We start from the raw sequence: 57671 nt of genomic DNA, 5'->3' as shown, positions 1-57671 counted from the left end.
TGAATCCATTTTAAAAGTACTTTGAAATTCAAAGTTAAAATAAAATTCAACTTTTGACTTATTTTTTTAAAGAAAATCGATAAAATGAGTTTTTGTAACTGTTATGAATCCTGCTGAGAACTACATATTATCCCAAAATGAACCTTATCGTAGTATTTTATTGCATATCAAATCGGTGGTGGAAATCACGCTGCCCGAAACCGAATTAAAGTATAAATGGAACATTCCTTGTTTTTACTCAGGGAAGTCGCCCATCTGTTATTTGAACGTTCCGCCTAAAAAAAGATATGTTGATGTGGGGTTTTGGAATTCGGCGCATTTGACCAAACACTTGGACCAAATGGTTACCGAAAAACGAAAAGTGGTCAAATCGTTACGATATGAATCCCTCGAAGTTATTGACGATACCGTTTTGATTACGGTTCTACAAGACGCCTACAGTGTTAGCGGGAAAGGATTTTATAAAAAAAAGGATGAGGACTAAAGCTCGTTGACTACTTTTCGTATGGCGACCAAATCCGTTAGTAACTTTTCCAATAGCTTTAAATCCAACATGTTTGCGCCATCACTTTTGGCATTGGCAGGGTCAAAGTGGGTCTCCATAAACAATCCGTCCACCCCAGCCGCAATTCCTGCCTTGGCCATGGTGCCTATCAATGCTGGTCGTCCGCCGGTTACACCCGATGCTTGATTGGGTTGTTGTAGGGAGTGCGTCACATCTAGTACTACGGGTGCATATTGCTTCATGGTGGGAACGCCCCTAAAATCAACGACCATATCTTGATAGCCGAACATGGTGCCCCTATCGGTGATCCAAGCGTTTTCATTGCCAGAATCCGTCACCTTTTTGACGGCATGTTGCATACTTTCAGGGCTCATAAACTGCCCTTTTTTCAAATTAACGGTTTTACCAGTTTGTGCCGCGGCAACAACCAAATCGGTCTGCCTGACCAAAAAAGCCGGTATTTGCAATACGTCAACATATTCGGCAGCCATTACCGCGTCTTGCTCGGTATGAATATCCGTAATCGTGGGAACGTCAAAAGTTTCTGAAACCTTGCGAAGTATTTTTAAGGCCTTTTCATCACCAATGCCGGTAAATGAATCAATACGACTGCGGTTTGCTTTCTTAAAGCTACCCTTAAAAACATAGGGAATATGAAGGTTGTCGGTAATTTCAACCACCTTTTCTGCAATCCGTAGTGCCATGTCTTCCCCTTCAATGGCGCAAGGCCCTGCCAACAAGAAGAAATTAGCACTATCCTGATGTTTTAATTGCGGTATCTGATTCATAAGTATACGTTAATGTTTTGCACAAAAATACTATTTTGAACAAGTATGTGTTATCATAGTACCCAAATTAACCTACTATGCAAAAAATTACCTTTTTAATTTTTTGGTTATGCCTTTGTTCACTGCACGCACAGTTCGGAAAGAACTGCGAAGTTCGACAGTGGAAAATCAATGCCATTAGCCCAGGTTTGGAATATGAGCAAGGGATAGGGGTGAACACTACCTTTAACGTACGTTTGGCCCTTCAACCCGCTTTGGATCCTGCAGTCGCAGAACCGTTACAGGATATTGCTATTTTTCCTGCCCTTACCTTACAGACCCGTTTTTACCATAATTTAGGACAAAGGTTCCGCAATGGTAGAAAAGCCTTTGGCAATGCTGGCAATTACATCGCCCCGACCGTAGCGATTTTTGGGCCTGAAGAACGTTTTGCGGACGATAGGCTGGTCGATGGACTACAGGGTTATGGTGGTCTGGTTTACGGAATACAACGTACCATCGGTGATGGTTTTAGTATTTCAATTGATGCCGGGGCAGGGTATTATGTAGGCCCTTTTGAGGGTGGAATTTACCCCGTGGCAAATATCAGTATCGGATGGATCGTCAGTGAAAAACGTTGGTGTGTTGGTAAATAAATGTTTTCAGAACATGATTTTCTTTATCGCATCCATATAGCCCCTGCTTACACGAACTACATCACCATTTATCATGGTGACATCATAAGCTTTACCATATTTATGGAGCTCGTGAACTTTTTCTAAATTGATGATTGATGACCTATGCACGCGTAAAAAAGATGCAGGGTTCAATTTTTCCTCCAAGCCGGAAATACCATAATTACTAACAAACGTAGCATTTTCAATATGGATTTTTGAGTAATCGCCGTACGCCTCGATCCAGATAATATCCGCTACGGAAATGGTAACCAATTTTTTGTTTTGCTGCACCAACACCCGTTGCGGATATTCCTCCTTATCCATAATGACACTTTGGGCAAGCGTTGCCACATCATTTTTTCCAGACTCCAGGCGCTCTATTGCTTTGGCAAAACGTTCTTTAGTGTAAGGTTTCAATAAATAGTCAACGGCATGAACCTCAAAAGCTTGTAGGGCATATTGGTCGTATGCCGTTGAAAAGATGATTTGCGGAATCTCCTCTAAATGCCCCAACACCTCAAAACCTGTCTTGCCGGGCATTTGAATGTCTAAAAAAACCAAATCAGGTTTGAATCGATTGATTTCGGTTATAGCGTCCACACCATTATTGACTTCGGTTAGCAATACCAATTCTGGAAAATTCTTCAGGTATTCTTTTATCAAAATACGGCCAGATTCTTCGTCATCGGCAATCAAGACCTTTTTCATATGGCAAATCGTATCAGAAGTCCTTTAGGGGAATTATCCAACAGTTCTAATTGGCTTTGATACATTTTTTGTAGTCGAAGTTTCGTATTCGTCAAACCAACACCCTTACCAAAAACACCTTGTTTATTCTTGATACCCACACCAGTGTCTGATAGTTCAAACTTGAGTTTTCCTTCCTCTTTGAAAATGTAGATGGATATGGTACCACCTTCAATTAAACTTGAAAGGCCATGTTTTATAGAGTTCTCTACTAAAGGTTGTAAAAGCATTGGGGGTATTTTTTCGGTCATTAAATCGTTAGATACTTTAATATCGATATGCAAACGTTCCTTAAAGCGTTCTTTCTCGAGATCTAAATATTTTTTGACGAAGCTTAACTCTTCTTCGAGCGTAACGATATCGGTCTTTGATGCTTTAAGTTGATATCTGAATAAATCAGAGAGTTGCCCGATCATATGTCGTGTTTTCTCATTTTCAGGGGGAACGGATGCGTTGATGGTATTAAAAACATTGTACAGAAAATGAGGATTCAATTGTGCTTTGATGGCTGCAAGTTCGCTTTTAAGGGCAGCTTGGCGCAATTCCCCTTCCAAAATTAGTTTCCGCTGGTTTTCCTTATAGTATTCGTAAGCGTGAAAAATACCGAACTGTAAAAGATAGAATAAGGCCGGAATGTAAACATCCCAGATAGATGCCCTGCCCTCAAGGTGGTAAAAGCCCATTAATTCAGATACCCAATAGTAAGTTCTCTGTGTACCATAAACAAAAATGGGCAGGGTGATGATATGCAATAACAAACGCAAATACAGTTTTTTAGATTGAAACAGATTAAAAATCAAATACCATATGGGCAGCGTGAAAAGAAAAAAAACACTGTATTGAAGTCCACTCATGTCAAAGTATCTAACAATACTGAAAAAGGTTTTGTCTACTTCATTTAACCCTCCTTGATTTATCCAAAGCGTTATATAATATAGCGTTGCCGAGAAGATATAGAAGAGTACCAATGCTAAGACTTCTTTTCCCTTTAAATTCCAAAATAGCTTTTTGTCCATGTCCAACACTTTTTTGGCAAGATAAAAAGATAAGGTGAAGCGTGGCTTGAATTTCAGACGAGTGGTCCTATAGGCAGTTCAATGGTCCGGTCAATTGGGCAGACTATTAGCCCATTCATCAGTTTCCAATTTTTGGCAAGGGATGAAAACTTCAATTTTGGGCTATTATAAAACCAAAAACAATCATGAAAACGTTATTCACCCTTATCATATTGGGCCTGGCCCTGAATTCAAATGGGCAATCAATCAAAGGAAAAGTCATTTCAGAAATGCAAGAACCGGTACCTTATGCAGCGGTTACCTTGAATCTACAACAAGATGCTACACTGATAAAAGCAGTTATAACGGATGAGCAGGGCTTTTTTATCATAAAGAATACGCCCTCAGGTAATTTTAAGTTGAATATTACCAATTTAGGCTTTGTCGATTACCAATTGGAATTGGTTACTAATGACGAGAACGTTGACTTGGGTACCATAACCTTATTTGAAGCAACGGAAAACCTTGAAGAGGTAACAATAACTGCTGAAAAACCCATGGTACAGGTATTGGCGGACAAAACGGTATTTAATGTGCAAAATACAATCAATGCGACAGGTACCAGTGCTTTTGAGTTATTGCGTAAAGCACCGGGGGTCATTGTCGATAATAACGGTGGTATCATTGTAGAAGGTAAAACAGGAGTTCAAATCTTTATCGATGATAAATTATCAATCTTACAAGGAGAGGATTTGACGAACTATTTAGAGAGTCTTCAGGCGACTGATATTGAATCAGTGGAAATCATCACACAGCCTTCATCTAAATATGATGCCGCTGGTAATGCAGGTATTATCAATATTAAGCTCAAGAAGGATAAAAGCTTGGGAACCAATGGCTCTGTGACTTCTGGTATTACCGTGGGCGACTTTTTACGCACCAATAGCAGTATCAATTTTAATAACAGGGGGAAAAAGGGAAACCTCTATGGTACTTATAGCAATCGTTTTGGCAAAAGTACGGGCTTTATCAACTTGTTGCGTACTCAATCTGAAACCTTTTTCGGAGCCCGCACCAACAGTATTTATGATAGAAATAGTAACAACTTAAAATTAGGGTACGATTTTTATGCCTCTGAAAAAAGTACGGTCGGAGCCATAGTGAACGGTAATTTCAACAATTCTTTTAGTGATAATTTTTCTAGAACCCCTATTCGCCCAGTGGCAAACATAGCAAATGATAGCGTTTTGGTTACAGATACCAGAAATACGAATACTTCGTACAACTTGAATGCCAACATAAATTACCGGTATACCGATACTTTAGGGTATTCTTTGAACACCGATGTAGATTTTGGAAGGTACAATAGTGACCGAACTGCGTTTCAGCCCAATATCTATTTTAATGGTGACGAGTCACAGATTTTAAGTGAAAATACCACAAGTCAAAATACGCCCATTGATATCAAGATTGCCACTTTTAAAACGGATTATGAGCAAAACCTATTGAAGGGAAAGTTAGGTTTGGGGGTCAAGTTCTCTTTCGTAAATACAGAAAATACCTTTGACTTTTTTAATCGAATAGATGGAGCTGATGTATTTAACCCGATGGAAAGCAATCAATTTGACTATGACGAAACCATTAATGCAGCCTATGTAAACTATAATGTCAAAAAGGGAAAATGGAATGTACAGGCCGGGCTTCGTATAGAAAATACGATATCTGAAGGTAGTTTGGTAAGTATGCAGCAAAATGAAGATGCCCAAGTTGAGCGTAATTATACCGATTTCTTTCCTTCTGGTGGACTCACCTATCAATTGAATCGAAAGAATCAATTTGCATTGACGTATAGCAAACGAATACAACGACCTAACTATCAATCTTTAAATCCATTCAAATATGTATTGAACGAATTGTCATTTCGTCAGGGTAATCCGTTTCTTCAACCACAGTATACCGACAACATAAAACTTGCGCATACCTTCAATTACCGGTTGACGACTTCGATAAGCTATACTTACGTATCTGATTTTTTTGCACAAGTTACCGTAGCTGAATCCGACGGCAGAAATTTTATTACCACGCGAAATGTGGCGGATAATGAAATCATCAACTTCGGTATTTCGTATCCGAAGAAGATCAACGAATGGTGGAACCTTTATTTTAGCTTGAACGCTTACGTGAGTAGCTTTAAGGCCAATAGCCCTGAATTTCTTTCTGTGAAGCAAGAAACATTTAGCCTTTATGCCCAAAATACCTTCACATTGCCAAAAGGCCTTCGAATGGAAGTTTCTGGTTGGTATAATTCGCCAACGGTATGGGGCGGTACATATCAGACGAGGGCTTTGGGCTCATTGAACGTGGCATTTCAGAAAAAGTTTCTCGATGACAGGTTGACGGCAAGGTTGGCGTTCAATGATATTCTCTTTACCATACCGTGGCAAGGAACCACCCAATTCGGCGATCTGTTCATTGATGGGAGTGGGGGCAGTGATAGCAGGCAGGTCGCTTTCGGAATTACCTATGATTTCGGAAGAAACGAAATCAAAAAGGCAAGAAAACGTAAAACAGGCCTTGAAGACGAAAAGAACCGTATTGAAAATTAAAAGGTCTGTTAATTAAATTTAAAAGTGGAATGAATTTGTTTTTGAAATGATATGTTTGATTTATCAAAACCGACCGATTTGAAAAAAATAAGTACACTACTACTGTTGTTATCCATCATCTCGCCTTTGTGCTCACAGCTTATTTCAGAAAAAGGCTCGAAACCCAAAATTGTGGAAAACCTGCAGTTGAGATTTAATTTGTTGAGTCCCGGCATTGATTTCGAGATCGGAATCTTTAAAAACCAGACTGCGGTCGGTGGTCTAGGGCTTGGTTTGGCCTATTATGAAGAAGGCTATGCTTTTGGTTTAGCACTGAATACCGAGTATAGGTATTACCATAACCTAAAAAGAAGGATCAGGAATAATAAATACATAGCAGGAAATTCTGGAAATTACTTTGCCGCAGCACGTTCCATATATTTCGACCCACTTATTTTTGCCAGCGATATACCCTTTGATGATTTCAATATTGGCTATTATGGGGTGCTTTACGGTGTACAACGTACCCTTAAAAAAGGGATTAACTTTGATATTTCAACAGGCGTTGGTTACTATCGAGGTGATGGCGTACCTTCAGGGTTTGGCCCGATAGTTAACTTAAAAATAGGGTGGGTGGCCACCAAACGTAAGTCAAAGGCCATATATTTTAAAGAAGACTAAACGTTGGCACTAACCAAATTCGATTTCCCTAATTGTTGTTCAATTTCTTCTTGGGTTATTTATAAATTGATAACTATTTAAAATTCAATAAGATAAAAATAACATAACCTTTGTCTGATAAGCAGAAATTAGCAGTACCTTTGCAGGCTCAAAATTAGAGGTTATGTCCAAGATCAAGAATATCGCCATCATTGCACACGTTGACCACGGTAAAACCACCTTGGTTGATAAAATCATGTATCATTGTCAGTTGTTTCGTGAAAACGAAAACAAAGGTGATTTGATTTTGGATAACAATGATTTAGAGCGGGAGCGCGGAATTACCATTGTATCAAAAAACGTTTCCGTAGTCTACAAAGACACTAAAATCAATATCATTGACACCCCCGGTCACGCCGATTTCGGAGGCGAGGTAGAACGTGTTTTGAATATGGCCGATGGCGTTCTACTTTTGGTAGATGCCTTTGAAGGGCCTATGCCGCAAACCCGATTTGTATTACAGAAAGCTATTGATTTAGGCCTAAAACCTTGTGTGGTCATTAATAAGGTCGATAAAGAAAATTGTACCCCAGAGGAAGTTCATGAGAAAGTTTTTGATTTGATGTTTGAGCTGGGTGCTGAAGAATGGCAATTGGATTTTCCGACGGTTTACGGTTCTGCCAAACAAAATTGGATGAGTGAGGATTGGCAAAAACCAACGTCAAATATAGAACCATTGTTGGATATGGTCATCGACCATGTACCTGAATTCAAACCAGAAGAGGGAACTACCCAAATGCTGATTACCTCATTGGATTTTTCTTCATTCACAGGTCGTATTGCCATTGGTAGGTTAACCCGGGGTACCTTGAAGGAAGGACAGCAGATTTCTTTGGTAAAACGTGATGGAACGGTCGTAAAATCGAAGATTAAAGAGCTTTTTACTTTTGAGGGCTTGGGCCGTCAAAAAGTGCAAGAGGTCAAAACCGGTGATATTTGTGCCATTGTGGGTATGGAAGGTTTTGAAATAGGCGATACGGTTGCCGATCTTGAAAACCCTGAAAAGTTAAAGACCATAGCTATTGATGAGCCAACAATGAGCATGTTGTTCACGATAAACGACAGTCCATTTTTTGGTAAAGATGGTAAATTCGTGACTTCTCGCCATATTAAGGAGCGTCTTGAAAAAGAGTTAGAGAAAAACTTGGCCCTTCGTGTTGAAGAAACCGATAGTGCCGATAAGTTCATGGTATTCGGCCGTGGGGTATTGCACCTTTCCGTTTTGATCGAGACGATGCGACGTGAGGGATATGAACTTCAAATTGGCCAACCACAGGTGATCATTAAAGGGATTGACGGGGTAAAGTGCGAACCTGTAGAACATTTGACTATCGATTTACCTGAAGAAGTTTCTGGAAAGGCCGTTGAAATGGTCTCTATCCGCAAGGGGGAAATGACCAGTATGGAAGCTAAAGGTTCCCGAATGTTATGTGAATTTATAATCCCTTCGAGAGGGATAATAGGTTTGAGAAACCAATTGTTGACCGCAACTGCGGGTGAGGCGATAATGGCACACCGCTTTTTAGAATACCAACCTCTGAAAGGGGATATTGCGCAACGTTTGAATGGCTCTTTAGTGTCTATGGAAAATGGTACTGCAATTCCGTACTCCATTGACAAACTGCAAGATAGGGGTAAGTTCTTTATTGACCCGGGAGAGGATATTTATGAAGGTCAGGTTATCGGCGAAAACTCACGCCAAGATGATATGACGGTAAACGTAACGAAAACCAAGAAATTATCAAACGTACGTTCTGCGGGTGCTGACGATAAGGCTAAGATTGTTCCGGCAATAAAGTTTTCGTTGGAAGAGGCTTTGGAATATATTCAAAAAGATGAGTATGTCGAAGTAACCCCAAATCACCTTCGTTTAAGAAAGATTTATTTAAAAGAAGTAGACCGCAAGCGCAATAAGATTACCTAGGTTAATAAACAGTGAACGGTAGTCCGTTGGTGGTTGAGAACTATGAAGAATAGTTTTGACAACTCGAATTCATTAATTTCCACTAACCACTAACCACTAACCACTAACCACTAACTTAGGTGTCCGTGATGGTGTTCGCGTAAACAGCCTATCGCCGCACCAATGATTCCGGCATGGTTCATCAATTCTGCCTTTACAACATCGGTCTCAACATCAATAAGGTGTTGAAACTCCTTCCATTTTTTTGAGGTGCCCCCACCAACGATAATGAGGTCTGGTGCAATGATCAGCTCAACGTATCGTAAAAACTTGTTGAAGCGTTTTCCCCATTTCTCATATGATAATCCTTCGCGTTCTTTTGCCGATGCCGCTGCCCAAAGTTCAATTTTTTTATAATCCTTATAAGGTATTTGGCCGAGCTCAAAATTGGGGATCAATTGCCCATTGAAAAAAGCACCGCTGCCCAGTCCTGTTCCAATGGTAATCATAACAACGAGGCCTTGCTTGTCTTTTCCAACGCCATAGTTCATTGAAGCATATCCAGCAGCGTCCGCATCATTGAGAACCGTAACCTCTCGACCTGTTACTCTGGTAAGAAGTTCGTCAATGTTAACGCCCATCCAGCTTTTGTGCAAATTGCCGGGAGATTTGCAAACCCCATTTTTTACGATGGTAGGAAATCCACAACCAATGGGTCCGTGATACTTAAAATGATCTGCGATTTGTTTGATGACCTCCGCCATCTCGTCAGGTTTTCTTGATTTGGGCGTGGGAATGCGAAATCGTTCCGTCAACATTTCGCCTGTTTCGGCATTGACCAAGGCACCTTTGATACCCGATCCACCGACATCAATTCCGAGAAGTTCCATAAAAGGAAAGAAATTTTAGTTTTCACAAAGAAACAAAAATCTTTTTGGTCAATTCTAAATCAAGAATAGAAGTTCGTCGACGACTTTTTTTTGAATTTCCTTATGAAGTATTAAGGTTATGAAAAATCACATAGCTTTTTGAATCACCTCAAACATCTTGCTGCCATCACATTTGATGGTTTTGTGCGGATATTTTAAGATCAGGGCATAATCATGGGTAGACATAATGATGGTACGTCCACTTTCGTTGATTTCTTGCAAGACCCGCATTACCTCTACACTGGTTTGGGGATCTAAATTACCGGTTGGTTCATCAGCAAGAATCAATTCCGGATCGTTCAACAGGGCCCTTGCAATGGCTACGCGTTGTTGTTCTCCACCCGAGAGTTCATGGGGAAACTTAAAGCCCTTGGTTTTCATGCCCACTTTATCCAATACGGCTTCAATTTTGGCATCCATTTTTGAATGGTCTGTCCACCCCGTTGCTTTAAGCACAAATTGCAAGTTATTATTGATATTTCGGTCAGGTAGCAATTTGAAGTCTTGAAAGACGATTCCCAATTTTCTACGTAAGAAAGGGATGTCCTTTTCTTGAAGCGACTTTAGGCTGAAATCCACAACGGTACCATAACCTTCACGAAGCGGAATATCGGCATAGAGCGTCTTCATAAAGCTACTTTTTCCACTTCCGGTCTTTCCGATAATGTATACAAACTCACCCTTTTTTACTTCAAGGGTAATATTGCTCAGAATGAGATTTTCATTTTGAAAAACGGATACATCCTGTAATTTTAATATGGTTTCCGACATTCTTTTAGTTTCGGGTTAAAGGTTTCAAGGCAGTGGTCTTATTAAAAAAATGATCCTAACCTTGCGATTCCCAAAAATACTAAGTTCTCTACGAACCAAATTATGATTTTTTCTGGGTATTCGAAACCTGAAAGTTAAAACTGGAAACTTTGGACTTGAAATTGATTGATATACTTTCATTCGAATTTTAACGTTATGGTATCATCAATCGAGAACAGCGTAGAACACTATGAATCGAACCACTTCCGTTTTTTTAGCACTCTTTTTAGGTCTTTTGGTTTTAGGTTTTTCACAAGAAACCAAGGTATATACCCACGAGCAAAAGCAGTTTCAAGATGCTTTGGCCTTGTATAACAACCAACAATATCAAGCAGCCCAAGCACTTTTTGAAAAAGTCAAGACCAGTACGAAAGACTACGAGACCGAGGCTAATAGCGTCTATTATGCAGCAAATGCCGCGGTTCGGTTGAACCAACGGGGAGCCGACAAACTCATGGAAGACTTTGTGGAACGTTACCCAACTTCCACTAAGCGCAATTCCGCTTTTATGGATGTTGCCGATTATTATTTTGAAACGGGTAAATATCCTTATGCCTTAAAATGGTACAGGAAAGTCGACCAAAGCGCCATGTCGCGAAAAGACATGGAAAAGTTCAATTTTAACATCGGATATGCCTATTATGCTTCGAACAGGCCCAAAGAAGCTGAAAAATACCTCAATAAAGTACTCACTTCTGAAAAATATGGAGCCCAAGCAAAGTATTATATGGGCTATATCGCTTATGAACAAGACGATTATGATGGCGCGAATGAGCGATTCGATGAAATATCAGACCCGAAAGTTCTAGAAGAAAAACTTTCCTATTATCAAGCGGACTTAAATTTTAAACTGGGCAATTTTGAAAAAGCCATTGAAATGGCCAAAAAACAACTGCCAAAGTCAGATCGTAGGGAAATTTCTGAATTGAACAAAGTCATTGGCGAGAGCTACTTCAATTTAGAAAAGTACGATGACGCCATCCCATATTTAAAAGCGTATAAAGGCAAGCGGGGAAGATGGAGCAACACTGATTTTTACCTTTTAGGATATAGCTACTACAAACAAGATGATTTTGAAGCCGCTATTGGGCAATTCAATAAAATTATCGATGGTACAAACGGTGTGGCCCAGAACGCTTATTATCACTTGGCGGAGTGCTACCTGAAGTTGGAAAAAAAATCTGAAGCACTGAATGCATTTCGCAATGCCTCTGAAATGGAATTCAACGAAGCTATTGAAAGGGATGCGCTACTCAACTATGCAAGGTTGAGTTATGAAATAGGTAATGCCTACGAACCAGTACCACAGGTTATTAGGGCTTATTTAGAAAAGTACCCAAAAGATGAAAGACAAGAAGAGTTGCAGACCTTGCTCGTAGATTCTTATATCACTTCAAAAAACTTTGAGGGTGCCATGACGTTGCTAGAGAAAAACTCAGGCTACGCAAGCAGGGAAACCTACCAAAAAGTTGCTTTTTATAGGGGAGTGGAATTATTCATTGACGGGGATTATGAATTGGCCGTAGAGCGATTCTCAAAATCTTTGAAGAATCCAGAAAATGGATATTTTGAGGCAAGGGCAAGATATTGGAGGGCAGAAGCAACGTATCGTTTAAACCGTTTTGACGAAGCTTTAGAAGGTTTTATGAAGTTCAAACAAAATCCGGAGGCAACAACAACGGATGAATTTGAACAATTGGATTACAACTTAGGATATTGTCATTTCAAATTAAAGCAATACGATAAGGCCATTTCCTATTTTAAAAATGTCTCAGCGAATAGTAATCAAGAGCAGTCCAATGACGCATTGATCCGCTTAGGCGATAGTTACTTCGTGACAAGTAACTACCAATCAGCGATTTCGGCTTATGACAAGGCGTCGCAAATGAATGGTTCGGAACGTGATTATGCAGCATTTCAAAAGGCGATATGTAATGGGTTCTTAGGTAAGAATCCAGCAAAGATTGAAGAATTGATAAGGTTTGTAGATCGCTATCCAAAATCCTCACTACAAGACGATGCACTTTTTGAACTGGGCAATACCTACGTGAAGAATACTCAAGAAACTGAGGGGTTACGCAGCTATGATAGGCTAATCTCAAAATATGCCCGTAGTAAGTTTGCCCCAAGGGCTATGCTACGCCAGGGATTGGTACACTACAATGCCGGACGTAATGAAAAAGCTTTGACAAAACTGAAAGGTGTGGTAAATGACTATCCTAAAAGTCAAGAAGCCAAGCAAGCAGTGGCAACTGCAAAATTGGTTTATGTTGATATGGGGCGTGTAAGCGAATATGCCGCATGGGCCAGAAACCTTGATTTTGTTGAGGTAACGGATTCAGAACTTGACGAGGCCAGCTTTGAGGCGGCAAATCGAAAGTATGCCGAGGGTAAAACTGATGTTGCCATCAAGGGTTTTGAAGCCTACTTGAAAGAGTTTCCCAATGGGCTTCACTCCAATCAGGTAAATTTTTCATTGGCACAATTGTATTTTTCCCAAGGAGATAAGGATAAGGCCTTACCGCTTTATGCAAACGTGGCTGAAAATGGAACTAGTGAATATAGTGAGCAGGCACTAACGAGGGTCTGTGAAATATATGTGGCAAAAGAAGATTATAAAAATGCCATCCCCTTTTTAGAGCGGCTGGAGAATACCGCAGAGATTGCGCAGAATAGAACCTTTGCCCAATCTAATTTGATGAAAGGGTATTATGGTCGAAAAGACTATGAAAAAACCATTGCTTACGCAGAAAAGGTTCTGGCCGCCCCTAATATCGACAATAGGATAAAAAGTGATGCCCAGATTATGATTGCTCGTGCCGCCATTGAAACGGGTAATGAACAAATTGCTGAAACCGCTTTTGCTGAGGTCAAAAAAATAGCATCGGGCGAGGTTGCCGCAGAAGCATGGTACTACGATGCTTTTTTTAAGAACAAGAAGGAAAATTTTGAAGCCTCAAATGTATCGGTCCAAAAATTGGTAAAAGACTATTCGGCGTATAAAGAATGGGGTGGAAAGGGGTTGGTAATCATGGCCAAGAATTTTTATGCTTTGGATGATGCCTTTCAAGCGACCTATATTTTGGAAAGTGTCATTGAGAATTTTGCAGAATTCGATGAAATCGTCGCCAATGCCAAAGGAGAGCTTTCATTGATAAAATCACGCCAGGCAGAAGTCAACTCATCAGTCAATCCGAATGGAAATTAATCAGGACACCATGCAGAAAACCATTTTATCCACGATACTTTGTCTAGTCGTTTTGGGTTCGGTAAAAGCCCAAGAAACCGATACTATCGGCACTGAAACCGTAACGGTGGTAAAGCCATATTCCCCTACGGTTTCCGATGCCTTTAAAATTAAGGTTGCGCCAATTTTGAACGATTCCATTGTGTTGCAAAAAAAGAAAATAACCTATAATATCTTTTCGGTACCTGTTGCTTCAACATTTACCCCGGCAAAAGCAAAGGCGGCGAAAGTTGAAAAGCTTCCGCCTCCTATTCTCTATAACTCCTATGCGTCGGTAGGCTTAGGAAATTTCAACAATGCGCTAGTCGAGTTTTACACAAGCAGTAAGTTGGGTAGGGATGAGGATTTATTGGATGTAGGTTTGAACCATCATTCATCTCGAGGTGATATTGAGAGTACGCCTTTAGAAACTGATTTTTACAATACGAAACTCGACGTTTCATACGCTAAAAAAGATCGTGATTATAATTGGGGAGCCAGTGTCGGATTGCAGCACCAGTTGTACAATTGGTACGGTCTTGAAAGTGGTGTGTTCACCCAGGCGCAAATCGATGGTATTGACGAACAACAAAACTATTTCAATGCCGAAGCGAAGGCAAACCTGACTGTAGAAGATTCCTTTTTTAAACATGGCGATATACTCCTAAGGCGGTTTTGGGATTCCTCGGAATCTGGTGAAAACAGAGTGGTACTGAATACGGAAATTGAACTGCCCATTACGGATGAATTGGTGAACTTCAAGACCAAGGTCGATTATGTTAGCGGTAGTTTTGAAAATGACGATTTGAACAATACTGTCAACGAAACAGGTATCGATTACGGTCATTTTCAGGTAGGGATAAATCCTAGTTTTGTGGTTTTACGTGATGAACTGACCTTAAACTTGGGTGCAAACTTGGTTTACGGAATGGATATAGAAGACAGCAGTGGCAGTTTTTACATCTATCCAACGGTTACGGCATCGTATCGGGTCATGGATGAACAGGTGATTGCCTATGCAGGTATCGTAGGTGATTTAAAACAGAACTCATATCATGATTTTGTGAATGACAACCCATTTGTTTCACCAACGTTGTTTATTCAGCCTACAGACCAACAATATGAAGGGTACTTAGGGTTGAGGGGACAGCTCTTTTCAAATGTCGGCTACAATATTAAAGGATCCTATCTGGCGGAAAATAGAAGGCCCTTATTCTTTTTAAATCCTCAGAATGTGGGTAGAACAGATGCGCAAGGCTATAATTTTGGCAATTCATTTCAAGTGTTTTATGATGACCTTAGAACATTTGGTGTTTTTGCCGAGTTGAATGTTGATGTCAACCGCAAATTTTCGTTTGGCTTAAATGCCGAATACTACAACTACAACACGGAAACGGACAATCCGGCATGGAACTTACCTGAGGTCAAAGGTTCTTTATTTATGGATTATCAAATTACGGAGCAGTGGTTTGCCGGTGCCAACCTATTTTTTGTTGGGGAGCGCGAAGACTTGGTTTCAGTTGCACAGGCCAATACACCACCCAATTTGTTTCCATCTGAAATAGTAACCTTGGAAAGCTTTTTTGATGTCAATGCCCATATCGGGTATCGTTTTAACAAACAGCTGTCGGCATTTGCCAAATTCAATAATTTGGCCAACAACAGCTACGAACAGTGGCATAATTTCAGGGTACAAAGTTTTCAAGCTTTAGCCGGGGTATCTTATAAGTTTGATCTATAGCGAATAGCATTGTGGTCTGATTTGTTATCTTAGGCCTACTTTGCTATAGGTTATGATCGGTTGTAATCGCAGACATATTCTTTTTGGTTTTCTATTGATCGGATTTCATCTGCATTGCCAAAATCTGGTCAAGAACCCTAGTTTTGAACGTTTTGATGCCTGCCCAAAAACCTTGGGCACCTTCAAAGATGATGTTACCTCTTGGACCACCCCGACAAAAGGGTCTACAGATTATTTCAACACCTGTAGTATCGTAATGGGTGCCCCAGAAAACTTCAATGGTGTCCAACAGGTTAAGTTCGGCAAGGGCTATGCCGGCCTCTACTTTTATGCGCCATCTGATTATAGGGAATACATTCAAGTACCACTCAAAAAAACACTTCGAAAAGGCGTATTCTATAACTTAAGTTTTTATATCAGCTTGGCCGAGGGCTCCGATTTCGCAGTAAAGGATTTCGGGGTGTTATTCACTTATAAAGAATTGCAAATAGATACCAAGAAAGCGTTGTCTAGAGGCCGTTTATTCAGTAATAGCGGCAACCGATTCCATACGATGGAAATCAATCATCCAGAATTTCATGAAGACAAATCCGATTGGTTGAAGGTAACCCTAAGTTTTACGGCCGAGGGTTATGAAAAATACCTGATTCTCGGTAACCTTCGCAGCAATCAAAAAACAAGAAAAGTACAGACCAAAAGAAAAGAGACCAAGAAAGGGGCTTACTATTATATCGATATGATTTCATTACAATTGGCAAACCAAGGGCCTTCTGTCGAAGCGGATAGGGAATTGAAAAAAGATAGTCTATTCGTGCTAAAGAATATTCATTTTAGCTTTGATAAGTATACAATAGATGGCGATGCAATAAAGGAACTGGAATTCATTCGGGAACGATTGAACGCAGCTCCCGAATTGATGATTGAAATTCATGGGCATACCGATAGTTACGGTAATGACCTATATAACAAAAGACTTTCTGAAAAACGGGCGAAGTCAATCGCCGACTATTTTGTTAGTGTGGGCATAGCAACTGAACGCGTATCATGGGTAGGCCATGGTAGTAAAGACCCCATCACGAATAATTCCAACGAACAGGGTAGGTCACATAATAGAAGGGTAGAATTTATTTTAAAGACTATGGAGTGAATTTGTAATCGCCACCAAAGAAGAGCGTGCTTGCCAATTCAATTTTACGCTTGGGAAATAAGATTTCTCGATCCAAAGGGTGTTGAAAGAACCTATGAAAAATACTTGACGTTCCGTTGATTAATTTTCGCATCTCCTCATCGTATTGCAATACGATATCTTCGGTACGACCGCCGCTCAGTACAAAGAAAGACTCGGTTTGATAACCTTGTGACGATATGCTTACCTTCCAGTGAAAATCTTTATTACTGGTCAATACGAAAGAACCTTCATAATCAGAATAAGTAGCCTCATCCGTGGTATCTAGGCTAATTGCAGCCAAATAGACAGGAAGACCGAGTTCATCAACGACTTTTCCCGAAATCGTATTTTGACCTGAGCCAAAATAGGGCATCGAAAAGAGTAGAAGCACAGTGGTTAAAATGCGCATTACCGTAAGATTTGGAATATTGTAACGTGGGTTCTCTGAAATTAGTGTCCACAAATCGATGAAGCGCAAAGACCTTGAAGAAATTTAACAATAGACAATAATCAAAATCATATGGCGTTTATAGTGGTACGAGAGCCCAAATCAATACATAGATTATGTTTAGTATCAAAGCCTCTCGTAGTATCACTTTTCTTTGTGTAGCTCTTTTATTCAGTAGCTACGGCGTAGCTCAAAACCTAATTCTTAATCCCTCTTTTGAAGCATATAAGGCTTGCCCGTCAAATAGAATGGCATTTGATATGCTACTCAAAGACGTATCATTGCCGACCCCAAGTTCAGGGGACTATTTCAATGAATGCGGCACCAACGACTTTAACGTTCCCAATAACTTTAAAGGTTCACAAACGGCCAGTAACGGTAAAGGCTATGCTGGTCTTTATTTTTATGCATTGAACGATTACAGGGAATATATTCAGTTGAATACCTCAAAAACGCTTAGGGAAAAACACCCATATAAACTCTCTTTACAAGTCAGTTTGGCCGAAACAAGCACCTTGGCCTTAAAGAATATGTCAATCGTGTTGACCAATCAAAAAGTAAGTGTGCCAAATAGTGCTGTATTAACGGCATCTAGGGTCGATTTACAAGAAGGTATGGAATTTCATGAGGTGGCTTTGAAAGCGGACAATTCCTTGTCAAATAAAGAAGGATGGGTCACACTTACCGCTGAATTTGACGCTAAGGGATTTGAAAATCATATTGTTCTGGGCAATTTCCAATCTAATGAAAATACGGTACTCTTAGAAAATGGAAAATCAGTTACCTCTGGTGATTTCTCATATTACTTTGTTGATAATCTGGTGTTGGAAGAATTACCACGAGTGAACTATGAAAAAGATAAGATTTATGTTTTAGAACATAAACCTTTCGAACCAAAGGGATACGAACTCGATGAAGAGGCAATGGCCAGTGTCAAAAAGATATTCAAGTATTTAAAAGCCAATGCAGAGGTACAGTTAAAGATTACAGGGCATTCCCATGATGCCGGCACTCCAGAGTATAATAAGTTCGTTTCCTCTTTGCGGGCAAGGGCCGTAGCACTTTACCTTAAAAAACTGGGTATTGACGATAGTCGACTGGTCTGGGAAGGTGTTGGTGATACCAAACCCTTGCGCAATGGAAACATAAAAGACAATAAACCTGCCAATCAAAAGGTAGAGTTTGTGATGACCAATTTTGATGATCAATAGCATATGTAGCATATGATCAAATAAGTAATACACTGCACGGGGGTGGCGTGTATGATAAACTGAAGATGATGACAGAAAGGATACCTTTTGTCGTGATGATGATTTATTTTTTCCAAATCCCCCTGACCGCCCAAAATCTGGTGATCAATGGGGGTTTTGAGAATTACCATTCCTGTCCATCAGCAATAGGGAATCTATCTAACGATAGCAGACATTTAAAAGCCCCGACCAAAGGCTCAACGGATTATTTTCATATCTGCGGAACCAATGATGTCGGTATCCCAAAAAATTTTAATGGTACCCAACCTGCTTTCGAAGGGGAGGCCTATGCAGGTCTTTATCTTTTAAGTCCGAATGATTATCGAGAGTATATCCAATTTGAGCTCAAGGAAAAATTAGGGAAAGGTAATTACTACAAGGTTTCCTTTCGTTTGAGTTTAGCAGAAATATCAGTACTTGCCATACAAGAGGCCTCAGTGCTGATGACCCAAGACCCTTTAAATATTGAAACCAATCAAAATCTGTCTCCACGACGGTTGAACCGATTTGGGGTCGATCGGTTTTCTTATGTGAAGTTGAAGGTGAAACGTACCATTTTTGATAGCGATGCATGGGCCCTGGTCGAGGGTGAGTTTGAGGCAAAGGGTTACGAAAAATATGTGACCTTCGGTAACTTTAAAGATGATAGGCACTCGAGAACTATCCGCTTAAACCAAAAGGAAAGCAATCAAAAGACCTTGTCGTACTATTATATTGATGATGTTTCACTTGTTTTGATACCCAGACAGGAATTTGAAATGAACCAACCTTTTGTATTGGATCAATTACAATTTGAGTTTGATGATTTTAAACTTACCGAAAAGGCCAAAATCGAGGTTCGTAAAGTATATGCCCATTTGCATAAAAACCCTAAAGTTCATCTAGAGATCTATGGTCATACCGATGACCTCGGTTCAGAAAATTATAACAAGTACCTCTCTTCAAGAAGGGCTAGGGCAGTAGCACTTTATTTACAAGAACTAGGGCTTGACAAAATGCGAATCAGCTGGGAAGGAAAGGGTGATAAAATGCCACTATATTCAGGCACTTCGAATAAGGAGCGCGATGCCAATAGAAGGGTCGAATTTGTGATTACCGAATTTGAAGACCATTAGCAGGTTTTAGACGGCTTCTTTCAATTGCTTATTTTTGAATAAAGCCTGATTAAAATGCCCAACCGAATACCACTATTCTGTATTTCCTTTTTTATTTTTTTTGGAGGATGTATAGAATCCGAAACCTCAAGAGAAGTAGTATCCTCACAAAATTTAGAAATACTTTTTGACGATTACCAGCAATTCAAACTCCGAATCAATCCTATTGAGGCCACAAAAGCAGGTTACACTGCTTTTAATGATACTATAGCAGATTATATCTCCGATGATTATCAAAAACATTTGGTTGATGAATATGATGCTTTTTTGACCCGTATCGAGAAGGTCGATACGTTGGGCTTGAATGAGACCCGACGACTTGCACTGGAAGTGATGCAGTGGGATTGTTCCATTAAAAAAGAAGGTCTGAAGAATGAATTGGCTGTCATTACCTCACCAATTTACAACCTACCTACACTAGAGCTTTTTCCTCTAGGTCAGATACAGTCATTGCACTTATATGTTGCCCAATTGGCCGGTGGTTCAAGTGTTCATCCCTTTCAAACGATAAAAGATTATGAGAATTGGTTAAAACGCATTGAAGATTACTTAACATTTTTAGATACCAGCATGACCAAAATGAAGGAAGGTCTCGAAAAAGATGTGGTTTTACCCAGAAGTTTGATTGTAAAAATGATTCCACAATTAGAAGATTTCGTTTCAAAACCAGTGGAACAACACATATTCTACAAGCCGATTCTAAACCTGCCAGAAACATTTTCCCCAGACGATTCCAAACGATTAAAAGAGGCGTATATAGCGATTATTTCAGAACGGGTGATTCCGAAATATGCCATGCTCAAAAGGTTTTTAAAAGAGGAGTATTTACCCCATGGTCGTTCAACATCAGGTATTGGGGCTTTATCAAATGGTGCGGAGACTTATGCGTATTTGATACGTTTGCACACTTCTACCAATATGACGGCTGATGAGATTCATGAATTAGGTAAAAGGGAGGTGGCCAGAATACGCAGGGAAATGGAGAAGGCCATGCAGGCTTCAGGCTTTCAGGGAGATTTAAAGGCGTTTTTTGATGAGGTGCGCAGTACTGAAAAGCTTATGCCTTTTGACCAGCCTGAGCAAGTGATTGCCTATTTTGAATCCATAGAAGAAAAGATTGACATTAAGTTGGATTCCGTTTTTAATTTGCGACCAAAAGCAGGTTTTAAGGTTAGAAGAACCGAAGCATTTCGAGAAGCTTCGGCAAGTGCGGAATATGTTCCCGGTTCAAAAGATGGTTCAAGGCCAGGGGTGTTTTATGTTCCGATACCTGAAGTTGAGAAGTTTAATCTTTTGACAAGCGAAGCCCTATTTCTGCATGAAGCGATTCCTGGGCACCATTTTCAGTTATCCTTGCAGCAAGAAAATGGAGATTTGCCTGAATTTTTGCATCCAGAAAGCCTTGGCGTATTTGTTGAGGGTTGGGCCTTGTATGCAGAATCTTTGGGTAAGGAGCTGGGGCTGTATACCGACCCTTACCAGTATTTTGGTATGCTAAGTATGGAAATGCACCGTGCCATTAGATTGGTCGTTGATACCGGTATGCATGCAAAAGGGTGGACACGCGAAGAGGCCATTCAATACTCCTTGGATAATGAGGCTGACTCGTTAGAAGGGATAACAGCTGAAATAGAGCGCTATATGGCGACTCCGGGTCAGGCATTGTCGTATAAAATTGGGCAATTAAAAATTCGGGAACTGCGAACCAAGGCTGAAAAAGCACTTGGGGAAGCATTTGATGTTCGGGAATTTCATGACCAAGTATTGAATACGGGTAGTTTGCCGCTTATTTTGTTGGAAAAGAAAATTGAGGGATGGATCAATGAAAATTAAAAGTAATGGATTCGCCGTGTGTATTTTTCCCTTGCTATTCCGTCAAGAACCTTGGAAATAAAAAACCCCTAAAGCAATTGCTTTAGGGGTCTTTTTGCTCATAAAGGGAAATTTATAACATCACAGGTGTGGCAACTCTTGTGGTTCCCCAGCCCATAACCAAGTGCGCTCCGCCTTCTACCTCTTTAAAAGCAATGGAAAATGCTTCCAATGATTCCCCGTCTGTAGAAGCCTTTGAAGTTACACGAACAACATCGGCCGCGTTGTCATACGAATAAGCTCCCCATTGGTTCAGGTTCTTGTTCAATATAACCGTCCATTCGCCTTCGCCGGGTATAGTGAACAATGCATATGTGCCGGCCGCTACTTTCTCTCCGCCAAAAGTTACATCTTGGTAAAAGGTGACCTCCGCTGCTTCATTGGCACCGGTTCTCCATACTTTTCCCGCTGGGGCCAAATCATCCATAGAGCGGCCTTTTAATTGTGGTCTTCCATAAATAACACGGGCAACTTTGTTCGATTCTTTATAGCTAGAAGGGAATGAGGCGATATCAGCTGGACTTTTATCCAATCCGCTAAATTTTTGGGCAGTTGCCTCCGTAGTGAAAACTAAGGTGAAAGCAAATAATACAGGTAATAAGAATTTTTTCATTTTTAAAATTTTAGTTGAATTCAAAAGTAGTTTGAAGAACTACGTGATTTTTTTAAAGAGTCGTTAAAATTTGAACAACTTTCAGAATATATCTGAAATGAGGTGTATTTGCTTAAAGAAGTGATAATTGATCATATAAAAACAAGATATTGTTTTAAAATGTAATCAATAAATGATTTATTGTTTTAATATGATAATATCAATTGCATTTTTGTATCACTAATTATTAGCAATAAAAGATTATGTGCGGAATTGTATGTGCGTTTGATGTTAAGGAAAGCACCGAGGTATTACGGCCACAGTTGTTGGAAATGTCTAAAAAAATAAGACATCGTGGTCCGGATTGGAATGGAATTTATGCTGGTGAGAAAGCAATTTTGGCCCACGAGCGTCTGGCTATTGTGGATCCAGCATCAGGTAAACAACCTTTGTTCAGTAAAGATGGTAAACTGGTATTGGCCGCAAATGGTGAGATATACAACCATGGACAATTACGAAAGCAGTTTGAAGGTACTTACGGGTTTCAGACACAATCCGATTGTGAGGTGATTTTGGCATTGTATCAAGAAAAAGGTGTTGATTTTATAGACGAGCTTAATGGTATTTTTGGTTTTGCCATTTACGACAGTGAGAAAGATGAATATTTCATTGCCAGGGATCATATGGGCATTATTCCGCTTTATATCGGATGGGATAAGAATGGTACTTTTTATGTAGCCTCTGAATTAAAAGCTTTGGAAGGTACTTGTACCAAGATCGAGCTGTTTCCCCCTGGACATTACCTGCATAGCGCTACTGGGGAATTTGTACGGTGGTACCAGCGCGATTGGATGGATTATGAAGCAGTGAAGGAAAATGAGACAAGCATTAGGGAAATCCATGATGCTCTAGAGGCTGCGGTCAAACGCCAGTTAATGTCAGATGTACCCTATGGGGTACTGTTGTCCGGCGGATTGGATTCATCGGTGACCTCTGCTTTGGCCAAAAAGTTCGCACAAAAACGTATAGAGTCGGGTGATACCAAAGATGCTTGGTGGCCCCAATTGCATTCCTTTTCGGTAGGGTTGGAAGGTTCCCCCGATTTGGCTGCCGCGCAGAAAGTGGCCGACCACATAGGTACGGTCCATCATGAGATAAAGTTTACCATACAAGAGGGCCTAGATGCCATTAGGGATGTCATCTACAATTTAGAAACGTACGATATTACGACCATTAGGGCATCTACCCCAATGTATTTGATGGCCCGTGTCATTAAGTCCATGGGTATTAAGATGGTGCTTTCCGGTGAAGGGGCCGATGAGCTATTTGGCGGATACTTGTACTTTCACAAGGCCCCGAGCCCAAAGGATTTTCATGAAGAGACCGTGCGCAAATTGGATAAGTTGCATATGTACGATTGTTTGCGGGCCAACAAATCGCTGGCTGCTTGGGGTATTGAGGGGCGTGTACCATTTTTGGATAAAGAGTTTATGGATGTCGCGATGCGGATTAACCCCAAAGATAAAATGATAAATGGGGAACGAATGGAGAAATGGGTAGTACGCAAGGCCTTTGAATCTTATTTGCCTGAAAGTGTGGCATGGCGTCAAAAAGAACAGTTCTCAGACGGGGTGGGTTATAGTTGGATCGATACCCTAAAAGAAGTGGTCGAAGAAGCGGTAAGTGACGAGCAATTGCAAAATGCCCACTTTAAATTTCCGATACAGACCCCGACCACCAAAGAAGAATATTATTACCGTTCTATTTTTGAAGGGCATTTTCCGTCAGATGCGGCTGCATTAAGCGTTCCTCAAGAGCCTTCCGTTGCCTGTAGTACCAAAATAGCCTTGGAGTGGGATGAGGCGTTTAAAAACATGAACGATCCTTCAGGGAGGGCAGTGTCAAATGTTCATGATGATGCCTACATAAAGTAAACTTGTTTTCATTTAGGGACAAGTAGTTTTTTATTCATTTTAATTAGTCCGTGAAAAGCACCCCTCAAGGGTGCTTTTCCAGTCAATGAGACCCAAGTTTCGAAGAAACTTGCTGGTCGAATTGACCCCTAACGAAGTGTTTGGGGTCCGTTGTAAAAAATGCCGATGGTCGTACCCAAGTTTCTAAGAAACTTGCCGGTCGAATTGACCCCTAACGGAGTGTTCGGGGTCTTCGTGACGGAGTATGGATATCCATACCCAATCTTTGCGAGACCGGTTAAAGTAATTGGAGTAAATCAACATTTTATCCTCAGAATCACACCTCAGGAATACACCTTGTGATTTGATATAATTTTCCACAATAACTTGTTGATAACTTCAAGTGATAAATGGCTGCAACACCTTAATTTCACTAGGTTTTCGTTATATTTGTAAGATTTGAAATTTGCAAAATAATTTAGTTTGAAACTATGAGCGAAGAAGCTAAAAAAAATCAGTATTCCGCAGACAGTATCCAAGCCTTAGAGGGTATGGAGCATGTTAGAATGCGTCCCTCAATGTACATAGGTGATGTTGGGCCGAGGGGATTGCATCATTTGGTCTATGAAGTGGTCGATAACTCTATCGATGAGGCCATGGGCGGTTACTGTGATACCATTGGTGTCACCATCAACGAAGACAATTCCATTACGGTAAATGACAATGGACGGGGTATACCCGTAGGGCTACATCAAAAAGAAGGGGTTTCCGCCCTTGAAGTGGTTATGACCAAAATAGGCGCAGGGGGCAAGTTTGATAAGGATTCCTACAAGGTTTCCGGTGGGCTACATGGTGTTGGGGTCTCTTGTGTCAACGCGTTGTCCAAGCACTTGAAAGCCACGGTTTTTAGGGAAGGCAAAATATGGGAGCAGGAATATGAAAGGGGTAAAACACTTTATCCGGTAAAAAGTGTCGGTGAAAGCAAGGTGACGGGTACTGAGGTAACCTTTGTTCCTGACGATATTATCTTTACGCAGACTACGGAATACAATTATGAGACGCTCGCGAACAGAATGCGTGAATTGGCCTACCTGAATAAGGGCATCACCATTACGTTGACCGACAAAAGAAATAAGGATGAGAAAGGTGAATTTGTCTCAGAAGTCTTTCATTCAGAAGAGGGATTGAAAGAATTTATCCGTTTTCTTGATGAGACAAGAGATCCCCTCATTCAGTCCGTGATTGCTATGGAAGGGGAGAAGAATGGGATTCCCGTAGAGGTTGCCATGATCTACAATACAGGCTACTCTGAAAACCTTCACTCTTACGTAAACAATATCAATACCCATGAAGGGGGTACCCATCTTTCAGGGTTTAGAAGGGGATTGACCAGTACCTTAAAGAAATATGCCGATAACTCGGGAATGCTCGACAAATTGAAATTTGAAATTTCAGGCGATGATTTCCGTGAGGGATTAACGGCCATAGTTTCGGTAAAGGTCGCGGAACCACAGTTTGAGGGCCAGACCAAAACCAAATTGGGCAACCGCGAAGTCACAAGTGCGGTCAGTCAGGCGGTATCTGAAATGCTTACTGATTACTTGGAGGAGCACCCTGAAGATGCCAAACAAATCGTCGAGAAGGTAAAACTGGCTGCCCAAGCACGTCACGCCGCTGCCAAGGCACGTGAAATGGTACAACGTAAAAATCCTATGAGCGTTGGTGGATTACCAGGGAAGTTGTCTGATTGTTCTGAACAAGACCCGACCAAATGTGAGGTTTTCTTGGTCGAGGGTGATTCTGCGGGTGGTACTGCAAAACAAGGTCGAGATCGAATGTTTCAAGCCATACTGCCGCTTCGAGGTAAGATTTTGAATGTCGAGAAAGCCATGCAGCATAAAGTTTTTGAGAACGAGGAAATCAAGAATATTTATACGGCACTTGGCGTTACCATTGGTACGGAAGAAGATAGCAAGGCGTTGAACCTCGAAAAGCTGCGCTATCATAAAGTGGTCATCATGTGTGATGCCGATGTTGATGGTAGCCATATTGAGACCTTGATTTTGACGTTCTTTTTTAGGTATATGCGTGAGTTGATAGAAGGCGGCCATGTCTACATCGCAACACCCCCGTTGTACCTGGTGAAAAAAGGAGCGAAAAGGCGATACGCCTGGGATGACAAAGAACGTGATGAGATTGTGGAGTCCATGGGTGGGGCAGCAGGAATACAACGCTATAAGGGTCTTGGTGAAATGAACGCCGAACAGTTATGGGATACCACCATGAACCCTGAGTTCAGGACACTTCGCCAAGTTTCCATCGATAATGCCACGGAAACCGACCGTATCTTCTCAATGCTAATGGGCGATGAGGTGCCACCAAGAAGGGAATTTATCGAAAAGAATGCGGTCTATGCCAACATTGATGTATAGTTTAGTACATTGATAATGGTATTTCACAACAAAAACTCGCCCTAATCGGGCGGGTTTTTTAGTTTTAAGAAAATTTATAAAATGAAACAATTCATAGGTCTCTTGCTCTTAACCTGTTCATGGGGAGCTAATGCCCAAAGCTTAAATAATATATTGACTGCGGGTATCGAGAACGCAGAACGATTTACCGATGCTTACACGGCCCCGGTTACCGAATCGGCGATTTATGGTATTTCCAATGGTTGGTATAACTCTGCGGACGCCAAGCCCCTAGGTGGATTTGAAATTTCAGTTGTTGGTAATATTACGGGATTCAGGAACAAGGACGATAAAAAGTCTTTTGAGCTTGATATTGACGATTATGAGAATTTGAGTTTTACCGATGGAAGCCAATCAAAGCAGGTCGCCACGGGATTGGGTGATATCACAGGGGTCGAGGTGATCATCTCTGATGATAATGGCCTGTTCAGTGAACGGTTTGAGTTGCCATCAGGTTTGGCATCAGAAGATTTTAACTTTATCCCTTCAGGGTACCTACAGGGCAGTGTTGGTCTAATAAAAGGACTAGAGGTGAAGGCTAGGTTCTTGCCTAAGATCGATTTTGAGGATAGTGCCGAGATAAGTTTGTTTGGAGCAGGCCTGCAATATGATTTCACTAAATTATTGCCTGCTGATAAATTATTACCGGTCGCCATTTCTGCCGTTATCGGTTATACAAATTTAGACGGAACATATGATTTCACGGATTCAAATCTTGTGGATGGCGAGAATCAGCGCATAGATGCAAGTTTTAATACTTGGAATTTTAGTGCAGTGGTATCGACACGAAAGATACCCGTCATCAACTTTTATGGAGGCTTAGGCTATATTACCGGAAAATCTGACATCGATGTCTTAGGGGAGTACGTGGTACGTTCTGGACCATTTCAGGCAACCTATACAGACCCTTTTTCGGTATCCAATAATGTCAGTGGCGTTACCGCTAATATCGGTACAAAATTAAAATTGGGCTTTTTTAGGCTCAACGTAGAATATAATATTGCCCAGTTCAACACGCTGACGGCAGGTATCAATTTCGGGTTTAGATAGTACTGATTGACATACGAACAAAAAATGCCCCATTAACTGGGGCATTTTATTTTCATATAGTATATCGGTCGACTCATTGGCGAACTGCAAACGTGCCGCCACTGATAAACTCCAATTGCTCGGGTTCATCCGCATTGTTCATAATTACTTCAGTATCGGAAAGATTCGCTTCATTATAAATAATGGAGTAGGTGTGATTTTCAACAGACCAGGCAAAATCAGTATAAAATGTTAAGGTTTTGCCAGAATATCGATGGTATCGACCAAGATAGGCATCGTTGAAAATCCATTCTTCCCTTTCTGCAACCTGCTCTTTTGAGCCCGTATCCGAAGCGGTTTTTGACCATATTCCTAAAATAGGGTCATTATTTTCGGGGATACGTGTACAGTTGCTCACGGCTATTATGCAAATAATAGCCAACAATGAAAAAAGCTTTTTCATAAGTAGGTAGTTCAATTTGATTTGGGATTGTTATAACGTCACGATAAAAGGGCCTATTGTAATTTTTCGATGTACTACATGTTTAGCCCGTTTTCTTCGTTGAAACCCCTTTTTCTTTAACAAATAATAACTTTTTTAGTGTCAATTTGTTTAAGGAATATGACATATTTCATAAAATTTTGGTTCAAAAAATCCCTATTTTTGGGTTCCTTTAAAACAAATAAAACACTAGAATATGAAAGTTACCGTCGTTGGGGCTGGTGCAGTTGGGGCAAGCTGCGCAGAGTATATCGCCATGAAAGATTTTGCTTCTGAAGTCGTATTGTTGGATATCAAAGAAGGGTATGCCGAGGGTAAGGCCATGGATCTGATGCAAACCGCCTCATTGAATGGGTTTGATACCAAAATTACAGGTAGTACCAATGATTATTCGAAGACGGCGGATAGCGATATTGCGGTAATAACTTCAGGAATACCCCGTAAACCGGGGATGACCCGAGAAGAATTGATAGGTATCAATGCCGGAATCGTAAAAACGGTCTCGCAAAACCTATTAGAACATTCCCCCAATGTGATTTTAATCGTGGTGAGCAATCCAATGGATACGATGACCTATTTGGTGCATAAGACCACGAACCTAGCGAAAAACAAAATTATCGGTATGGGCGGGGCCCTAGATAGCGCACGCTTCAAGTACCGATTGGCAGAAGCTTTAGGTGCACCAATATCCGATGTTGACGGAATGGTCATCGGTGGTCATAGCGACAAGGGTATGGTACCTTTGATCAACCATGCGGCGCGTAACAGCGTAAAAGTTTCCGAGTTCTTATCCGAAGAACGCATGCAACAAGTGGTTGAAGACACCAAGGTCGGTGGAGCAACATTGACTAAACTTTTGGGCACTAGTGCATGGTACGCTCCCGGTGCCGCTGTTTCAGGTTTGGTACAAGCTATAGCCTGTGATCAAAAAAAGGTCTTTCCTTGTTCTACGTATCTCGAAGGGGAATATGGGTTGAATGACATTTGTATCGGTGTGCCTGTGGTCTTGGGTAAGAATGGTATCGAAAAAATCGTGGATATTGATTTAAGCGACAGCGAAAAAGCAAAAATGCAAGAGAGTGCCGCTGGCGTGTCTAAAACAAACACGCTGCTTGAGCTTTAAAAGCCTTACTGGGAATAAATAGTATAAAAACCTTTGACCTCTCACGTCAAAGGTTTTCTTTTTACAGGGCGATGTACTTCCAAGATGTAGATATTCAATAATATACTACCAAGAATGATCTTTCTTTTTATATTTGCCGGATGAATTCAAAATGGTGCGTTGGTACTTTGATGATTGTTTTGGCCTTGTTAGGGCTAAGCCATGAGCAAAAAAGGGCTTCCAATCAGCAGATTTTAGTACAATTTGCAGATGTAAAACTAGCCTCTGAAACGGCCCATGACGATGTTTTGACGGCGATTACGAAAAAGCTTCGGGTTCTAGGTGTCGATGATATTGAAATAATAAAGAGTGGCGATGGCCAAGTAAATATTCTTTATTACAGTAATATTGAAGCACGTAGGGTCAAGGAATTTCTTTCTGATGAAAACGAGCTTTTATTAACTTATGAAGATGAACTACCTTCCGATGCCCCAAAAGAAGATTTTCCCGAAGGGTATAGTCTAATCGTAGCTGACCTTCATCAACAGGCCCATCATGGATTAAACGTTAAAGGGAATTTTGTTCCAATCCAAAAAGAAGGCAATGATGGGGTTTCCAATCCGGTAGTACTTCAGTTTGGTACTACGATTGCCCTACCAAATAGCATTGAAAAAGTAGCCCTTAAGGTTAATAGAACCATTGCACTTGCAATAGCTAATACTTCACGGCATATTCCAGAGGTAAGGGCCGGACCTTATACTTCCGAAAACAGCTAATTGCCCATAGCAACTATCGTTTAAGAATACCACCGCTTTTTTGAAAGTGGGTTGCTTTGGATTTTTTAACACACAAAATCGTAATCAACATAAATCAAATAAATTATTAAAATGCAAAATAAAGGACTTATAAAGCTTTTTGCACTGCTTTTTGGTTTGGTGAGCATCTATCAGCTTTCCTACACGTTCATCACCGGAAAAATCGAAAATGATGCTGAAACCTATGCCATTAATCAGGTTTCGGAAGCAGAGGAAGACTATGTAACCAAACGTGAAGCTGTAGAAGCATCATATCTTGACTCAATTGGTTCAAACCCGATTTTAGGATATACCAGTTATGACGATGCAAAAACGAAAGAACTTAACAAAGGCTTAGACCTAAAGGGGGGAATCAATGTTACCCTGCAGATTTCGGTAAAGGATATTTTGAAAGGCCTGGCCAATAATACCAAAAACCCTGTTTTCAATAAGGCTTTGGCCGATGCCGATGAAGCTTCCAAAGATAGTGATGAGACGTACTTGGAATTGTTCTTTGATGCCTTTGACGCCATCAAGGGGGATACTAAACTAGCCTCTCCAGATATTTTCGCGAATAAGGCACTAAGTGATGCCATTAATTTTCAAATGACCGATAATGAGGTGAAACCTATTATCAGGACAAAAATCGATGAGGCCATCGTTTCTGCCTTTGAAGTATTACGTAAGCGTATCGATGGTTTTGGTGTTACACAGCCGAACATTCAACGTGAAGGAAACTCAGGCCGGATTCTGGTAGAACTGCCTGGTGCCAAAGATATTGCCAGAGCCCAAGAACTACTTTCAAGTACCGCACAATTGGAATTTTGGGAAACATATCCGCAAAGTAACCCAAGCTTGGGCCAATTTTTCGTAAATGCAAATGAAAAATTACGCGACATATTGGAACCAGTACAAGAAGAAGAGGTTGCGCCCACACCGGAATCTGAAATTGATTCGTTATTATCTGATGTCGCACAAGACTCTTTGGATCTAGCATCCCAATCCAACCCGCTTATAGAAAAATTGATTCCTGCATCCCCAGGTAGTAATGCTATTGCCGTAGTAGCGGTAACGGATACCGCTGAAGTCGGGGCTTACTTGAGAATGCCCGAGATCAGGAGGTTGCTACCCGCTGATGTGCAGTTTACCAAGTTTGCATTTGAAAAGCCGCCAAAAGATTCAGAGTTGGCTGAATTGTTCGCATTAAAATCCAATCGTGATAGAACACCGCGAATCAGTGGCGATGTGGTTTCAGATGCCCAAGATACGTTTGACCAATTCAATAAACCTGCCGTCAGCATGACCATGAACACACGAGGTGCCAAATTGTGGGAAAAATTGACTGGCGACGCCTTTACCAATCAAACAGGTATCGCGATAGTTTTGGATAATAAAGTGTACACCGCACCTGGGGTATCGACCGGTCCAATTTCTGGGGGGCGTTCAGAAATAACAGGAACATTCACTATAAATGAAACCAAGGATATTGCCAATGTATTGCGAGCGGGTAAGTTACCTGCGAAAGCGGAGATCATCCAATCTGAGGTCGTCGGTCCATCATTGGGTCAAGAGGCGATTGACAGTGGCTTTAAATCGTTTATGATTGCCATGGCCTTTGTACTGGTTTGGATGATTTTCTATTACGGCAAGGCCGGTATTTTTGCAGATATAGCCCTTATTCTGAATATCGTGCTGATTTTTGGCGTATTGACCAGTCTAGGTGCCGTATTGACCTTACCGGGTATTGCAGGTATTGTGTTGACCATTGGTATGTCTGTAGATGCCAATGTGTTGATCTTCGAACGTATCAAAGAAGAGTTGGATAGAGGCAAGGGAAAGGCACAGGCCGTAGCTGATGGTTTTAGTAACGCACTTTCCTCGATTTTAGATGCCAATATTACTACTGGGCTAACGGCAATTATATTGTTTATTTTTGGGTCTGGTCCAATAAAAGGTTTTGCTACCACACTTTTGATAGGTATTGCTACTTCATTGTTTACGGCCATATTCATAACAAGGCTTCTAGTTGACTGGTACATATCAAAAAAGGGAAGGGATCTATTGTTCTCGACAGGGGCTACAAAAGGCCTCTTCAAGAATATGAGCATCAACTTTTTAGGAAAACGTAAAATCGCCTATGTCATTTCGGGTATTTTAATCGCTGTCAGTATATTCTCATTGGCAACTAAAAGTCTACAACAAGGAGTTGATTTCGTTGGGGGTAGATCTTACCAGATTCGTTTTGAGAAAGCGGTTAGCCCTTCAGAGATCGCCTCTGAGTTGAATACGGTTTTTGGTAGTGGTACCAACGTGAAGACTTTTGGTGAAGCCAATCAGATTAAGGTGACGACACCTTATAAAGTAGATGTGGAAGGGATTGAGGTTGATGCCGAGATTCAAAATAAACTATATACGTCACTTCAAAAATATTTACCCGATGGTATTACGTTTGAAGATTTCACGGTAGGTGCCTCTGATAAATCCATTGGAATTTTGCAATCGGTTAAAGTCGGTCCTACAATCGCGGATGATATCAAGAAAAATGCCTTTTTGGCGATTTTAGGTTCGTTGGCGGTGGTCTTTCTTTATATTTTGTTGCGATTTAGAAAATGGCAATTCTCATTGGGTGCGGTAACCGCTGTATTTCATGATGTTTTGATTGTGTTGGGAATCTTTTCATTGACCGGTGATATCATGCCTTTTAATATGGAAATCGATCAAGCCTTTATTGCGGCAATACTTACTGTAATCGGTTACTCCTTAAACGATACCGTGGTTGTTTTTGACCGTATACGTGAGATTATTGGCCTCAAGGGTTGGAATGGCGGTGACAATGTCAACGATGCACTGAACAGTACCTTAAGCCGTACTTTGAACACTTCGTTGACCACGTTAATCGTACTTTTGGCCATCTTTGTTTTCGGTGGGGAATCGTTGCGCGGATTCATGTTTGCAATGATTGTTGGTGTGATGGTGGGTACCTATTCATCAGTATTTATCGCGACACCGATTATGTTTGATGCATTGAAAAGAAAGATTACAGGTCAAAAAGCTTAAATCCAAAAGACTGAACCAAATATAAAGGCCGCTTCATGCGGCCTTTTTTATTGAGGGATAATGGATACTGGATACTGGTTGGGTTCAGTACTGTTCTAAGTTTTTATGAATTTGTTTTTCATGATGTTTCACATGGTACATGGTGAAATACAGTAGCTCCCTTAACGTGAATTTTCCCATGACGGGATGTGGTAGCATATACGAATCCAATTCCTCCTCTGAATACATCGCTATACCTTCGTTCAGGTGTTGTATCAGTGATCTTAAATAATCAAGTTGTTCATTTCTGTTCTTGGCGTCAATTTTCTCAGGGGCAAAATCTTTGGTAAGTATGTAATTTGGGTTTTCTTCCAATGTTTTCAGGTAATCGGTAACCAAAACCTTATAGGTTCGACTTGGTCGTTTGGCCTTACCAAACTTTTCCGCTAGAACGTACTTTGGTATCCCAAAGGCCCTATTTACAGGTTTGACCGATTTGATAATATGGTCAAGTTGTTGCCCGGCACACCATTTCCCTTTAGGTACTTGTTCAAAATCAGTTTCGGAAAGGTCGGCAAGCGTTTGGATAAAAGTTTGATGATTTTGGGTCATCAAATCAGTGATGTCTTTCTTAATCATTTTTAAATGTAACGGTTTTTCCTGTAGAACCGTTTGGGGAGGGAATTAGTTGATAGGTATGTAAAGGTTTTAGGCTAGGTTCTGGTTTATGGGAAACAAATAGTATAGTGGTATCCGTTTCTTTTGCGATCTTATTTACCAAGGCAACGAATAAATGGGCATTTGTATCATCGAGGTCCGAGGTAGGTTCGTCCAAAATAAGTAAGGGAGGGTGTTTTACCATAGCCCTTGCAAGCATTACCAATCGCTTTTGACCATTGGATAGTTCGTGAAAGTAACCGTGTTTTTTTTCAGTCAGGTTGAGTACGTTTATCCACTGCAACGTCAGCCTTTTTTCAGCCTCAGAAGGTGTGTTGTATAACCCGATGGAATCGTGTAAGCCCGAGATGAGCATGTTTTCAATAGTATGATGACCCCTAAATTTATCGGTCATGGAGGGAGTGAAATAACCAATATTTTTTTTAATGTCCCAAACACTTTCACCGGAACCTTTTAGATTGCCGAAAAGCCATAAATTTTGCCCAAACCCTTTATGACTGTCTCCCGTTATCATGTTCAATAGTGTTGACTTACCACTTCCGTTGGGGCCGACAAGTTGCCAGAATTCCCCTTTTTTGATGGACCAACTGATATTTTGTAACACTTTTTTTCCCTCAAAACATACCGAGACTTTTTGAAACCTGACGAATTCGGTCATGTCCAATATTTCCTTTTTGATTACTTGGGGAATAGACGCAACGAAAATTTCTTTTTGCGGAAGACTAGTAGCCAAATCCTCTGCGCTCGCATAATCGATTAAACGGTCTTCCCTTAATTCAAAAAAATCAGTCGTAAATTCCAATATATCATCAACCCTACTGGCAAATTGGATGATTGAAATAGTCTTGGCAAGTTCACTAAGCCTATTTCTTAAATCTTTTTGACTTTCCATGTCAAGATGGTCAAAAGGATTTATCAAAATTAAAAAATCTGGTTTTTGACACAATAGATGCTGCAGTAGTGCTTTCTTTCGTTCACCGCTGCTCATGGATAGTAAAGACTGGCTAAGGGCGGTTGTCAAGATTTTAATTCCGTGACGTTCTTCCTTGTCCAAATAATGTGCTATTTCGGCTATTGAAAAAAGCGCTCCCGATTTATCTTGCAACACTTCAAAGCCTTTTGGTTTGTAATCGCTGAGAAGCTTTGTCACAAGGCCTTCGGTCTGCGATTGATGGTCTATACGTATGGCGAAATGTTTCAATCTCAATCTTTTACTAAAATTACGGATTGACGGGTTAACTTGAAACCCTAAAAATATGTACCTGATTGTTCTTGTAACTCGTGGTTTTGTCCAAAAACATCCCATTTTTAAGGGCCACCTTTTGAGAAGGAATATTGTCCACTTGAATGATGGATATCAAAGATTCCGCCAACCGATGTTCAAAGGCAAATTGTTTGCATTTTTGCGCAGCTTCAAAGGCATAGCCTTTTTGGCGGTATTGCGGTAATATGGAGTATCCGATTTCCAATTCTTCAATACCATCGACAGTTTGTAGTAAAAGGCCGCATATACCGACCAAATCCCCGGTTTTTATAGAAATTAAGGCATTCATTCCTCCCAAGCCATTTTCATAGCGTTCAAACTGCCTCTCGAATTGTTCCGTACACGCTGTTTCAGCATCGTTAGGTAAGCCGTCCCAATATTTAGTGGAATTTGGGTCATGATAAAACGGTAACCAAGATGTAAAATCGCCGCTGGTAAGTTTTCGATAATGCAAGCGTTCCGATTTTTGGCGTTCTAGTAGGTAATCACCCATTTTAGTTTCTCGTAAAAGCAATACTATCCCCTTCTTGAAGCTGCCATTTTTCAGAAAGGCCTGCGTTGACCTCTAGAACGAACTTAATGGGTACCCGTGAAGAAAGACCACTTTCATTAAGGGGTTGGGCATTTTTCTGAAAACTGGCAATTTTAAATTCTTCATCGATAAAAATAATGTCAAGCGGAATCAAGGTGTTTTTCATGTAAAAAGAATGTACGGCCATCTCAGGAAAGATGAACAGCATGCCTTGTTTTTCTTCCATCGATTCACGGTACATCAACCCGGTTTGGGTCTCGTAATCTGAATCTGCTATCTCAATAGCCAAATCAAGAATTACCGAGTCTTTTTTAAAAATACGGAGCTCCCCTTCTTTCTTGAAGGAAACAGTTTCGGTCTTCAATTCTTTTTTGGCATTATCCCTACAACTTAATAGTATTGTTGTTAGTAGTGCTAAAAGTGCAAAAAATATCTTGGTATTCATCGTTGCGGATTGCTTGCAGGTCTGAACATGAAATAAAGCCCGACAATGACCATGGGTATGCTTAACCATTGACCGGTTGTAAAGGTGCCCCACGTTTCTTCAAAACCACCTTGACTCTTTTTAAAGTATTCGACCACAAACCTTGCAGTCCAGAGGCCTACCATGAACATGCCAAATAAGAACCCTGGCTTTTCACGCTTTGTGGTCTTCCAATATGTGAAATACAATAGCCCGAAGAGTATAAAATATAAAAATGCCTCATAGAGTTGAGCGGGGTGACGGTATGGTATACTTTCTAAAATCTGTGCGAATTCCGGTTTGTTTTCAATCGCCTTGTATGCGGCACTAGCCGTCTTTTCTTTGGTCAATTGTATGGCTTTGTACGCGGGCATATCATCTGAATCCCGAATAAATCGGGTAGCGAAAGCAAACGATTTATCAACGATATTTCCGTTGATCTCAGAATTGAAAAAGTTACCCAAACGTACAAAAGCACAACCTATGGTACTAACTACGGCCACCCTATCGAGTAGCCATAGAAACTTCATGTCTTTATGCTTTCTTGAAAAAAGATAAAGGGCTATAAAGGCCGCAATGGTAGCCCCGTGGCTTGCAAGACCGGTGAAGCCGGTAAATTCAAACTCAGGAACCGTTCGTATGGGTAATAAAATGGACAGGGGGTCTTCAGTAATAAGTTCGGACTGATAAAAGATAACATGCCCCAATCGCGCGCCAAGCATTATGGATACAACGCTATAAACAAAAAGGGAATCTAATTTCTCGATGGAGATATTTTCCCTTTTAAAGATTTTCTTCATTATAGACCAGCCTACGACAAAGGCCAATATCCATAGTAAATTGTAATATTTTATCTGAATGAATCCTATTTGAAAAAGAATGTCATCAGGATTCCAGTTAAAACCTAAAAAATGCATAAAACGTATTTTGGGCTAAGATAAATAATTTAGATGCTAGACCGTATTGCTTTTAAGAATTAAGCGGTAATCTTTAATTGTAGGGGTTAGGGGTTAGATATTAGGTGTTAGGTGTTAGGTGTTGGGAGTTAAGGGTAATTTAGATTTTGATTCTTGAACTTGAACTTGCACTTGATTTTGAACTTGAGCTTGGGTTTGTATTTGACATTTGAGTTTGTATTTACCTTGAACTTGAACTTGCACTTGAACTTGCACTTGAACTTGCATTTTAAGGAACGGGATCATAGCCACTACCACCCCAGGGATTACAGCTAAAGATACGTTTTAGGGAAAGCCATCCGCCTTTAAATAGGCCATGTTTTTTCAAAGCTTCTAAGGTATATGTGGAACAGGTAGGGGAGTACCGACAGGTTGCAGGGGTGTACGGGGATATCAATAGTTGATAAGCCCTGACCAAAAGAACAAAAGGAGTAATCAATATTTTTTTCACCATAGTATCAAATAGGGACAATATAGCATCGTTACGTTGTGCAAACTAGTAACGCAACCTAATTGAGGCTAAAAGTAGTACCTTCTTTTCCATCTTTTAGTTGAACACCCAACATCAAAAGCTCGTCCCGTATTTTGTCAGAGGTGGCAAAATCTTTGTTGGCCCGGGCATTGTTTCTTAAGTCGATTAGAAGATTAATGACACCGTTTATGGTAGTTGCGTTATTATCACTGTTATCTTGGTCTACAAGCCCAAGAATATCAAACACAAAGGTGTTCACGCTGTCTTGCAACACTTTTTTATCCGCTTTACTGATGGTTTCTTGGCCCTCTTTGATCAGATTGATTCGCTTTACCGCATCGAAAAGATGGGCTATCAAGATGGGTGTATTGAAATCATCGTTCATGGCATCATAACATGCTTTTTGCCAGTTCGCCACGTCAAAACTAGAGCTTTCTGAAGGCTCTAATTTTTCAAGGGTTTTCAAGGCATCCATCAATCGGTAATAGCCTTTTTCAGAAGCTAATAAGGCATCATTGCCCAAATCTAAAATACTGGTATAATGCGCTTGCATCATAAAAAACCGAACCACTGATGGGGCAAAAGGTTTGCTTAAAATACGATTGTCACCACTGAATATTTCGTCCGGATAAAGGTTGTTATCGGTTGACTTTGACATTTTTTTACCGTTCAAGGTCAACATATTGGCATGCAGCCAGTAATTTACCGGAGAATGCCCACTGCTTGCTTCAGCTTGGGCAATTTCACACTCATGATGCGGAAATTTCAAGTCCATTCCACCGCCGTGAATGTCAAAGGTCTCCCCGAGGTATTTCGTACTCATGGCCGTGCATTCTAGGTGCCAGCCTGGGAAACCATCACCCCACGGAGAGGGCCAACGCATAATGTGCTGGGGTTCCGCTTTTTTCCAAAGTGCAAAATCTTGGGGATTTCGTTTTTCATCTTGAGCGGCTAAATCCCGGGTGTTCGCAATCATGTCTTCCAATTTGCGGCCACTTAATTTGCCATACGTATTTGATTCGCTGAACTTGATGATATCAAAGTATACCGAGCCATTCACTTCATACGCGAAACCTTTTGCTAAGATCTCCTTGATGATTTCAATTTGTTCTATAATATGACCGGTTGCGGTAGGTTCGATGCTCGGCGGTAGCAGATTGAACGCTTTCAACGTCTCATGAAAATCTACGGTATATCGCTGTACGACTTCCATGGGTTCGAGTTGTTCCAACTTTGCTTTTTTTGCAATTTTGTCTTCCCCCTCATCGGCGTCGTTTTCTAAATGGCCTGCATCGGTAATATTGCGCACATACCGTACTTTATATCCTAAATGCTTTAAATACCTAAAAATCATGTCAAATGACATAAAGGTTCGACAGTTTCCAAGGTGAACATTACTGTATACGGTAGGACCACATACATACATACCTACATAACCTTCTTTTACGGTCTTGAAAACCTCTTTTTCTCCAGTAAGTGAATTGGATACCTTTAAGACTTGGTCCTTAAATAATTGCATTAAAATTCTGTGTCAAGATTGATATAAGCTAAAAACTCACGGCGTAGTTGGTCTTGCTTGAATTGGCCTCCATATTCCGCGGTCACCGTACTACTTTCAATATCGCGGATACCCCTTGAATTCACACAAAGGTGCTTTGCGTCGATGACACAAGCCACATCTTCGGTTCCTAAAACCTTTTGAAGCTCTTTGACGATTTGAATGTTCAAACGTTCTTGTACTTGTGGTCTTTTTGCATAGTAATCTACAATACGGTTCATTTTAGAAAGGCCAACGACGGTGCCGTTTGAAATATAGGCCACATGGGCCCTGCCCACTATTGGCAACAAATGGTGTTCACAAGTAGAATATAAGGTGATATTCTTTTCTACCAACATCTCACCATATTTGTATTTGTTGTCAAAGGTCGATGCTTTTGGTTTTCTATCGGGGTGAAGTCCTCCAAAAATTTCCTTGACATACATTTTGGCAACCCTTTTCGGGGTACCGCTTAAGCTATCATCTTCAAGGTCTAGACCTAAGGTCAACATGATTTCGCGAACGTTTTTTTGAATGCGTGCTATCTTTTCGTCATCGTCCAACACAAAGGCATCACTTCGCATAGGGGTATCTTGTGATGAACCCACATGGTCATTGCCTATTTCATCGTTCTGTTCTTCAAAAGTCTGTTCTAATTTCATTTTTGCCTATAAAGACAGCAAAGATATACATTAATGACCTATTTAACATCTGAATTATTTCGTTTGACAACATAAATTCTTGTTAAGGTAAAAGGGGTTTTATTTTTGCAAAAGCCAAATTTACAGCTACTTATGTTCAGGTATTATCATTTTAGTATCGCCTGTTTTTTTGTAGGACTATTGGCTGCCGGACAAGTTTCCCCCGATTGTTCCTCAGCCATACCCATTTGCTACAATACACCGATCAACGGCGGAACCAGCGGTTTTGCCAATGATGATTTTAATGGCGCATTGACTACTGGATGTTTAGAACAAACTACCTCAGGCGCGATAGAATCAAATTCGGCATGGTATCGTTTTAGAACCAATGCCTCAGGGCAACTGGGTTTCAATATCATGCATGACCCGTCTGAAGATTGGGATTTCGCACTTTATCAGGCAACTAACTGTAGTGATTTAGGGGAGCCGATTCGCTGTAATTTTTTTGATAATAGTGACGGCAATGCATCAATAGGTGTAGGTGAGGATCCCACGGGCGACCAAGATTCCGTTCAATATGAAGACTGGTTATATGTTGAACCGGGACAAGACTTTTTTTTATTGATAAATAATTTCAGCGATGCCAATTCTGGGTTTTCAATTCAATTTTCAGGTACGATTCTAGAGGCTAACCCAAACAGCACGTTAGACTGTACGATAATAAATAATCTATTGGGTTCGCCCATAGTGGCATGCGAGCCTGATATTGTTACCTTGGATGCCACCACTATGGATGCTTTCAATTATGTATGGTATAGGGATGTCGGTAACGGATTTGAGGAAATTTTGGGTGAGAACAATCCGACTTTACAGGTTTCCGTTAGTGCGTTGTATCGGGTGAGTGTCATGACACCGACCGAGAATATCATAAGTGACGTACAGGTATCTTTTTCTGTGGTTCCCACCATAGCTATCGTTGAAAACGAGACTTATTGCCTCAGTGGGGCGGGCTATGACCTGAGCCGAAAGGATGAAGAGGCTTTGGGGTCACAAAGCGCAGATGATTTTTTTGTAAGTTATTATTTGTCGCAACAAGATGCTGAACTAGGTACTAATGAATTGCCCAGCCCATATATTCCTGATTTGGGAACGACTACGGTTTTTATGCGCATGAGCTCTAGACAAAACCCAGACTGTTATGATGCTTCCCAAAATTTTGACCTTTTTACTATAGCACCTCCCGTTTTGGGTGAAGACGAAGAAGTTTTTCTATGTGAGAACGTTTCCACGATTAACATCGGTGAAGAGACTTCTGACCCAAATTACGCCTACTCATGGGATACCGGTGAGAACTCCTCGAGTATTTCCGTCTCAGAACCGGGTACCTATATCTTAACGGCAACGGTAAGTGATGGTAATGTTTTCTGTGTCAGAACCCGAACTTTTACGGTGATACCAAGCGCCATGCCGGTAATTTCAGACGTGCTAGTTGATGACTTCAGTTATCGAAATACGATACGGGTAGTAACCGAACTCGAAGGGGACTTTGAATACCGATTGGATGATGGGGAATTTCAAGATAGTTCGATTTTCGAAAACCTACTACCAGGCAATTATCGTGTTTACATGAGGGATTTGAATGGATGTGGTGTTACATGTGCTCCGATTGCGGTCGTGGGATATAATTCCTTTTTTTCACCTAATGGCGATGATCGCAATGACGAATGGCATTTATTGGGGATGGAGTATTTGGATGATCCCAAAGTCACGATTTATGACCGTTATGGAAGGATGATCATTGAGTTGACGGCGAATGGTCCCGGTTGGGACGGTACTTTCAACGGAACTGCCCTGCCTGGAACCGACTATTGGTTCAAACTTTCTTACAAAGACGATACTGGATCCAGATTGGAGCCCAAGTTTTTTCAAAATCACTTTTCACTAAGGCGGTAAGTCGTTTGCTGAAATTGTATTTCATCGATTAAGTGTACTTTTTTTCGATTATCGTATACTAAAGTATTGTTTATGGAAGTTATACTATCGATAGAAAGCATAATATTAGCCCCAACAATGAGAATGCGAACACTATTTTGTGCTACATGCTGCTTACTTTTTGCATATGTCCTTTCAGGGCAAAACTCTCCCGACTGTAGAACCGCTATACCCGTTTGTGCTGATGCCCCTATTATGGGTATGGCCGATGGCAATGGTGATATAGATGATTTTGATCCCGATGTCATACGCCAGACCGGATGCCTGGAAAAGGGCAGTGTTGCCTCAGCGAACATTGAGAATAATACATCTTGGTATGTTTTTCGGGCAGGTACTGATGGGCAGATAGGCTTTGATATTCAGGCCTTACCTGTAACACCGGGCGGTATTGTTACCGCAGAATGGGATTTTGCCTTGTATGGTCCTTTTGATCAAACTACGGGCGATAACTTTTGCGGTGTCATTGGTGATGGTTCGGCCCAACCCATACGGTGTAATTATGAGGTGAACGATACTGATTTTACGGGTATTGGCATAAATCCTGAGAATGGACAGGTAGGGGCACCCAACGTAACCGGAAGCCAGAATACTTATGATGAGTTTATTGATGTTGTTGCCGGCGAGGTATATTTTTTATTGATCAATAACTTCAATACCAATTTTGATGGTGATGCAGAAATGTATGAATTGACCTTCACGGGCAGTTCCGTTGATGCAGACCAAGATACCGCGTTGGACTGTACGTTGAGGGATGAGTTCTTAGGTTTTGATATCATTGCCTGCGAAGATGACCCAGATATTGTATTGAGCGCCCTGAATTCTCCGGCCGGTCCTGATATCGTGAATATCACTTGGACAGTGGATCGGGATGATGATGGAACCATTGATGAAATTCTGGCTACAGGGGTTACCGAGTTTACGGTAACCAGCCCCAATTCTGGTCGTTATTTCGTTTCAATAGAAAATAGCTTTGGGCAGATAATCGCAGATGATATTCTAATTACATTCTTTGGTATTCCAATGCTTCTACCAGGTGAGGAGGGCATTATCGTTAGGGAAGATCTGACCAATGCCGATGACCCCGACCGTTATGCCGTCGAATTTGTAGTCGATGGTGATGGTGACTATGAGTATGCCATCAATGGCGGGGATTTTCAAGATGACCCAATTTTTCTTGATGTACCACCTGGAATAAACACTGTGGTGATCAATGATAAAAATGGATGTGGTGCTACGGAACCCATTGAGTTTTTGATTGTGGGGTACCCCAAGTTCTTCACCCCGAATGGAGATCCTTTTAACGATCAATGGAATGTATTGGGTTTAGAGGAATTGATTGATCCCGTAGTGTACATTTTTGATCGGTACGGAAAACTTATCAAACAATTGGATGAAACCGGTGGCTGGGACGGCACCTTCAATGGTCGAGACCTGCCTTCGTCAGATTATTGGTTCAGATTGGATTATCAGCGTAATGAGCAAAGTGTCATCGTGGCCAAAACCGTCCGCAATCACTTTTCACTAGTAAGATGACCTAGGGGTTTTCTTCGATCAGGATCGATATATGGTTTTTTACATTAAAACTTCAAAGTGTAAGATAACGTGATATTGGTATTGACCCTATTGACTAGGGCTGCATTTGAAATTCCCGTTTCGTAAAAAAGCTCACTTACATCCTGTGTTGTCCTACCATAGGCCAAATCGAGCCTGCTTCCTCCGAAATCGTACCCAATACCCCCTGAATAACCTTCTAAGTCACCGATAATACCATCATTTTCATAGGGGCTTTCCTCATAGCGATACCCACCTCTGAGACTAACGTTTTGAATGCGGTACTCCCCACCTATCCTATAGGTATTGACCGTGCCGAGTTGAGCTGCGATAAAATCATTTTCAGCTGCAAAAGCAGGGTCCGCGGTAGGTCTTAGTTCGGCTTGTGACATATCTTGATACCCATAATCAAAACTCAGAAGGCCTTCTTTACCGAAAACTACGGCCAAACTACCTGTAAGTTTCGAAGGGGTCTTGATACGATACTCTTCAAAAAGATTGACAATATTGAAATCGATAAAATTGATATCGTCATCCGCCAGATCCGAATTGATACGTTGCGAAGTATCATCCGTTAGATAATACCAAGTAGGTGACTGATAGCTACCGCCAACCCTAATGTTGTTGTTCAATTTGGCTATGGCCCCTAAACTGAATGAAAATCCGTTTCCTTGTGTGCTCAAAAAATTATCGAAAGTAGTCGTTTGAATGGGTGAGGTCGTTTCATAACCAGACTCATCCAAAAGGGTCAATCTTTCATAATATACACTGTGAAAATTCAATGAGGCACCCAAGTAAAGATTCTCTTGGTACTGTCCTGCGAGATTTGCCGTAAACTTACTGTTGTAACCATTGGTGATTTGCCAATATTGTTGGTTGACACTTGTGTAATCGGCATTTGAAATATATGCGGTATTACTGTCACTCGTTTCATCAACGGGATTGATGATCCCACCAAAATATCCTAAAAATGCTTGCTGATCTGCGAAACCTTGTTGCTCACCGATCCTTAAATAAGCTTCTTCGATAAATTCATTTTGGCCCAAGAACAAATTTCCAAAAGGCACGCCTTGCGCAAAATTCAAGAAATAATTGTCAATACCTTCGGTAGTATTACCTGACGCAAAAAATTCATTGTCAAAATTTTCCACCAAATCATAATTGAAGGCCAATGCTATTTTTTTCCATGGGGAGTCTGGTGATTTAAAGACAAAAACACCGCCTGCTTGATTGATTTCAGGCGCGTTTATACTGGTGTTGAATGTACTATTACCAAAAGAGGCATCATTATTTCGATGGTAATTCGATCCACTTACGGTAAATTGGCTAAAGTTGAATACGGCCGAACCCGCCGGATTGATATTCAGCGATGATAGGTCGCCCCCTAAAGCTCCGAAGGCTCCGCCCATAGCTTGAAATCTAGCCGTACCTTGTAGGTTTTCGGTGCTGTAGCGAAGAACGTCATTGATGTTTTGGGCCGTTGCCGTTAAGCATACCATACCCATTATGAAAGTTATAAAGCTTCTCATTTTCTAATTCTTTACGTTGTGAAATTGATTTTTTCGACTTTAGTTTCGTCTTCCGCCTCCGCTTCTTCCTCCTGATGACCTACCGCCTGAAGATCTACCGGAACTCCTGAAACTTCCAGAACTACGGGAACCAGAACTTCTATAGCTACGACTTGAACCGGAACTTCTGTATCCAGAGCTTCTTGAACTTCGGCTTGAACTACGATAACCACTGTTTCTAGAAGGGCTACTGGATCTAGAATATGAACTTCTTCTAGGGGCAGTTCTTGTAGAAGACTGATAACTTCTCGTACTTCTACCTGCTGATGATCGCACCGCAGATCTAGAACTTCTGTTACCATTACCGTAATTTCTTGTTCTTGCAGCGGCACCACTATAGGTTCGGTAGCTTCTTGTCGCACCATCATACCTAGGTGTCGACCTTGTACTTCTACTAGAGCGGTAATTTCTATTTCTGGCTATCGCCGAAGAACTTATGGATCTTTGATTGGGTACACCCCTTCTAACCGTTCTTGAACTTCTAGATGCATTTGCACTACGGCCTATATTTGAGCGGCCACTGGTAGAACGCAATCTTGAAGCGGTGGAATTACTTCTGTTATAGAGGTTAGATCGTCCCCTTAAGGCACTCGATGCAAGTGTAGTTCTTGTTGCCGACCTACGACTTCTGTTAAAAGCGACATTTCGACCATAGTAATTTCCATAGAATCCACGGTTCCAACCGAAGCCTCTACCACCCCAGCCAAAACCACCACGCCATCCGTAGCCGCCCCAACCAAAGCCACCGTTCCACAACCAGGGATCGTTCCAACCCCATCCGAAGCCACCGCCCCATCCGAAGCCACCTCCCCAGCCAAAACGATTCCACCTCCAAGGGTTGTTCCAACCCCAACCAAAGCCGCCACCCCAGCCCCAGCCGAGACCACCGCCCCAAAGCCATGGGTCGTTCCAACCCCAATTGTTGCCATATACATTAATGCTCAGGTTCGTTGGGTTGTCCCCCCATCCTGGGTTACCTTCGTAACTATTGTTATTGGCGAAATAATTGATTTCGTCATTAGGTAAAATAGAGTCATTTTGAACCCCACTATAATAACCGTCAACATCCGTAAAAACCTCAGAATCCAATATGCCATCGTATTCCTGCGCTTTTTCACCAAAATAATCCCCGTAAATATCATTTTCCAACTTATCGTTCCTGACGGCCGTTTCCGATCTTTTCTCTACGGAAACAACGCGATTTCCGCTGGAATAAATTCCATCATCATCATAGTAAGAGGCTTGTTGGTATGAACCACATGATACAAGGAATGCCGTGGTTAACAAAAGTGTTGCAACATACTTTAAGTTTAAGTGGGATGTCGAAATGCGCATGTTATTAATTTTATTGTTGGACATAGTAAAAATAGTTAGTTTTACGGACTATTTTTGTTCAATAAATCACAAGTTTTATGCCAAACTACGTTAGATGGGAAAAAAATTAACAAGCAGGGCCGAAGATTATTCGAAATGGTATAATGAGCTGGTGGTAAAGGCAGATTTGGCCGAAAACTCGGGAGTAAGGGGTTGTATGGTAATCAAGCCCTATGGCTTTGCAATTTGGGAAAAAATGCAGGCGGGGTTGGATAAAATGTTCAAGGATACTGGGCATCAGAACGCCTATTTTCCACTGTTTATCCCAAAATCCTATTTGAGCAAAGAGGCCAGTCATGTTGAGGGATTCGCCAAAGAATGTGCCGTTGTGACCCATTATCGGTTGAAAAATGCGGAAGACGGTAGCGGGATCGTTGTAGATGAGAATGCTAAATTGGAAGAAGAACTCATCGTAAGGCCTACTTCTGAAACGATTATCTGGGATACGTATCGAAAATGGGTACAGTCGTATCGAGACCTACCTTTATTGATAAACCAGTGGGCCAATGTGGTACGGTGGGAAATGAGGACGCGTTTGTTCTTGCGTACGGCAGAATTTTTATGGCAAGAAGGCCATACGGCCCATGCGACCGAAAAAGAAGCTATGGAAGAGGCCGAACTGATGATGAACGTGTATGCCGATTTTGCGCAAAACCATATGGCGGTGCCCGTTATAAAGGGAACAAAAACCGAAAGTGAACGTTTTGCCGGTGCAGAAGAAACCTTTTGTATCGAGGCCTTGATGCAAGACGGTAAAGCTTTGCAGGCAGGGACCTCGCATTTTTTAGGTCAAAATTTCGCAAAGGCCTTTGACGTAAAGTATGCCAATAAAGAAGGAAAACAAGACTATGTGTGGGCAACGTCATGGGGGGTTTCCACAAGGTTGATGGGGGCCTTGATCATGACCCATAGTGATGATAATGGGTTGGTATTGCCGCCAAAGTTGGCTCCGATACAGGTCGTTATCGTACCTATATATAAAGGTGAGGACCAGCTAGGGGCCATATCTGAAAAGGTGGCACCTTTGGTAGAAGAATTAAGGGCTAAAGGTGTCTCGGTAAAATATGATGATCGCGATACCCATAAACCAGGTTTCAAGTTCAATGAGTATGAGCTTAAAGGGGTGCCCGTACGGCTGGCAATCGGCCAACGCGATTTAGAGAATGGAACTTTCGAGGTCGCGAGACGTGATACCTTGGAAAAACAAAGTGTTCTGGCTGATGAAGTCGTTGAAAAAGTGGTAACGCTCTTAGATGAGATTCAAGAACATATTTATAAAAAGGCTTTAGAACATCAACGATTAAATATTACCGAGGTCGATACTTACGAAGAATTTAAGACTGTTTTAGAAGAAAAAGGAGGGTTTATAGCAGCGCATTGGGATGGTACTTCCGAAACAGAGGACAGAATTAAGGAAGAGACCAAGGCAACCATTCGATGTATTCCAATCGACGTTGTGAAAGAAGAAGGAACCTGCATGATTACCGGAAAGCCATCGCCATATCGCGTTCTTTTCGCCAAAGCATATTAGCATGGTCAAAAAATAATATATTGAACTTGCAATAATTAAAAATAGTTGTATTTTTGCATCCGCAATTATGCGGCCTTAAGGCCCGTTCGTCTAGGGGTTAGGACGCCAGGTTTTCATCCTGGTAACAGGGGTTCGATTCCCCTACGGGCTACGAAAAGTTCTTTGAAATTAGGGAATTGTTTGAATCGAGAATACGGATTATCCGGTTTGATTTGAAAATACCCTAATATAACCGGCCCGTTCGTCTAGGGGTTAGGACGCCAGGTTTTCATCCTGGTAACAGGGGTTCGATTCCCCTACGGGCTACAAGTTCAATAATAAAATTGAAAATTATAAATGTTAAGTTGAAAGTTAAGCGAATGCATACCTCACCTTAATTTTTAGTTTTTCATTATCAATTTTTAAATAAAGAAAATGGCAAATCATAAGTCAGCGTTAAAGCGCATTAGAAGAAATGAAGCAGTACGCTTGCGTAACAGATATCAGCATAAGACTGTTCGTAACGCAATTAAAAAATTACGTAGCGAAGAAGACAAAAAAGCTGCGGAAACCTTGTTGCCGACCGTGGTAAGTATGATAGACAAGTTGGCGAAGCGAAATATCATCCATAATAACAAAGCTGCCAATCTTAAGAGTAAATTGACCAGCAAAGTTGCGGCGATGTAATCAGTCTTGAAAATAAGAATAAAAAAAGCCCTTCATCGAAGGGCTTTTTTTATGGTTTTGATTCTTAGTTCTTCAGGTCACCTTGGTTTCTGTACCCTGGATTGTCTTTATACCAATCAGAGAATGTAGTGCCACCAGAAGTAGCCCAATCGTTAAAGAAATTATAGGCACGATTCACGGGAACACGCTCTTTCGGAACTTTGAAATTATGGATAATATTAATGGCCCAGGGCAAACGCGAGTCGGTCTGATAGTTGCCGTCTGGATCTCGATTCACCCCTTCGGTTCCCACCGTATTCACCCCTAAACTAGTTCGTAACCTGTTCGGTAGATGGATTTCACGACCCCTGTCCCTATTGATGATCAAGAACGGGTTGAAAGGGGCAATGCCCAGTTGTGCCGTTGTCAAAGGCGTCGTAAATCGAACGTTTACCTCGGTTGGTCTGTTCAGCATGGTCTCATTATTGTCAAATAAAATGATAACCGCCCTATTTTGACCTTCTTCGACCCCGTTACCTGCAACATTGATGTATCCTTCATTTAAAACCGTACCGACGACCGATGCGACTTGATTTGGGGCTATGCTTTCAAATTCAATACCAAAGGCATTTGTCAAGCCGGCCCCATCAGAGGTTACCTCAAAATGGATGTCAAGCTGTACTACCTCGTTTTGGGCATTTTGAATGGCAACGAACCTATAGTTTACCGCCGTATCATTAAAGTCGTAGTCACCTAAGAAGGGCCATAAATCTTCAAAGGCCACCGTACCCCAACCATATTTACTGGGTGTGAATATCTCAAAGGCCTTTTCAGCATCTTCAGGAAACTCATCATTGCTATCGGTAATGCCATCACCATCGGTATCAGGGTCTTCGATATCCTCCGATACGGTATAGGTGGTCAAATCATTGATCGTTCTACCAAAGTTCAATCCACTAGTTGAATTGGGGCCATAAACATACTCCCAGCCTCCAGTGACCGTATCCATGATGATCAAATCTGAACTTGAACCGTTTGAGGCAAGCCATAATTCATTGTTCGAGTCGAAGGTCATCGAGGTAGGGTTGAACGGTAAATTGTCACTACTTATTCGAGTAGCTTGATATACATTGTTATTATCAAGGTCTAAGCGATAAAGCCCGCCAAAACTGCTTAAAAACAGCGTACCGTCTTCTGCGAAGGCTAAGTCGCCACCACCGGTAACATCGAGGTTGTTGATATCCCAAGAAGAAAGCACTGTGGCATTGGTCGGATCTATAGTGTAAACTTTTGCCTGGGTCGAAAAGTATAATAATCCATCGTTTTCATTGTATTCCAATCTTGGGCCACCCATTCCGACATTGGCAATGGTTGTCCATGAGTCGTTGATCATATCATAACGCATTAAGGGGTTCCCGCTATTTTTTCCGATGGAATACAGGTACATATTGGCATGATCAATAGCGGCGGTATAACTACCCAAGGGCATCGGGGCAAGTTCTTTCAAGCTCCCATTTAAAGGATTTATCGAAAATAACTGCCCAGAACCGTTTACGGCGAACAAGGTGTCGATTTCAATGTTTTTTCCGCTTGCGCGGCTATTTGTTATTCTGTCTTTGAACCTTGAAACTTCAGCCTTTCTGGCTTTTCCTGAGGTGTTGGAAAAATTGTAGGTTACGTTTCCATCGTTAATCGCTACTATTTCTGAGCTGAAGACAGTCCCTTCTTTACGGCGAATGTACAACTGCGAGTAATATGAGGGCATCATTATGGTATGTTGTAGCATACCATTGATAGGTCTGCCAGTGAATAGCACCTGGTTCAGTTCATCAGTTTCAAAACTGGTTTCAGTATCAGGTTCACCCTCATCATTGATAACATCGACTTCTTCTAGATTGTATTGGGTACTATTATAGGCGTAAACCGTATAAATGGCATTTGGGGTATTGTCATTGATGGTAACATTTACCGTTTCAGAAGTGGAGAATTCAAAATTCTCTGGGATCATTAGATTGGTAATATCCGTGGGTGATGAATCGGGTTCCCCCTCTTCGACTATGTTTTCCTCTTCGGGATCGGTGCCGTCTGCTAGGTTATCTTTGACACAAGACTGTATCAAACCTACGAACGTCAGGATGGTAATCAGTTTTAAACTTTTTTTAATCAGCATAGCATAACATTTAAAGACCTACAAATTTCATTTTATTGTAGATAACTTAGGTTTCGTATTATTTGGGACTAGAGTGAAGTTTCGACGTATGGCAAAAAACCATCGGTAAAGTGCAAATACATAAAAACAACATCAAATGAACGAAAAAGACTACAAAAATGTATATTTTGCCGACGAACGGTAGGTTAATGTTGTGAATCTCGTGTAAATCGTGGTGAACCCCGTTTATCTGAATGCGCGACGTCGACCTAGCAACAGACCAATTAGATACATGGAATAGGAGGCCATGATGGTTAGTTTTAGAATATCCCTGAAGTGATATTCCACCCAGATTTTGGGTTTAAGAAAACCGGTAAGGTTTAGAAAAGGAAAGATCAAATGAAAAATCAACAGGCCCAAAGTTATCCAAAACATGAAATTATGGCGCTCAAACCTCCAATTCCGTCCACTAAAGTACATTAGGGCTACCACGATATAGAATAGGGATGCTAGTGTATCAGCCTGATAAAGCCCGCTATAAAAAGGATTTTCCATAAAACAATTTAAAATATAGCCCAACAATACGGTAAAACCAAAATACAAAATGACCTTTTTGTAAATTTTTCTTTTGACTATTTTGAAATACACCCAGAAAAAATAACCGAATACGAGAACGGAATGGATATTAAATATAATGACGTTGTACCATGCATACTTTGGGTCTTCAAAAAAGCTGATATCCTCATAGGTAATGATGAAGTACCCGAGCAATTCAGTGAAGATGGTATAGGCAATATAAATGGGGAAGAATTTTAAGACAGTATCAAAGTAACGATGGTAAGTAGCTATCGCCACTACGAGAATTATGACATAAAGGAGGATAAAGTAGCTGGTCTGTATGAATTCTAACATTTGAAGTGATTATTCAAAAGCTCTTCTTTTTCCTTTTACAAATCCTATGATGATTAAGCCATACATTACTATGATTAAGATTTTTAGAACGGTTCTCAAGCTATACTTTTCCCAAGTATAGTAGTCCAGATAGCCTATGAGGTAAAGAATAGGAAATAGAAAGTAAAAAACCAAAAGCCCACTGCTGATCCATGACATCAGATTTCTTGTTTGAACTAATTTCTTTCCATTATTAGACCTGTCATAAAAATATAACCCAACACAAAATATTAATGACCAGGACCCAACAGCTGTAGCATAATAAAGGTTAGTATCGAACGGATTCTGAAAAAAGCAACTAGCAAAAAAGGTCAAGCCTGTTATTATCGCTGAGTAAATAATCCATTTTTGATAAGTTTTGCTCTTAATCAACTGCCAATATACCTTGAAAAAAAATGCGAAAAATATCACGGAGAAAATATTGTAAATAATATCGTTGTAGGCACTATATTGGATATCGGAAAAAAAAGAAATATTAGGATTGTTTCTTACAAGATAACCCAAGAGTTCATTAAAAAATGTATAGGCAATAAGTATCGGGTAATACTTTAAAGGTGTGTCAAAGTATTGCCTGTATTTGATGGTAGCTACTATGAACGCCAAAAAGTAAAGCGGAATGTAGAAATGTCCTGAAAAAAAAGTAATGAACTCTTGGAGCATGATATTTTAGAAATCGGTTTTAGGTGGTGGTCCACCAGATCCGTAATTTAAAATCAAACTTCCTCCATTATAAAAATTAGGGGTAGGTGAAAAGTTGGGCAAAAGGGCTGCTTTTGATTTTTGTTCATCCTGTTGCCCATTATTTTGGTATTTCTTAATCCAATCACGAATTAATTGGGCTTTACCGTCAGCTGCTATAAAAATACCCCCATAATCACCGTTAACTTCAGCGGCAGGAACTATAAACACGGTATTTCTTCTTAGGTACTTTTTATTTCTTTTTCCGTAATTACCAAAATAAATACGTAGGCTGTCGGTTTTTGCCCCTCCTTTTTTAGCCTCGTGCTCTACATAAGCGATATATTGTTTTAATGAGTCAATATCAAAGGATACAAAACGAGTGGGTACAAAAGGTTTTCCATCATCTTGATTTTGCGACTCTATTTTGGCGATATTATTTGCCCTTCTATCTGAATAGTCCACATATAATGAATCGGCATCTGCAAGGGATATAATTCCTTCAGGTGCTTTTACCACTTTTTCAACTTCTGGGGTCGGTTCTGGTTGATGTTCTTTTTTCTGTTGTTCGCATGATAAGGTCAAAATGGCCAACCCAATAGCCATCAACATCGGTTTTTTAATGGTTTTCATAAGTTTAGTGTTTTTTAGGATTACAAGTTTTGGGGAAACTTCCCTAAAGATATGGTTTTATTCAAACATGTTAAATCAAAAAACCCAATGGATTTCCATTGGGTTTTTAACTATAAAAAACTTTTAAGGATTATTGGTTCATCGTCATCAAAAACTCTTCGTTGTTTTTGGTCTGTTTAAAACGTTGTTCGATAAATTCCATGGCCTCGACCGGATTCATGTCCGCAAGGTATTTGCGCATGATCCACATGCGTTGAAGGGTACTATCGTCGAGCAATAGATCATCCCTACGGGTGCTTGAAGAAGTAAGGTCAATAGCAGGGAATATCCTTCTATTGGCAATTTTACGATCTAATTGCAATTCCATATTACCAGTTCCCTTGAATTCTTCAAAGATGACCTCGTCCATTTTTGAACCGGTCTCGGTAAGTGCCGTAGCAATAATGGATAATGAGCCACCGCCTTCTATGTTACGGGCCGCACCAAAGAAACGTTTTGGTTTATGTAATGCATTGGCATCGACACCACCACTTAAAACCTTTCCTGAAGCAGGTTGTACGGTATTGTATGCTCTTGCCAAACGCGTAATGGAATCCAATAAGATGACCACATCGTGACCACATTCGACCAAACGTTTTGCTTTTTCAAGTACAATATTCGCCACACGTACATGTTCTGAAGCTTCTTTGTCAAAAGTTGAGGCAACTACTTCACCCCGTACATTGCGTTGCATATCGGTAACCTCTTCAGGGCGTTCGTCAATCAATAGTATGATTTGATATACCTCAGGGTGATTGGCTGCTATACCATTGGCAATATCTTTCAACAACATGGTCTTACCTGTTTTGGGCTGCGATACGATCATACCACGTTGTCCCTTTCCTATAGGGGAGAACAAATCGATGATTCGCGTTGAAATGGTACTTTGCCTTTCTGCCAAGTTGAACTTTTCTTGTGGAAAAAGTGGGGTCAGGTGTTCAAAAGAGACTCGGTCGCGAACTACTTGTGGGTCAATTCCATTGATTTTGTTCACTTTGATCAACGGAAAGTACTTTTCACCTTCCTTTGGTGGGCGTACGTTTCCTAAAACCGTATCCCCGGTCTTTAAGCCAAATAAGCGAATTTGTGACTGCGACACATAAATGTCATCAGGTGAGGACAGGTAGTTGTAATCCGAAGATCTTAAAAAACCATAGCCATCTTGCATAATGTCAAGCACACCCTCACTTTCAATAATGCTATCGAATTCAAACTCGGGCTCCTTATAACGGTTTTTAAGGTCTTTGTCAAAATTGCTGCTCTTTTTTTCGTGCTGTGGACGTTGGTTTTGAGAACCCCTTCTGTTTTGACCTTTTTGTTGTTGGGTATTGGGCTTGTGCTGTTCCCTTTTCTGGGTTTGCCCTGATGTTTGGGCCGTTGTCGGTGCCTTTTCTTCTTTTTGCTCAGCAGGGGCAGATTTTTTCTCCTCAGGTTTAGGGGCTTCTTTTCGTGGTGCCCGGGCCCTTTTTGGTCTGGCTTCTTTTTTTTCTTTGACCTCTGGTAGCTTTTCGGCTACCACTTTCGGATTAGAAGCTTGTACATCAAGGATTTGATATACCAAATCCAATTTTTTGATGGTCTTGAACTTTGGGATGTTTAATTCTTTTGCAATTTCCTGTAGCTCAGGAAGCTTTTTTGCTTTTAGATCTGAAATCTCGAACATTAAATAATCAATAGGTTAAACTTGTATCTGATTTTGAAGTAAAATGTTGTTTGTTGGATATTACAGTGGGGAAAGATTTCCCGGGGTAAGTGTTCTATTACAACACTACAATTATACAAATTATTTTCAACAACTTAGGCGATTTATTGAAAAGACACGTATTTTTGCTATCCGAAATCGATAAAATAGAATGATTCAGCGTATTCAAACCTTGTATTTAATTTTGGTGGCCCTCTTATCTGGGGTATTGCCCTTTTTTATACATCTTTGGGTCGAAGGCGGTTCGGGGCAATTTTTCGCCAAAAATGACATCCTTATATCCATTGCCTTTTATGCGGTTGCGGCTTTAGCCATCGTTGCTATAGTATCATTCAAGAAAAGACAGCATCAATTTGTGTTAAACAGGTTGAATATGATATTGAATCTTTTTTTACTGGGATTTTTCGTTTATCGATCACTAAACTTATCCGGAGGGGCGGCGGTCTCTGAGAAGGGTATTGGGATGTTGATTCCTGTATTTTCTATCGTTTTTCTGGTTCTTGCAAATAGGGCCATCAAAAAGGATGAAGATCTTGTAAAATCTGTGGATCGTCTACGTTAAACCTAACATCTTAGTAATATTAGTGCGTCAAGCCCCGAAATCTTTCGGGGCTTTTTGCATTTTAAAAACTCTTTGACCCTTCTATCTGGTTGTTTCCATAAGATTGTCAGTGGTGAAACCATTTCCGAAACTAACATCGGTAAGGGTTTGCACCAGGTTAGGTGATTCTGAATATCCATTTTCACTCGGCATAAAATAGGTTCTTTTTGTGGCCACCATTTGACCCTCTATATCGGTGTATTCATAATCAGCGATAATAACAGGCTCGTTTACGCCCATGAACGGTAAGGAGAAATAGAATCGATCAATTAGTTTCGTCTCAGGGTTTACGTAAAGAATGTAAGTATCGTTCTGCTCTTTACCGGTTACGGCAGGATCATAGGTGATTTTAAGTTTATCATAGTTCGTGCCCTTCAATTCTTCTTGCCCTTCAAAACTCGCTATGGTTCCGGTATCATTTAACTTGTAGGGCATCACGAACCAGAAATAGTTTGCCTTTCTTAAAAAATCACCGACAGCATTGCCATTCGGGTCATCCGTTTTTTTGTCGTCTATCATAACTGTGGTCTTTTCGCCGTCAAAACACTGTGTAACTTCGCCGGCCACGTCAGGCATTACATTGATTTCATGTTTGGTATAATGACCGTATGAGGCTTCATTGTCAAAAATGTAACGCTCTGTTGAAATATCCGTTTTGTTGACATCTGGGTTATGGTAGGTATAGGTATATTGAACATCACCCTTTTTCCAAAGATCGTTCCAACCACCATGTGCATATTCAATTGCCGCCAATACCGTTTGTAGATCTTGGGTATCATAGACGGGGGGCTTCTCGATTTCCTTAACTATGGTTTCCACCTGTTGAATTTCCTTTTTTGGTTTTTCCGCGCAAGAAATAATAGCCGTAATGGCGAGAACGGATAAAGTCTTAAAAAATAATTTCATAATGATTTGTTGTTGTTTGAAGTCTTAGACGAAAAAAACCAAGATGCTTACTAAAGTGAAAAAACGGCTTTGAATTTCGAAGAACGAAAGCCGCCTTTGAAGACCTCATCGCTTTGCGGGCTTTTCGCATTCAATAAGGGATTGGTATGGTTAAAATGGATGAAATGGACTTTTTTCTTTTCCAATGGTGGTAATGACTTCAGTAAATGCATACTTTCAATGACAAACGGATGGGGAATTTCTGAAATATCGCGATTGTCGATTTCTGCAGCGTCAAAGAAAGTGGCATCTAAAAAAGCGTAGTCTACTTTTTTGATTTCTTCCACAATCGATTTTTTCCATTTTGACCACTTATCGATATCGGGGATAAAAAGAACGCTCTTACTTGGGCCGACGATTTTATAGCCTACGGTTTCTGAAAACTCATCACGATGTGGTACCAAAAATGGAATGATATCAATGTTATTGGTAACCGATACGGCTTGCTCATTTTCAATTTGATGGATCTGAATGTTTTCAAGTTCCACCAATTGACTCCACGGGCCATTGGTCTCCAAGAATTTTTTCAATTTTGGCATCACATATACTTTCGCCTTTTTGGCGCCTAAAGCTTCCCGCCCCAAATGCATGAGGCCCGTATAGTGCCCTATATGGGCGTGGGTTATAAAAATGCCATCAGGTAATGTTCTTTCAATGCTGGCATGGCTTTGTAGCAGACGTATTTGCCGTGGCAAGTCTGGGGTTGCCTCAAAGAGGTAGGTTTTATTGTTTTCATGGTCGACTAGACCCAATGAAACCACTTTTCGATTGGGATCGGGCTTATCAAAGAGCGCTGCACAACATTCTTTTTCACAACCTATATGGGGGCTTCCAGCGTCTTGAACAGTGCCCAATACAAGTAAAGATACTTTTAGGTCCCCCGTCGGTATTGTTTGACCATAACACGAGAGGAAACTGACAAGTAAGATAAATGGAAAGCTGTATTTCATGACCCTCTTTTTCCTAGCTCGACGACTTCTAAGTTATCGATTTTTTTACCATCAATCGTAAATCGAAGCATGGTACGTATGGTATGAAAACCATGTTTTCCGCAAGCACCGGGATTCATATGCAGCACGTCTAATTTTTTATCATGCATGACCTTTAAAATATGCGAATGACCGCAGATGAACAATTTAGGGGGATCTGCATTGATTTTAGCCCTTGTCCTTGTATTGTATTTGGGGGGGTACCCGCCTATATGGGTGATCCAAACATCGACTTCTTCACATAAGAACCGGTGATGTTCAGGAAATTCCTTTTGAATATGATGATCGTCAATGTTGCCATGTACGGCCCTTATGGGCCTTAATGCTTTTAGGGTATCGGTTACCTTTAAATCGCCAATATCACCAGCATGCCAAATCTCGTCAGCCTGTTTGCCATACTTTAAAATGGAATCGTCAATATGACTATGGGTATCTGACAATAAGAGAATTTTGGTCATAAGCTAAAAATATGCTAAAATGCAACGACTTAATTACCCGTAATAGGGATTCAAGTATCTTTATTCCGCTAAAAATAGCAGTTTACTTTGAGATATTTTATTCGCTTCTCTTATTTTGGTAAAACGTACCATGGATGGCAAAACCAACCCAATGCCATTACGGTACAGCAGGTTTTAGAAGAGGGGCTCACCTTATTGCTAAGGTCGAAAATCAGTATGGTAGGTGCCGGTAGAACCGATGCTGGGGTCCATGCCAAAGAAATGTTCGCCCATTTTGAACATGGGTTTGTTCAAGATATCACGGATCTAACCCACCGATTGAATAATTACCTGCCACCCGATATCGCGGTAACCTCAATTTTTAGCGTCCCTGATGACGCGCATGC

General features: G+C 40.8%; 49 protein-coding genes and 2 tRNA genes (2 of these 51 only partly in view). 25 read left to right on the top strand and 26 right to left on the bottom strand.

The features are described 5' to 3' along the window. Positions 1 to 9 carry the start of a hypothetical protein gene (locus AACM45_RS14255; RefSeq protein WP_339143518.1) on the bottom strand. 597 nt of this gene lie to the left of the window's left edge, so only the first 9 of its 606 coding nucleotides appear in the window; it begins with the start codon at positions 7 to 9; the stop codon falls past the left edge of the window. 94 nt (positions 10 to 103) lie between these two features. Here AACM45_RS14255 and AACM45_RS14250 point away from each other — a divergent pair, with 94 nt between their 5' ends. Further along, a complete protein-coding gene (locus AACM45_RS14250; RefSeq protein ID WP_339143517.1) occupies positions 104 to 484 on the top strand; it encodes a DUF1801 domain-containing protein in 381 nt (126 codons plus the stop codon). On the opposite strand, the gene kdsA is transcribed toward AACM45_RS14250, so the two are convergent. After that, complete coding sequence (kdsA, locus tag AACM45_RS14245) at positions 481 to 1293, bottom strand: 3-deoxy-8-phosphooctulonate synthase (protein WP_445227730.1); 813 nt, start codon at positions 1291 to 1293, stop codon at positions 481 to 483. The two genes, AACM45_RS14250 and kdsA, sit on opposite strands and share 4 nt — an antisense overlap. 77 nt (positions 1294 to 1370) lie before the next feature. Here kdsA and AACM45_RS14240 point away from each other — a divergent pair, with 77 nt between their 5' ends. Beyond that, the gene (locus AACM45_RS14240) at positions 1371 to 1928 is read left to right on the top strand and encodes a hypothetical protein (protein ID WP_339143516.1); all 558 of its coding nucleotides are present in this window, start codon (positions 1371 to 1373) and stop codon (positions 1926 to 1928) included. A gap of 6 nt (positions 1929 to 1934) precedes the next feature. Here the strand turns inward: AACM45_RS14240 and AACM45_RS14235 are convergent, their stop codons facing one another. Together AACM45_RS14235 and AACM45_RS14230 are read right to left on the bottom strand one after the other, a co-directional pair. After that, positions 1935 to 2657, bottom strand: coding sequence for a LytR/AlgR family response regulator transcription factor (locus AACM45_RS14235; protein ID WP_339143515.1), 723 nt, complete (start codon positions 2655 to 2657; stop codon positions 1935 to 1937). Then, entirely contained in the window at positions 2654 to 3712 is a 1059-nt protein-coding gene (locus tag AACM45_RS14230; RefSeq protein ID WP_339143514.1) for a sensor histidine kinase, read from the bottom strand. The genes AACM45_RS14235 and AACM45_RS14230 overlap by 4 nt, the downstream gene beginning before the upstream one ends. Positions 3713 to 3897: 185 nt before the next feature. Here AACM45_RS14230 and AACM45_RS14225 point away from each other — a divergent pair, with 185 nt between their 5' ends. The 3 genes from AACM45_RS14225 (at position 3898) to typA (ending at position 8920) form a co-directional block, all read left to right on the top strand. Continuing rightward, positions 3898 to 6297 (top strand): TonB-dependent receptor domain-containing protein, encoded by a 2400-nt coding sequence (locus AACM45_RS14225; RefSeq protein WP_339143513.1) that lies wholly within the window; start codon positions 3898 to 3900, stop codon positions 6295 to 6297. 78 nt (positions 6298 to 6375) lie between these two features. Continuing rightward, a complete protein-coding gene (locus AACM45_RS14220) occupies positions 6376 to 6957 on the top strand; it encodes a hypothetical protein (protein ID WP_339143512.1) in 582 nt (193 codons plus the stop codon). A 163-nt stretch (positions 6958 to 7120) separates the two neighbouring features. Next, entirely contained in the window at positions 7121 to 8920 is a 1800-nt protein-coding gene (typA, locus tag AACM45_RS14215) for a translational GTPase TypA (RefSeq protein ID WP_339143511.1), read from the top strand. 110 nt (positions 8921 to 9030) lie between these two features. Here typA and ppgK read toward each other — a convergent pair whose 3' ends face one another. Both ppgK and AACM45_RS14205 read right to left on the bottom strand, forming a co-directional pair. Then, the gene (gene ppgK, locus AACM45_RS14210; protein ID WP_339143509.1) at positions 9031 to 9789 is read right to left on the bottom strand and encodes a polyphosphate--glucose phosphotransferase; all 759 of its coding nucleotides are present in this window, start codon (positions 9787 to 9789) and stop codon (positions 9031 to 9033) included. A gap of 126 nt (positions 9790 to 9915) precedes the next feature. Next, positions 9916 to 10599 (bottom strand): cell division ATP-binding protein FtsE, encoded by a 684-nt coding sequence (locus AACM45_RS14205; protein WP_339143508.1) that lies wholly within the window; start codon positions 10597 to 10599, stop codon positions 9916 to 9918. A gap of 229 nt (positions 10600 to 10828) precedes the next feature. On the opposite strand from AACM45_RS14205, the gene AACM45_RS14200 reads away from it, so the two are divergent. The 3 genes from AACM45_RS14200 to AACM45_RS14190 are packed head-to-tail and all read left to right on the top strand — an operon-like array spanning position 10829 to position 16752. Beyond that, on the top strand, positions 10829 to 13846 hold the full coding sequence (locus tag AACM45_RS14200; RefSeq protein ID WP_339143507.1) for a tetratricopeptide repeat protein: 3018 nt from the start codon (positions 10829 to 10831) through the stop codon (positions 13844 to 13846). A 10-nt stretch (positions 13847 to 13856) separates the two neighbouring features. Next, complete coding sequence (locus AACM45_RS14195) at positions 13857 to 15605, top strand: TonB-dependent receptor (RefSeq protein WP_339143505.1); 1749 nt, start codon at positions 13857 to 13859, stop codon at positions 15603 to 15605. Positions 15606 to 15657: 52 nt separating this feature from the next. Further along, positions 15658 to 16752, top strand: a complete 1095-nt coding sequence (locus tag AACM45_RS14190; protein ID WP_339143504.1) for an OmpA family protein — start codon at positions 15658 to 15660, stop codon at positions 16750 to 16752. Here the strand turns inward: AACM45_RS14190 and AACM45_RS14185 are convergent. Beyond that, positions 16742 to 17182, bottom strand: a complete 441-nt coding sequence (locus AACM45_RS14185) for a carboxypeptidase-like regulatory domain-containing protein (protein WP_339143503.1) — start codon at positions 17180 to 17182, stop codon at positions 16742 to 16744. The two genes, AACM45_RS14190 and AACM45_RS14185, sit on opposite strands and share 11 nt — an antisense overlap. 155 nt (positions 17183 to 17337) lie before the next feature. On the opposite strand from AACM45_RS14185, the gene AACM45_RS14180 reads away from it, so the two are divergent. From AACM45_RS14180 to AACM45_RS14170, 3 genes are all read left to right on the top strand, one after another. Next, positions 17338 to 18432 carry an OmpA family protein gene (locus tag AACM45_RS14180; RefSeq protein WP_339143501.1) on the top strand — a complete coding sequence of 365 codons (1095 nt, stop codon included), beginning with the start codon at positions 17338 to 17340 and terminating at the stop codon, positions 18430 to 18432. 68 nt (positions 18433 to 18500) lie between these two features. Next, positions 18501 to 19586: an OmpA family protein gene (locus AACM45_RS14175; RefSeq protein WP_339143500.1), complete on the top strand. Its 1086-nt coding sequence runs from the start codon at positions 18501 to 18503 to the stop codon at positions 19584 to 19586. A 54-nt stretch (positions 19587 to 19640) separates the two neighbouring features. Next, complete coding sequence (locus AACM45_RS14170; RefSeq protein WP_339143499.1) at positions 19641 to 21458, top strand: DUF885 domain-containing protein; 1818 nt, start codon at positions 19641 to 19643, stop codon at positions 21456 to 21458. A gap of 112 nt (positions 21459 to 21570) precedes the next feature. Here the strand turns inward: AACM45_RS14170 and AACM45_RS14165 are convergent, their stop codons facing one another. Beyond that, positions 21571 to 22110 (bottom strand): DUF2911 domain-containing protein, encoded by a 540-nt coding sequence (locus AACM45_RS14165; protein WP_339143497.1) that lies wholly within the window; start codon positions 22108 to 22110, stop codon positions 21571 to 21573. A 242-nt stretch (positions 22111 to 22352) separates the two neighbouring features. Between AACM45_RS14165 and asnB the strand changes: the two genes are divergently transcribed. The 3 genes from asnB (at position 22353) to AACM45_RS14150 (ending at position 27523) form a co-directional block, all read left to right on the top strand. Next, the gene (gene asnB, locus AACM45_RS14160) at positions 22353 to 24023 is read left to right on the top strand and encodes an asparagine synthase B (RefSeq protein WP_339143496.1); all 1671 of its coding nucleotides are present in this window, start codon (positions 22353 to 22355) and stop codon (positions 24021 to 24023) included. A gap of 470 nt (positions 24024 to 24493) precedes the next feature. Beyond that, positions 24494 to 26434, top strand: coding sequence for a DNA topoisomerase (ATP-hydrolyzing) subunit B (gyrB, locus tag AACM45_RS14155; protein ID WP_339143494.1), 1941 nt, complete (start codon positions 24494 to 24496; stop codon positions 26432 to 26434). An 81-nt stretch (positions 26435 to 26515) separates the two neighbouring features. Further along, on the top strand, positions 26516 to 27523 hold the full coding sequence (locus AACM45_RS14150; RefSeq protein ID WP_339143493.1) for a DUF6588 family protein: 1008 nt from the start codon (positions 26516 to 26518) through the stop codon (positions 27521 to 27523). A 73-nt stretch (positions 27524 to 27596) separates the two neighbouring features. Here AACM45_RS14150 and AACM45_RS14145 read toward each other — a convergent pair whose 3' ends face one another. Beyond that, positions 27597 to 27965: a hypothetical protein gene (locus AACM45_RS14145; protein WP_339143491.1), complete on the bottom strand. Its 369-nt coding sequence runs from the start codon at positions 27963 to 27965 to the stop codon at positions 27597 to 27599. Between the two features lie 235 nt (positions 27966 to 28200). Between AACM45_RS14145 and mdh the strand changes: the two genes are divergently transcribed. The 3 genes from mdh to secDF all read left to right on the top strand — a co-directional run bounded on the left by mdh (position 28201) and on the right by secDF (position 32957). Next, entirely contained in the window at positions 28201 to 29127 is a 927-nt protein-coding gene (gene mdh, locus AACM45_RS14140) for a malate dehydrogenase (RefSeq protein WP_339143489.1), read from the top strand. A gap of 140 nt (positions 29128 to 29267) precedes the next feature. Then, entirely contained in the window at positions 29268 to 29882 is a 615-nt protein-coding gene (locus AACM45_RS14135) for a hypothetical protein (RefSeq protein ID WP_339143488.1), read from the top strand. 111 nt (positions 29883 to 29993) lie between these two features. Next, positions 29994 to 32957, top strand: a complete 2964-nt coding sequence (gene secDF, locus AACM45_RS14130) for a protein translocase subunit SecDF (protein ID WP_339143486.1) — start codon at positions 29994 to 29996, stop codon at positions 32955 to 32957. A gap of 84 nt (positions 32958 to 33041) precedes the next feature. Here secDF and AACM45_RS14125 read toward each other — a convergent pair whose 3' ends face one another. The 8 genes from AACM45_RS14125 to folE all read right to left on the bottom strand — a co-directional run bounded on the left by AACM45_RS14125 (position 33042) and on the right by folE (position 39500). Then, complete coding sequence (locus AACM45_RS14125) at positions 33042 to 33575, bottom strand: DinB family protein (protein ID WP_339143485.1); 534 nt, start codon at positions 33573 to 33575, stop codon at positions 33042 to 33044. Next, on the bottom strand, positions 33568 to 34815 hold the full coding sequence (locus tag AACM45_RS14120) for an ATP-binding cassette domain-containing protein (protein WP_339143483.1): 1248 nt from the start codon (positions 34813 to 34815) through the stop codon (positions 33568 to 33570). The genes AACM45_RS14125 and AACM45_RS14120 overlap by 8 nt, the downstream gene beginning before the upstream one ends. Before the next feature lie 34 nt (positions 34816 to 34849). Continuing rightward, positions 34850 to 35371 (bottom strand): GNAT family N-acetyltransferase, encoded by a 522-nt coding sequence (locus tag AACM45_RS14115; RefSeq protein WP_339143481.1) that lies wholly within the window; start codon positions 35369 to 35371, stop codon positions 34850 to 34852. A gap of 1 nt (position 35372) precedes the next feature. Then, positions 35373 to 35855, bottom strand: a complete 483-nt coding sequence (locus AACM45_RS14110) for a DUF192 domain-containing protein (RefSeq protein ID WP_339143479.1) — start codon at positions 35853 to 35855, stop codon at positions 35373 to 35375. Next, on the bottom strand, positions 35852 to 36790 hold the full coding sequence (gene lgt, locus AACM45_RS14105; protein WP_339143478.1) for a prolipoprotein diacylglyceryl transferase: 939 nt from the start codon (positions 36788 to 36790) through the stop codon (positions 35852 to 35854). Before lgt ends, AACM45_RS14110 begins: the two co-directional genes overlap by 4 nt. Before the next feature lie 268 nt (positions 36791 to 37058). Further along, the gene (gene yidD / locus AACM45_RS14100) at positions 37059 to 37283 is read right to left on the bottom strand and encodes a membrane protein insertion efficiency factor YidD (RefSeq protein ID WP_339143476.1); all 225 of its coding nucleotides are present in this window, start codon (positions 37281 to 37283) and stop codon (positions 37059 to 37061) included. 55 nt (positions 37284 to 37338) lie between these two features. After that, a complete protein-coding gene (gene cysS / locus AACM45_RS14095) occupies positions 37339 to 38820 on the bottom strand; it encodes a cysteine--tRNA ligase (RefSeq protein ID WP_339143475.1) in 1482 nt (493 codons plus the stop codon). Beyond that, positions 38820 to 39500 carry a GTP cyclohydrolase I FolE gene (gene folE, locus AACM45_RS14090; protein WP_339143474.1) on the bottom strand — a complete coding sequence of 227 codons (681 nt, stop codon included), beginning with the start codon at positions 39498 to 39500 and terminating at the stop codon, positions 38820 to 38822. The genes cysS and folE overlap by 1 nt, the downstream gene beginning before the upstream one ends. Before the next feature lie 132 nt (positions 39501 to 39632). Between folE and AACM45_RS14085 the strand changes: the two genes are divergently transcribed. Together AACM45_RS14085 and AACM45_RS14080 are read left to right on the top strand one after the other, a co-directional pair. Continuing rightward, positions 39633 to 41432: a T9SS type B sorting domain-containing protein gene (locus tag AACM45_RS14085; protein ID WP_339143472.1), complete on the top strand. Its 1800-nt coding sequence runs from the start codon at positions 39633 to 39635 to the stop codon at positions 41430 to 41432. 123 nt (positions 41433 to 41555) lie between these two features. Beyond that, positions 41556 to 43004 carry a T9SS type B sorting domain-containing protein gene (locus AACM45_RS14080; protein WP_339143471.1) on the top strand — a complete coding sequence of 483 codons (1449 nt, stop codon included), beginning with the start codon at positions 41556 to 41558 and terminating at the stop codon, positions 43002 to 43004. A 44-nt stretch (positions 43005 to 43048) separates the two neighbouring features. Here the strand turns inward: AACM45_RS14080 and AACM45_RS14075 are convergent, their stop codons facing one another. Then, entirely contained in the window at positions 43049 to 44551 is a 1503-nt protein-coding gene (locus AACM45_RS14075) for an OmpP1/FadL family transporter (RefSeq protein WP_339143470.1), read from the bottom strand. A gap of 39 nt (positions 44552 to 44590) precedes the next feature. Continuing rightward, positions 44591 to 45949: a hypothetical protein gene (locus AACM45_RS14070; RefSeq protein ID WP_339143468.1), complete on the bottom strand. Its 1359-nt coding sequence runs from the start codon at positions 45947 to 45949 to the stop codon at positions 44591 to 44593. A gap of 70 nt (positions 45950 to 46019) precedes the next feature. Here AACM45_RS14070 and proS point away from each other — a divergent pair, with 70 nt between their 5' ends. The 4 genes from proS (at position 46020) to rpsT (ending at position 48161) form a co-directional block, all read left to right on the top strand. After that, entirely contained in the window at positions 46020 to 47495 is a 1476-nt protein-coding gene (proS, locus tag AACM45_RS14065; protein WP_339143467.1) for a proline--tRNA ligase, read from the top strand. A gap of 79 nt (positions 47496 to 47574) precedes the next feature. Then, a tRNA-Glu gene (locus tag AACM45_RS14060) sits at positions 47575 to 47646 on the top strand. An 83-nt stretch (positions 47647 to 47729) separates the two neighbouring features. Next, positions 47730 to 47801, top strand: a tRNA-Glu gene (locus AACM45_RS14055). Between the two features lie 108 nt (positions 47802 to 47909). After that, the gene (gene rpsT / locus AACM45_RS14050; protein ID WP_339143466.1) at positions 47910 to 48161 is read left to right on the top strand and encodes a 30S ribosomal protein S20; all 252 of its coding nucleotides are present in this window, start codon (positions 47910 to 47912) and stop codon (positions 48159 to 48161) included. 64 nt (positions 48162 to 48225) lie between these two features. Here rpsT and AACM45_RS14045 read toward each other — a convergent pair whose 3' ends face one another. The 4 genes from AACM45_RS14045 to rho all read right to left on the bottom strand — a co-directional run bounded on the left by AACM45_RS14045 (position 48226) and on the right by rho (position 54253). Then, entirely contained in the window at positions 48226 to 50310 is a 2085-nt protein-coding gene (locus AACM45_RS14045; protein WP_339143465.1) for an LruC domain-containing protein, read from the bottom strand. A gap of 225 nt (positions 50311 to 50535) precedes the next feature. Then, positions 50536 to 51201, bottom strand: a complete 666-nt coding sequence (locus AACM45_RS14040; RefSeq protein ID WP_339143464.1) for a hypothetical protein — start codon at positions 51199 to 51201, stop codon at positions 50536 to 50538. Between the two features lie 705 nt (positions 51202 to 51906). Further along, positions 51907 to 52551: a hypothetical protein gene (locus AACM45_RS14035; protein ID WP_339143463.1), complete on the bottom strand. Its 645-nt coding sequence runs from the start codon at positions 52549 to 52551 to the stop codon at positions 51907 to 51909. Between the two features lie 130 nt (positions 52552 to 52681). Next, the gene (gene rho, locus AACM45_RS14030) at positions 52682 to 54253 is read right to left on the bottom strand and encodes a transcription termination factor Rho (protein ID WP_339143462.1); all 1572 of its coding nucleotides are present in this window, start codon (positions 54251 to 54253) and stop codon (positions 52682 to 52684) included. A 190-nt stretch (positions 54254 to 54443) separates the two neighbouring features. Here rho and AACM45_RS14025 point away from each other — a divergent pair, with 190 nt between their 5' ends. Continuing rightward, positions 54444 to 54854 carry a DUF4293 domain-containing protein gene (locus AACM45_RS14025; RefSeq protein WP_339143461.1) on the top strand — a complete coding sequence of 137 codons (411 nt, stop codon included), beginning with the start codon at positions 54444 to 54446 and terminating at the stop codon, positions 54852 to 54854. Positions 54855 to 54935: 81 nt separating this feature from the next. Here the strand turns inward: AACM45_RS14025 and AACM45_RS14020 are convergent, their stop codons facing one another. Genes AACM45_RS14020 through AACM45_RS14010 form a run of 3 tightly spaced genes read right to left on the bottom strand, consistent with a single transcriptional unit; the run spans position 54936 to position 57285 of the window. Then, positions 54936 to 55799 carry a DUF6503 family protein gene (locus AACM45_RS14020; RefSeq protein WP_339143460.1) on the bottom strand — a complete coding sequence of 288 codons (864 nt, stop codon included), beginning with the start codon at positions 55797 to 55799 and terminating at the stop codon, positions 54936 to 54938. A gap of 50 nt (positions 55800 to 55849) precedes the next feature. After that, on the bottom strand, positions 55850 to 56788 hold the full coding sequence (locus AACM45_RS14015; RefSeq protein ID WP_339143459.1) for an MBL fold metallo-hydrolase: 939 nt from the start codon (positions 56786 to 56788) through the stop codon (positions 55850 to 55852). After that, positions 56785 to 57285 carry a metallophosphoesterase family protein gene (locus tag AACM45_RS14010; protein WP_339143458.1) on the bottom strand — a complete coding sequence of 167 codons (501 nt, stop codon included), beginning with the start codon at positions 57283 to 57285 and terminating at the stop codon, positions 56785 to 56787. The genes AACM45_RS14015 and AACM45_RS14010 overlap by 4 nt, the downstream gene beginning before the upstream one ends. A gap of 87 nt (positions 57286 to 57372) precedes the next feature. Between AACM45_RS14010 and truA the strand changes: the two genes are divergently transcribed. Next, positions 57373 to 57671: the 5' end (the start) of a tRNA pseudouridine(38-40) synthase TruA gene (gene truA, locus AACM45_RS14005; protein WP_339143457.1), read on the top strand. 448 nt of this gene lie beyond the right edge of the window; 299 of the gene's 747 nt are visible here — the first part of the coding sequence; it begins with the start codon at positions 57373 to 57375; its stop codon lies beyond the right edge, outside the window.

Origin of the sequence: Croceitalea sp. MTPC5, from assembly GCF_036985505.1 — a bacterium.
Classification (GTDB): Bacteria; Bacteroidota; Bacteroidia; order Flavobacteriales; family Flavobacteriaceae; genus Croceitalea.
The sequence above is the reverse complement of the archived record's forward strand: the minus strand, read 5'-3'. Positions and strand labels throughout refer to the sequence as shown.

Bases quoted from the DNA above. Each gene is read 5' to 3' on its own strand.
- rpsT (WP_339143466.1), top strand. From the start codon at position 47,910: ATGGCAAATCATAAGTCAGCGTTAAAGCGCATTAGAAGAAATGAAGCA.
- AACM45_RS14240 (WP_339143516.1), top strand. From the start codon at position 1,371: ATGCAAAAAATTACCTTTTTAATTTTTTGGTTATGCCTTTGTTCACTG.
- AACM45_RS14235 (WP_339143515.1), bottom strand. From the start codon at position 2,657: ATGAAAAAGGTCTTGATTGCCGATGACGAAGAATCTGGCCGTATTTTG.
- AACM45_RS14190 (WP_339143504.1), top strand. From the start codon at position 15,658: ATGATCGGTTGTAATCGCAGACATATTCTTTTTGGTTTTCTATTGATC.
- secDF (WP_339143486.1), top strand. From the start codon at position 29,994: ATGCAAAATAAAGGACTTATAAAGCTTTTTGCACTGCTTTTTGGTTTG.
- proS (WP_339143467.1), top strand. From the start codon at position 46,020: ATGGGAAAAAAATTAACAAGCAGGGCCGAAGATTATTCGAAATGGTAT.
- AACM45_RS14125 (WP_339143485.1), bottom strand. From the start codon at position 33,575: ATGATTAAGAAAGACATCACTGATTTGATGACCCAAAATCATCAAACT.
- AACM45_RS14165 (WP_339143497.1), bottom strand. From the start codon at position 22,110: ATGAAAAAATTCTTATTACCTGTATTATTTGCTTTCACCTTAGTTTTC.
- AACM45_RS14115 (WP_339143481.1), bottom strand. From the start codon at position 35,371: ATGGGTGATTACCTACTAGAACGCCAAAAATCGGAACGCTTGCATTAT.
- AACM45_RS14205 (WP_339143508.1), bottom strand. From the start codon at position 10,599: ATGTCGGAAACCATATTAAAATTACAGGATGTATCCGTTTTTCAAAAT.
- AACM45_RS14070 (WP_339143468.1), bottom strand. From the start codon at position 45,949: ATGTCCAACAATAAAATTAATAACATGCGCATTTCGACATCCCACTTA.
- rho (WP_339143462.1), bottom strand. From the start codon at position 54,253: ATGTTCGAGATTTCAGATCTAAAAGCAAAAAAGCTTCCTGAGCTACAG.
- yidD (WP_339143476.1), bottom strand. From the start codon at position 37,283: ATGGTGAAAAAAATATTGATTACTCCTTTTGTTCTTTTGGTCAGGGCT.
- AACM45_RS14150 (WP_339143493.1), top strand. From the start codon at position 26,516: ATGAAACAATTCATAGGTCTCTTGCTCTTAACCTGTTCATGGGGAGCT.
- AACM45_RS14200 (WP_339143507.1), top strand. From the start codon at position 10,829: ATGAATCGAACCACTTCCGTTTTTTTAGCACTCTTTTTAGGTCTTTTG.
- AACM45_RS14170 (WP_339143499.1), top strand. From the start codon at position 19,641: ATGCCCAACCGAATACCACTATTCTGTATTTCCTTTTTTATTTTTTTT.
- AACM45_RS14075 (WP_339143470.1), bottom strand. From the start codon at position 44,551: ATGAGAAGCTTTATAACTTTCATAATGGGTATGGTATGCTTAACGGCA.
- AACM45_RS14085 (WP_339143472.1), top strand. From the start codon at position 39,633: ATGTTCAGGTATTATCATTTTAGTATCGCCTGTTTTTTTGTAGGACTA.
- gyrB (WP_339143494.1), top strand. From the start codon at position 24,494: ATGAGCGAAGAAGCTAAAAAAAATCAGTATTCCGCAGACAGTATCCAA.
- AACM45_RS14020 (WP_339143460.1), bottom strand. From the start codon at position 55,799: ATGAAATTATTTTTTAAGACTTTATCCGTTCTCGCCATTACGGCTATT.
- kdsA (WP_445227730.1), bottom strand. From the start codon at position 1,293: ATGAATCAGATACCGCAATTAAAACATCAGGATAGTGCTAATTTCTTC.
- folE (WP_339143474.1), bottom strand. From the start codon at position 39,500: ATGAAATTAGAACAGACTTTTGAAGAACAGAACGATGAAATAGGCAAT.
- AACM45_RS14110 (WP_339143479.1), bottom strand. From the start codon at position 35,855: ATGAATACCAAGATATTTTTTGCACTTTTAGCACTACTAACAACAATA.
- AACM45_RS14225 (WP_339143513.1), top strand. From the start codon at position 3,898: ATGAAAACGTTATTCACCCTTATCATATTGGGCCTGGCCCTGAATTCA.
- AACM45_RS14010 (WP_339143458.1), bottom strand. From the start codon at position 57,285: ATGACCAAAATTCTCTTATTGTCAGATACCCATAGTCATATTGACGAT.
- AACM45_RS14045 (WP_339143465.1), bottom strand. From the start codon at position 50,310: ATGCTGATTAAAAAAAGTTTAAAACTGATTACCATCCTGACGTTCGTA.
- AACM45_RS14040 (WP_339143464.1), bottom strand. From the start codon at position 51,201: ATGTTAGAATTCATACAGACCAGCTACTTTATCCTCCTTTATGTCATA.
- mdh (WP_339143489.1), top strand. From the start codon at position 28,201: ATGAAAGTTACCGTCGTTGGGGCTGGTGCAGTTGGGGCAAGCTGCGCA.
- AACM45_RS14195 (WP_339143505.1), top strand. From the start codon at position 13,857: ATGCAGAAAACCATTTTATCCACGATACTTTGTCTAGTCGTTTTGGGT.
- AACM45_RS14175 (WP_339143500.1), top strand. From the start codon at position 18,501: ATGACAGAAAGGATACCTTTTGTCGTGATGATGATTTATTTTTTCCAA.
- AACM45_RS14180 (WP_339143501.1), top strand. From the start codon at position 17,338: ATGTTTAGTATCAAAGCCTCTCGTAGTATCACTTTTCTTTGTGTAGCT.
- AACM45_RS14185 (WP_339143503.1), bottom strand. From the start codon at position 17,182: ATGCGCATTTTAACCACTGTGCTTCTACTCTTTTCGATGCCCTATTTT.
- cysS (WP_339143475.1), bottom strand. From the start codon at position 38,820: ATGCAATTATTTAAGGACCAAGTCTTAAAGGTATCCAATTCACTTACT.
- lgt (WP_339143478.1), bottom strand. From the start codon at position 36,790: ATGCATTTTTTAGGTTTTAACTGGAATCCTGATGACATTCTTTTTCAA.
- AACM45_RS14080 (WP_339143471.1), top strand. From the start codon at position 41,556: ATGCGAACACTATTTTGTGCTACATGCTGCTTACTTTTTGCATATGTC.
- AACM45_RS14135 (WP_339143488.1), top strand. From the start codon at position 29,268: ATGAATTCAAAATGGTGCGTTGGTACTTTGATGATTGTTTTGGCCTTG.
- AACM45_RS14025 (WP_339143461.1), top strand. From the start codon at position 54,444: ATGATTCAGCGTATTCAAACCTTGTATTTAATTTTGGTGGCCCTCTTA.
- AACM45_RS14015 (WP_339143459.1), bottom strand. From the start codon at position 56,788: ATGAAATACAGCTTTCCATTTATCTTACTTGTCAGTTTCCTCTCGTGT.
- AACM45_RS14250 (WP_339143517.1), top strand. From the start codon at position 104: ATGAATCCTGCTGAGAACTACATATTATCCCAAAATGAACCTTATCGT.
- AACM45_RS14230 (WP_339143514.1), bottom strand. From the start codon at position 3,712: ATGGACAAAAAGCTATTTTGGAATTTAAAGGGAAAAGAAGTCTTAGCA.
- AACM45_RS14035 (WP_339143463.1), bottom strand. From the start codon at position 52,551: ATGAAAACCATTAAAAAACCGATGTTGATGGCTATTGGGTTGGCCATT.
- asnB (WP_339143496.1), top strand. From the start codon at position 22,353: ATGTGCGGAATTGTATGTGCGTTTGATGTTAAGGAAAGCACCGAGGTA.
- ppgK (WP_339143509.1), bottom strand. From the start codon at position 9,789: ATGGAACTTCTCGGAATTGATGTCGGTGGATCGGGTATCAAAGGTGCC.
- AACM45_RS14145 (WP_339143491.1), bottom strand. From the start codon at position 27,965: ATGAAAAAGCTTTTTTCATTGTTGGCTATTATTTGCATAATAGCCGTG.
- typA (WP_339143511.1), top strand. From the start codon at position 7,121: ATGTCCAAGATCAAGAATATCGCCATCATTGCACACGTTGACCACGGT.